This is a genomic window from Streptomyces sp. NPDC044003 (assembly GCF_056435185.1).
Genome location: NZ_JBWKFA010000003.1, coordinates 795,037 through 848,556, shown reverse-complemented (window position 1 = coordinate 848,556; position 53,520 = coordinate 795,037). Strand labels below are relative to the sequence as shown.

Here is a 53,520-nt window from a genome sequence, read left to right as displayed (position 1 = left end):
ACCGTGCTGCGGATGATCGCCGGCTTCGAGGAGCCGACCGCCGGCACCGTCGAACTGGCCGGCCGCGACGTCACCCGGCTCGCTCCCTTCGAGCGCGACGTGCACACCGTCTTCCAGGACTACGCGCTCTTCCCGCACATGACGGTCGAACAGAACGTGGCCTACGGCCTGAAGGTCCGCGGCGTCCCCCGCGCCGAGCGCCTGGTGCGGGCCCGCGCCGCCCTCGCGCAGGTCGGACTCGACGGTCTCGGCAGGCGTCGGCCCGCCGAGCTCTCCGGGGGCCAGCGCCAGCGCGTCGCCCTGGCCCGCGCGCTCGTCGGCCGCCCCAGCGTGCTCCTGCTCGACGAACCCCTCGGGGCGCTCGACCTCAAGCTCCGCGAGCGGATGCAGGTCGAACTCAAGGAGATCCAGCGCGAGGTCGGCATCACCTTCGTGTTCGTCACCCACGACCAGGAGGAGGCCCTGACGATGAGCGACCGGATCGCCGTCTTCCACCAGGGCCGGATCGAACAGGTCGCCACCCCCGCCGAGATCTACGAGCGCCCCGCGACCCCCTTCGTCGCCGGTTTCGTCGGCACCTCCAACCTGTTGACCGGGGACACCGCGCGACGGGTGGTCGGGGCACCGGGCACGTACAGCATCCGCCCGGAGAAGATCCGGATCCTCACCGACCACAAGGCGCCCGCCGACCCCGGCCACGCCACCGCCGCCGGCACGGTCGCCGAGGTCGTCTACCTCGGCGACTCCACCCGCTTCCTGGTCGACCTCGACGGCGGCGGCCGGCTCACCGCCCTCCAGCAGAACCTGGAGACCTCCTCCGCCGACCTCGCCGCCTTCCGGGGCGCCCGGATCGGCCTCCAGTGGCACCCGAGCCACGCGGTGCTCGTCCCGGACCACGCGTAGAGCACGCGTCGACATCCCCGTCCCCCTCACGCAACGGAGAACCACGTGCGCCCGCACCGCTCCCTCCTGACCGCAGCCGCCCTCTCCGGGCTGCTCCTCGTCACCGCCTGCGGATCGGCCGACCCGGCGGGTTCCGGGAAGTCCGGCGGCCTCAACCCGCCCGACCTCAAGGCGCCGACCGCACTCGGCAAGGCCGAGGGCGAGGTCAACCTGATCGCCTGGGCCGGATACGTCGAGGACGGCTCCAACGACCCGAAGGTCGACTGGGTCAGCGCCTTCGAGAAGCAGACCGGCTGCCAGGTCAACGCCAAGACGGCCGCGACCTCCGACGAGATGGTCTCTCTGATGAAGACCGGCGCGTACGACGCCGTCTCCGCCTCCGGCGACGCCTCCCTCCGTCTGATCGCCGCCGGCGACGCCGCCCCCGTGAACACCGCGCTCGTGCCCAACTACGCCGACGTGTTCGCCGGGCTCAAGAACAAGGAGTGGAACTCCGTCAAGGGCGTCTCCTACGGCATCCCGCACGGCCGCGGCGCCAACCTCCTCATGTACGACACGGAGAAGGTGAAGCCGGCGCCCGACTCCTGGTCCGCCGTCTTCGACAAGGCCTCGGCGCACAGCGGCAAGGTCACCGCCTACGACTCCCCCATCTACCTCGCGGACGCCGCCCTCTACCTCAAGGCGACCAAGCCCGAGCTCGGCATCAAGAACCCCTACGCCCTCGACCAGAAGCAGTTCGACGCCGCCGTGGCCCTGCTCAAGGAGCAGAACGGCCACATCGGCGAGTACTGGAGCGACTACCTCAAGGAGATCTCCGCCTTCAAGAGCGGCGACTCGGTGGTCGGCACCAGCTGGCAGGTGATCGCCAACCTCGCGAAGGCCGAGGGTGCGAAGGTCGAGGCGGTCCTGCCGAAGGAGGGCTCCACCGGCTGGTCCGACACCTGGATGGTCTCGGCCAAGGCCAAGCACCCCACCTGCGCCTACAAGTGGCTCGACTGGATCGTCTCGCCGAAGACCAACGCGCAGGTCGCCGAGTACTTCGGCGAGGCCCCGGCCAACGCCAAGTCGTGCGCCGAGACCACCGACAAGAACCACTGCGCCGTCTTCCACGCGAGCGACGAGGCGTACTGGAAGCAGGTCCACTTCTGGACCACGCCCATCGAGCAGTGCCTGGACGGCCGGACGGACGCGCGCTGCGTGCCCTACGTCAAATGGGTCCAGGCCTGGAACGAGATCAAGGGCTGACCCCGACGCCATGACCGCTCTCTCCCCCGGGCTCTCCCCCGAGTCCGCGACGCGAGCCGCCGGCCCCGGCCGCAGTGCCGTCCGGCGGTTCGCCGGGGCCCTGCACCGGCGGCCCCGGCTGCGGCTCGCGGCCCTGCTCACCGCCCCGCTGCTCTGGCTGGTCCTCGCCTACCTCGGCTCCCTGGCGGCCCTGTTCCTGTCCGCGTTCTGGTCGACCGACAGCTTCACGTCCGAGGTCGTCCGGATCTGGACCACGCAGAACTTCGAGGAACTCGTCAGCTCGCCCGTCTACCGGACGGTCGCGCTGCGCACCGTCGGCGTCGCCCTCGCGGTGACCGCGCTCTGCGCCGTCATCGCCTTCCCGCTCGCCTTCTACACCGCGCGCGTCGCGCACCCGCGCCGCCGCCCGCTCTTCGTGGTGGCGCTGCTCATGCCGCTGTGGGCCGGCTATCTGGTGAAGGTGTACGCGTGGCGGCTCATCCTCTCCGAGGGCGGGCCCCTGGACTGGGCGCTACGGCCGTTCGGCCTGAGCGGACCCGGGTACGGGCTCACGGCGACGGTGCTCGTCCTGACGTACCTCTGGCTGCCGTACATGGTGCTGCCGATCCACACCGCGCTCGCCCAGCTCCCCGACAACCTCCTGAACGCCTCGGCGGACCTCGGGGCGAGGACCTGGCGGACCTTCGTCTCGGTGGTGCTGCCGCTGGTGTGGCCGGCGGTGGCCGCCGGGTCCGTCTTCACCTTCTCCCTGAGCCTCGGCGACTACATCACGGTGCAGATCGTCGGCGGGAAGACCCAGCTGATCGGCAACCTCGTCTACTCCAACGTCACCCTGAACCTGCCGCTGGCGGCCGCGCTCGGCACCGTGCCGGTCGCCGTCATCGTGGTGTACCTGCTCGCGGTGCGGCGCTCCGGCGCGCTGCGCAGCCTGTGAACGGCCGGAAGGACCGCGACCGATGAACCTCTCCCGTCCCGCGCGGATCGCGCTGCGCATCGCGGCCGGTCTGGGCTTCGCGGCGATCTACCTGCCGCTGCTGCTCGTCCTGCTCGGCTCGCTCAACCCGGACCGCTCGGCGAGCTGGCCGCCGCCCGGCCTCACGCTCGACTGGTGGGCGGCGGCCTGGGACAACGAGGGCGCCCGCGCGGCGCTGTGGACCTCGGTCCAGGCCGGTCTCGCGGCGACGGCGGTGGCCCTCGTCCTCGGCACGCTCATCGCCTTCGCGGTGCAGCGGTACACCTTCTTCGGGCGCGAGGCCGTCTCCTTCGCTGTGGTGCTGCCGATCGCGCTGCCCGGCATCGTCACGGGCATCGCGCTCAACTCGGCCTTCGGAACCGTCCTGGAGCCCCTCGGCGTCGGCCTCGGGATGTTCACGGTGGTCGTGGGCCACGCCACCTTCTGCATCGTGGTCGTCTTCAACAACGTGGTGGCGCGGCTGCGACGGCTCCCCGGCTCGTACGAGGAGGCGGCGATGGACCTGGGGGCGCACACGTTCCGCGTCTTCTGGGACATCACCTTCCCGCTGCTGCGCTCGGCGCTGCTCGCGGGCGGGCTGCTCGCCTTCGCGCTGTCCTTCGACGAGATCGTGGTGACGACGTTCACGGCGGGACCCGGGGTGCAGACCCTGCCTGTGTGGATCTTCAACAACATGACCCGCCCTCAGCAGGCCCCGGTGGTGAACGTGGTGGCGGCGGCGCTCGTACTGCTCTCGGTGATCCCGATCTACGCGGCCCAGCGCCTCTCCTCGGACACGCCGGGCGGCGGGCGGGTGTGAGAGACACGCTGGACGGTCGCACGGTCCGGGGCCGCCTGGTGGAGCGCCTCCCCGATCCGTCCGGCGAAGGAGGCGAGGGCCTCGGTGACGTCGATGAGGTCCGGCAGGCGGTCGCCGAGCCCTTCGAGTCCGGAGTCGGGATCGAGGCGCTGTGCCTCCACGAAGAGCGTCGCGTCCCCGACGTCGACCTTGGTGATCTCCTGCATCGCTGCTCCTTCGGTAGGGCGGTCAGAGTGTCGGGCTCAGGGCACCCGCGACGGACCTGGCAACGGAGACCGTGGTGCCGGTGGCGGTGTCCGTGGCGAGGGCGCTGCCCCGGAGCCACTCGGACCACCCGAGGTTCCAGTCGCCGAAGCCGTTGTCGAAGGGCGTCATGGGCTTCCCGTACCCGTTGACGACCCGTACGAGGTCGCCCTCGCGGACGGTGTGGAAGAGCCAGGCGGCGTCCTCGGTGCTCATCCCCGTACAGCCGTGGCTCACGTCCTCGCTGCCCTGGGAGTCGAGCGACCAGGGCGCGGCGTGCAGGTATTCGCCGCTCCACGTCACCCGGGTGGCCCAGCGGACCTTGAGGTCGTAGAAGTCCTCGGCGCCACGGGCGATCCCGATGGAGTCGCCGCGCATGCGGACCAGGGGCTCCTTGCCGAGGACGACCTTGATGCCGCCTCTGGTCCGGTAGCCGGACTTGCCGGTGGTGACCGGGAGGGTGCGCAGGAGTTCCCCGTCGCGGAACACCTTCATCTCGTGGGCGGAGACGTCGGTGACGGCCTCGATCCGGGCTCCGGTGGTGAAGGTGAGGGTGCGCGAGGGGCCGCCGTAGAGGCCGCTGCCGAGGTGGACCCCGTCGAGGCCGCTGCGGACGCGGACCGTGGCGCGGGCGGGCCAGTAGGTGCGGGGCCGGTAGTGGAGGGTGACGGCGTCGACCCAGTGCCAGGCGCCGTCGATGTGGGGTGAGCTCCGTACGTCGAGGGCTTGTTCCACGGCGCGGCGGGCGGCGGGGTCGTCCGCCGGGACGGGCCGGCTGAGCTCGGCGGTGATCGGTTGGCCCACCCCGTACGTGCCGCCGTCCTCCGGTCCGAACGCGACGGTGAGCCGCTCCCCGGTGGACATCGGGGCGGTCCGGAAGTCGAGGCGGGCGCGGTGCGGGCCGTACGCCCCCGCTCCCTCGACGACCATCCGGGCGGCGTAACGGGCGCCGGCCGGCAGGGGTGCGGCGCTGGTCCACCGGGTGTGGTCCGCGCTCTGCACTCCGGCGACACGGCGGCCGCGCCGGTCGGTGACGTTGACGTCGGCGAGCACGCCGGGGGTGCGGAGCGCGAGTTCCACGCGGCCGGTGGCCATCGGATCGAGCGTGAACGGCCGGCCCGTGAGGACACGGTCGCCGCCGAGCACGACCGCATGGGGCGGGGCGGAGCACAGGCCATCGGCGGCGAAGCAGCCGTCCAGGGAGACGACGGCGGTGGCGTCCCGGTCCGCTGCGGCCCCCTGCTCGGGAGCGGAATCGGGGCCCGGCGCCTGGGCGGCCGTGCTGACGAGGACGGCTCCGACAGCGAGGGAGAGCGCTCCCCACCCCCGTGCGTATCGGCGTGACGGCACGTCGGACACCATCCCCTTCATGCGGTGGCGTCGGCGGGCGTTGCCGACGGCAGCATCAAAACGGATGAAAGGAGAAAAAGATCATCAGGCGCCGGGCGTGGCGCGGAGTCGGGGGCGAGACGACTCGAATGGGTCAGTGGGCCCGGAGGACGGCGGGCAGCCGTGCGGGGCCGGATCAGCGGGCCGGCTCCGGGAGCTCCTCGCCCGTCTCCAGCAGGGACTTGAGGCTGGAGATCAGCGCGGGCCAGCCCTCGCCGATCAGGCCCTTGATGGTGCCGTCGGGCTCCAGGTCGCCATGGGTGACCGTGAGTTTGACCGTGTCGCCGGACGGCTCGATCACGAAGGTGACCCGGGACCGGCGCTCGCGGGTGAGGCGCTCGTACATCTCCGGTTCAAGTCGGACGGCCTCCGCCCAGTCCGGGGTGAAGGTGTGCCAGGTGTACGAGAGGAGGCGGCCGGGCTTGGCCTCCAGCACCACCTGCTCGGGGTCGACGGTCCTGCGGCCCTGCTCGTCCCAGACCATGGACGCGCCGGGGGTCCACGTCGACTCGAAGGCCACGCCCCAGTAGCGGCGGGTGAGCTCCGGCTCGGTGAGCGCCTGCCAGAGCTCCTCGGGAGTGGTCCGGATGTAGGTGGTGTACACGAACGTGTCGCTGTCCATCGCACTGCCCCTCGGATCTGCTCCCCCGCGGCCTGCCCCTCTCCAGCCTAGGCAGGCGCCGGACGGACCTGCCAGCGAAGGGCCTCCGTCCGGCGTTCCCGGATGCCGGGCCGGCGGTCCACAGGTGCCGGGGCCGCGGTCCACAGGTGCCGGGGCGGCGGTCCACAGGTGCCGGGCCGGTGGTCCACAGGTGGCGCATCGGTGAATAGGTGCGGAGGAAACTATTCAACGTGCTGCTAGCGTGTCGGAATGTCCCTCAAGCACGCCGTCCTCGCAGCTCTCCTGGAGGGCGAGGCCTCCGGATACGACCTGGCCAAGATCTTCGACGTGTCCGTCGCCAACTTCTGGGCCGCCACCCCGCAGCAGCTCTACCGCGAGCTGGAGCGGCTCGCCGAGGCCGGCCTGATCGCGGCACGCGTGGTGGAGCAGGAACGGCGCCCCAACAAGCGGATGTTCAGCCTGACGGAGCCGGGCCGTCAGGATCTGGTCGGTTACACGAGCACTCCGCCGCGCCCGAGCGCCGTCCGCGACGAACTGATGGTGCAGGTCCAGGCCTGCGACGAGGGCGACACCGCGGCCGTCCGGGAGTTCGTGGCGCAGCGGATGGAGACGGCCAGGGCGAAGCTCGCCCGCTACGACCGGCTGCGGGAGCGGATGCTCGACGGCCGGGACGAGGACACGTACCTGGGCGAGGCGGAGCGCGTCGGGCCGTACCTCACGCTGATGCGGGGGCGGTTCTTCGAGGAGGAGAACCTGCGCTGGGGCGAGCGGGCCCTCGCCGTGCTCGACCGGCGCGCCGCCGCACGGAGCGCGGCTCCGGAGGCGGTACGCCAGGGGTGACGCCGGTCCTACCGTGCGGTAACGTCACGGGCCGACCATCGGAGGCACCGGTGGCGCCATGCGGACGGACCGAGGACGGCCTGAAATGAACGTCGGTGACCTCGTCGAGGACTTCACTCTTCCGGACGAGACGGGCGCGCCGCGCTCACTGACCGGCCTCCTCGCCGAAGGCCCGGTCGTCCTCTTCTTCTACCCGGCGGCCCTCACCCCGGGCTGCACCGCCGAGGCCTGCCACTTCCGTGACCTCGCGGCCGAGTTCCGTGCCGTCGGCGCCCTGCCGGTCGGCATCAGCTCCGACGGGGTGGAGCGGCAGCAGGAGTTCGCCGAGCGGCACTCGCTCGGCTACCCCCTGCTGTCCGACCCGGACGGTGCCATACGGGAACGGTTCGACGTGAAGCGCGGCTTCTCGCTCGCGCCGACGAAGCGGGTCACCTTCGTGATCGGCCAGGACCGGAGGGTCCGGGAGGTCGTCCGCAGCGAACTGCGGATGAGCGCCCACGCGGACCGCGCGCTGGCCGCCCTGCGCGGCGCCTGACGCCGCGGACCCTCTGTCAGACGCCCAGCAGCTTCGCCTTGGCGGCCGCGAACTCCTCCGGCGTGAGCAGGCCCTGCTGGGCGAGCTCGCCGAGCCGCGCCAGCTGGTCGGTGATCGACGCCGCCCCGCCGGAGGCGGGCGGGGCGGCGGGGGCCGGGGGCGCTGGCGCCGGTGCTGCCGGCGGCGCCTGCTGCTGGGCCTGGAGTTCGGCGATGGCCTGCTCCTGGTCCGCCTCGCGGCGCGCGGCGCGGGCAGAGCTGCGGCCCGCGGCGTAGGCCGCGCCGCCGACGAGGGCACCGCGCAACAGGGGCGCGCCGGCGGGCCGGACGACCGGTCGCAGGAGGGGGCGTCGTCGCAGGAACATGGTCAGCTCCTTTCGGCCGCTACGGCGGTCAGGGCCTCGCGATAGGCGACCTGCGCCTCTTCGACCAGCTCGGGCGGTACGCGTACGGTCCCGGCGATCCGGCCGCCGGACTCGCGGATCGCCTCCGACGCCCGCGCGGCCCAGACGTGCTCGACGAGCAGCATCAGCGCGCAGGAACCCGGTTCGAGCGTCTCGGCCGCCTCGGCCGCGTCCTCGGGGCCCAGCAGATTGGCCTCGGGTCCGATCTCGGCCGTGGCCTCGTCGTACTCCTCGTACTCGACGAGTTCCGAGGTGGACACCTCGCCCGAGGCGGACTTGACCACGACGAGCGAGTCCATCAGGCGCACCTGGCCCGCTCTGCGCAGCTCCGCGACGGCCGTCACCGCCGCCACTTTCAGTCGCTCCCCCGGGAAGGCGAGCACGACACATTCCACCGGGCCCATGTTGCTCCGTTCCGTTCCTCGTGCGGTTCACGGCCCGGCGCGGGCGGGTGGTGCCCGGGTCCTGCGACGGTCCGCGGCCTCCATCCGAACACGGCCGTGCCCGGCCCGCACGAGGAGGCGGCACGACGTGCGGACGGGCGGAGGCTGGGTGAAACTCGCTGCATCGCCAGGCCGCCTCCGGCCTGCGCGGGAACGGAGTGTGCACGCATGGACGACTACCCCGCCCTCAATCTCTTCTGGACCATGCTGTGGTTCTTCCTCTGGATCATGTGGCTGTTCCTGCTGTTCAAGGTGATCACCGACATCTTCCGTGACCACTCCCTCAACGGCTGGGGCAAGGCCGGCTGGCTGATCTTCTGCATCCTGCTCCCGTTCCTCGGCGTGCTGGTCTACGTCATCGCCCGCGGCAAGAGCATGGGCCAGCGGGACGTCAAGCAGGCCAAGGAGAGTGAGGCGGCGTTCCAGGAGTACATCCGCAAGACCGCCGGGACGCAGGGCGGCGGGGGCAGCAGCGCCACCGACGAACTGGCCCGGCTCGCCGACCTCAAGGAGAAGGGGGCCATCACGGCCGAGGAGTTCGAGAAGGCCAAGGCCAAGGTCCTGTCCTGAGACTCCACATGCGGCGGGCGGGACGGCGGCGCGCCGGCACCGAGGGGGGCGGGCGCGGCGACGGGCTCAGGGGTTCCCTGCTGCGGGAAGTCGCGGCGGAGCCCGGGAGACTGCCGGAAGCGCTCGCCTCCTTCGCCCTGCGTCACCTCGGCCCCGGGGCGGGGCCGTCGGTCGAACGCCTCCGCGCGGAGCACCCCGAGGCCGACGCGGCGGCCCTGCGGGCCCTCGTCGTCAGCCGCGGGCGCCGGAGGGTCACCGCCGAGGGGTCCTTCGTCGGGGGGCCGTTCATGCTCCTCATCCCCTTCGCCTTCTGCGGAGCCCTCCTCTCCCAGGCGCGCATGCTGCTCGAACTCGCCGCCACCGACGGGCGCGACACCACGGATCCGGAGCGCGCGGCCGAACTGCTCGTCCTGCAAGGGGTGTACGCGGACACCGCGGCGGCCCGGGCCGCCCTCGACGCCACCCCCGGCGCCCCTCGATCGGGGCAGCGGCGGGGGCGGATGTCCGTGTTCCGCGATCTGCTGCTGCGCATGGCCTGGCTGCTCGGACTGCTCACCCCCTCCGACGAGAAGGTCGGACGATGGACCCGAATCGGCCAGTGGGCGCTCGTCATCTGCGTGTTCCTGGTGGGCCTGGTGGCCCCGCTCGTCTGGCTGCCGTACATGGCCCTCTCGTACAACCGCGCCACCAACCGGCTGATCGACCGGGCCACCGTCTTCTATGTCGGCTCACGTGACCCGCGCACCCCGCGCGGCGTCCGGGTCGACCCCGCCATGGCCACGGCGGGGCTGCGTGCGCTGGGATCGATGCTGCTCCCGGCGGTCACCCTGTTCCTGGTCATCGTCACCGACACCCGGATCGCGGGCGGGCGGTGGCCGGTGGCCGGGATCGTCCTGACGACGAGCTGCCTGGTCACGGGAGGCTGGTGGCTGTTGCGGCGCAGGCGACGGCGCCGAGAGTCAGCCCCCTAATAGGTATGCGAGATGCGTCTTTGATACGGTCGGACCGTGAGGCTGACAAAGTTCACCGACCTGGCGCTCCGTGCCGTGATGCGCCTGGCGGTCACCGTACCGGAGGAGTCCGTCACCACCCGCGAGGTGGCGGAGTCGATGGACGTGCCCTACGCCCACATGGCGAAGGTGGTCACACAGCTCCAGCACCTCGGCGTGGTCGAGGCGCGACGGGGCCGTGGCGGCGGACTGGCTCTGACGGAGCTGGGGCGCCGTTCTTCGGTGGGCTGGCTGACCCGGACCCTGGAGGGCGAGGAGGAGGTCGTCGCCTGCGAGGGCGATCCACCATGCCCGCTGCGCACGGCATGCCGGCTGCGCGGAGCGCTGCGTGAGGCCCAGGAGGCCTTCTACCGCACGCTCGACCCGCTCACCGTGGCGGAGCTCGTGGGCTCGCCGACCGGCCCCCTGCTCCTCACCCTGAGCCCACGCCCCACGCAACTCCCCTGACCGAGCCCACTCCACCTGGCCACTGGGCCACGGGGAGCATCCACACCCTTTAATAGGTAGATCATCTACCAGATTGAGAGTTCCCATGCTGTCCGAGCAGGCTGTTCCGGTCGTCCGCGCCACCCTGCCCGCCGTCGGCGGCGCGCTCGACGAGATCACCGAGCGCTTCTACGGGCGCCTCTTCGCCGCCCACCCCGAGCTCCTGCGCGATCTGTTCAACCGGGGCAACCAGGCCAACGGCGAGCAGCGGAAGGCGCTCGCCGGCTCCATAGCCGCCTTCGCCGTCGCCCTGCTCGAGAACCCGGACAGCCGCCCGGACGCGATGCTGTCCCGGATCGCGCACAAGCACGCCTCGCTCGGTGTCACCTCCGAGCAGTACAAGATCGTGCACGAGCACCTCTTCGCCGCGATCGTGGAGGTCCTCGGCGAGGCGGTGACCCCCGAGGTCGCACAGGCCTGGGACGAGGTCTACTGGCTGATGGCGAACGCGCTCATCGCCGTCGAGGCCCGTCTCTACCAGGAGGCCGGTGTCGCCGAGGGCCAGGTCTGGCGGACGATGGAGATCGCCGAGCGGCGGGAGGAGACGGCCGACACGGTGTCCTTCGTCCTGCGCCCGGCCGACGGGACCCCGACCACCCCGTTCCGACCGGGCCAGTACGTGAGCGTCCGCGTCGCGCTGCCCGACGGCGCCCGGCAGATCCGCCAGTACAGCCTCTCCGCCGCTCCCGGCCACCCCCAGTGGCGGATCACGGTGAAGCGGGTCGACGGCGACCCGGCCGGCGAGGTCTCCTCCTGGCTGCACGCACACGCCCGCGCGGGCGACACCGTGGAGGTCTCGGCCCCGTTCGGCGACCTCGTCCTGCCCGAGGGCGACAGTCCCCTGCTGCTCGCCTCGGCGGGCATCGGCAGCACCCCGATGCTGGCGATGCTCGACCACCTGGTCGCCACCGGATCGACCCGGCCGGTCGTCGTGGTGCACGCCGACCGCGCGCCCGCCACGCACGCGCACGCCGAGGAGCTGCGGCGCCTCGTGGACGCCCTCCCCCAGGGGACGCTGCACCTCTGGTACGAGGAGCCGGGCGAGTCCGACGCCCGGCCGGGCCGCGCGGACGTCACGCTCATCGACCTGCCGGCGGGCACCACCGCGTACCTGTGCGGGCCGCTGCCCTTCCTGCGCGCGGTGCGCGGCGACCTCCTCGGCCGGGGCACCGCGGCGGCCGACATCCACTACGAGGTGTTCGGCCCCGACCTGTGGCTCGGCGCCGAGGCCTGATCCCTCACCGACCTCGGCACCCGGCCGACGGAGGGGTCAGCAGCCGGTGGACCAGATGTGGGAGTCGCCGCGGTCGTTGGCCGCGCCGTCGTAGCCGACCTCCTGCCCCGGGGCGAGACAGATGGTCATGCTGCCGCCCTGCCAGGCGCTTTCGTAGACCTGGACGTGGTCCTTGATTCCTGGTCCCGAGATGCCGTGGTTCGCCCATGAGGAGTCGGTGTCGGAGATCCAGCTCTCCCACCAGCCGTCGTCTCCGCTCCAGTTGGCGCGCTGACCGCCGAAGTTCACGTCCTGCCAGACGCAGAACTCACCGGTGGGGCATTCGGCGGCTCCGGCGGCGGTGGCGAGGGCGAGTCCGGAGGTGACGGCGAGGAGGGCGGCGGCGGAGGTGGCGATGAGTCGCTTCACGAGTGGGTGGAGCCCTTCTGCGGGTGGATGGACGCGGACAGTTCGACTGCCCGCCGCAGCGCGCGGTCGCGCAGCTGCCGGTAGGTGGTGAGTTCGTCGCGGTGCAGGGTGCACACCGTGACCAGCTCCGCGGCCTCCAGCCGGGCGCGGACGTCCGCCAGTCCGGTCTTGCGGGCGCAGCGGGCCGCGACGGCGGGATCCGGGCGGTCGGGGCGGGGGTGGCCGGGTGGGCTCGCGCATCGGGTCCAGCGGGCGAGCGCCGCCTGGTGGGCGGGGTCGGAGCGCATCCGGGCCTGGGCCTCGGCTCGGAGGTTGTCGACGGTGACCTGGGCCCGGAACCAGCGGCGCTGGTCCCCGTAGAGCCGGTGGCGGGCGCCGGCGAGGCAGCCGTCCTCGTGGGCGGTGACGGTGGCGCCCGTGGCGAGGGTGACGGAGAGCTCGCGGGGTCCGGCGCCGAAGAGCGCCGCCTGGAAGGTGCGGTCCTCGTCCGGAGCGCGGGGCCGGGCCGTGAGGGTGAGTCCCCGGGCCTCGAGACAGTCCACCACGAGGCGGTGCTCGGCGGATGCGAGGAGCTCGTCCTGGGCCGCGGCGCTCGCCGGGACACCCGGGGGCTCGGGCCCGCCGGGTCCGACGGTGGCGCAGCCCGAGAGCAGGAGCGTGGCGGCTGCGGCGAGGAGTGAGCGGCGGGCGCGGGAGGTGGTGCGGACCATGGGGTCCCCCTTCGATCGTCCCTGGTCGGAGCGGCCGGCAGTGATCGTCTTGACCGGCTCGGGAAGATCACTGCCCGGCGGTCGGGCCACCATGCCGAGGCTCACTCGAACGAGTCGAACGCGCCGGGGTGCGCGCCCCTCACGCGCCGTAGACGCGGCGCCGAGGTACCGAAGAAGGGACGGGGGGGAGGAGGACGCCTACGCGACAAAGCCCCGGTTGGACGGGGGATTCCAACCGGGGCCGATCGCCGTGACGGACGAAGAGCGGTCACCTCTCGGGGGGGACCTTGGGGACCAGACCCCTTCGCAGTCACATACGTATGAACGGTAAACCTTTCCCGAATGTTCCGAGAAATCCCGGGTGGTCGATGTGAGGCACCTCACCCGGTTTCGGCAGGTCCGTCAGTCCCTCTCGGGGCGGTAGACCTCACCGGGCTCGGCCTTTCCGGGGGCGAGCAGCTCCGGCACCGTCACGAACGTGAAGCCCCGCCGCTTGAGCTCGTCGATGATCGACGGCACGGCCGGCACGGTGCCGTCGTAGATGTCGTGGAGCAGGATGATCCCGTCACGGTGCGCGGCCTCCAGGACCCGCTGCCGTATGAGGGCCGAGTCGGTGGTGGAGTAGTCCTTGGCCGTGATGCTCCACAGGACCTGGGCGAGTCCGAGGTCACGGCTGACGTCGGAGACCGTGCCGTCGGTGCGGCCCTGCGGCGGGCGCATGAGCGTGGGCCTGCGCCCGGTGATCTTCTCTATGGCGTCCTGGGTCTTCGACAGCTCCTCGCGGACCTCGGACTCGTCGAGGTCGGTGAGGATCCGGTGCGACCAGGTGTGGTTGGCCACCTCGTGACCCTCGTCGGCGATGCGCCTGACCACGTCGGGGTAGCGGTCGACGTGCTTGCTGCCGAGGAGGAAGAAGGTCGCCGGAACCTGCTTCTCCTTGAGGACGTCGAGGAGGTGCGGGGTGTCCTTGCCCGGTCCCGCGTCGAAGGTCAGGGCTATGCACTTGACCTGGGCGCAGTCGACGCGGCGGGCCGTGTCGCCCGCCTTGTCGTCCGTTCCGGGCTCGCCCCGGGCCTCCTGCGGGGTGACCGGGTCGACCCCGCAGCCGCCCAGCGTCAGCATCAGCGATGCCGCGGCGAGCAGGGCGGTGGTCACTGCCCTGCCGCGGCCAGGCCTGGATCGGAACATGGTGGACCCGCTTTCCCCGTGGTGTCTTCGGTACGGCCGTCGCCGCTGGTCAGGGCGGCGCGTTTGACCGGAAGGCACTCTACATACGGTGTATAGCGGGGATGTCAGCGGGGTCCGTCGACTCTTCGCGGGCACAACTCTTCGCGGGCACACGAGAACCCCGGACGGCGCCCGTCCGCGCCGCCCGGAGTGTCCGCGCGTCCCGCTCAGCGGGACGCGAGCAACAGTCGGGCCTCGGTCTCCTGGTCACCGGAGACGGACTGCAGCGACTGGATGTCGAAGCCGGTGGCGAGCACCTTCTCGACCTCGTCGACGGCGTGGTAGCCGCCGGTGAGCGTGGCGCCGACCAGGGCGGTCAGGTGGGTGGGACCCACTTCCTCGTGCCGTCCCGCGGCGGTGTCGAACGTGGCGCTCCAGACGGTGGGGACCGGTCCGGTTGCGGCCTGCGGGCTCACCGTCTCCATGTCCTCCAACTGGTAGACCCGGTCGAGGACGTCGAACACCGCCTGGGCGTCCTCCTTGCAGCAGTCGCTGAGCTGCACGGTGACGTCGGTGTCGATGTGCAAGTCGTACACGTCGCTCATCTCCTCGCGGCCCGGCCGCCGCTCGTGGTGCCACGCGCTCCTGGTGCCGGGCGCTCGTCGTGCCACGTCTCCAGCATCCCTCGCGTGAGGCCGCCCCGCGAGGGCCGCCCACCGTGGTCATCGGCCTTCGATGATCCGCTCGACGGTGTCGGCCTCCGCGGCCGACTTGTCGGGCCGGTGCCGTACGACCCGGGCGAACCGGAGCGTGACACCGGCCGGATAGCGCGTCGAGGCCTGGAGTCCGTCGTACGCGATCTCCACGACGAGCTCCGGCCGTACGCGCACGGTGAAGCCGTCGTCCGACACGGCGAGCTCGCCGAGCCGCTCGGTCTGCCAGCGCAACATAAGGTCCGTGAGGCCTTTGAAGGTCTTCCCCAACATGACGAAGCCGCCGTCGGCGGTCCGTGCGCCGAGGTGGAGGTTGGAAAGCAGCCCTGTTCTGCGACCGTGGCCCCGTTCCACCGCGAGCACGACGAGGTCGACGGTGTGGACCGGTTTCACCTTCAGCCAGGTGCGCCCCCGACGCCCCGCCACATAGGGCGCCTCCAACGCCTTGACCAGCACACCTTCGTGCCCCCGGTCCAGGGTGTCCGCGTAGAACCCCTCGGCGGCCTCGGTCTGCCCGGGATCGGCCGCATCGGTGACGACGGCACGGCGGACCCGCTGGGACTCCGGCAACAGGCGGGCGAGGACGGCGTGCCGCTCGACGCCCGGTCGGTCGATCAGACTCTCCCCCTCCACCGCGAGGACGTCGAAGAAGACCGGCGTCAGGGGAAGCGCGGCGCGCGCACCGGCCACGTCGGCCCGGGAGCCGACCCTGGAGGCGATCGACTGGAACGAAACGGGGCGCTCAGTTGCGGGGTCGAGGGCGATCACCTCGCCGTCCAGGATGAACGCGTCGGCGTCGACCGCTCGGGCCGTCGCGACCACCTCGGGGAGGCGGTCGGTGATGTCGTCGAGCGAGCGGGTGTACACCCGGACGTCCTCGCCGCGCCGATGCACCTGAATCCGGATCCCGTCGAGCTTCTCCTCTACCGCGCACGCCCCCAGGTCGGCGATCGCCTCGGGCACGGAAGCGGCGGTGTGCGCGAGCATGGGCTGCACGGGACTGCCGACCCGCAGCGTGAACCGGTCAAGGGCGGACGCTCCGTCGGCCAGCACGGCCTGGGCGACCGGAGGCAGCGAGCCTTCGAGCATCACTGCGCGCCGCAGTTCGACCGCCGGCACCCCGGCCGCCTTGGCCACGCCTTCCAGGGCCATCGCGTCCAGGGCTCCCTGCCGCACCTCGCCGGCCAGCAACCGCAGCAGGAGTTCCTGTTCGTCGAGGGTGGCGGCCGCCAACAGCGCATGGACGAGCCGGGTCCTCTCGGCGCGGGCCCCGGCGCCGGACACGGCGGCGAGCTCCGCCATCGCCTGGTCGACCTGCCCCAGCGTGAGCACGGGCCCGTCGGCGGGCGGAACAGCCGGTGGGATGACCTCCTTGAGGATGCTCCACCCGACCCCGATCCGCCCCTGCGGCAGCCGCCCGGACAGATACGCGATGACGAGCGGGCTCTCCTCGGGCTCTGCCTCGGCGAACAGCTCCCCCAGTAGAGCGATCTTGCGCGAGCGCGCGGAGGTGGCGGCGACCTCCCGGGACACTTCCGCGACACGCGCCAGCAGCATGGGCCCATCCTCCCCACCCGCCGCGCCGCCCGCACGCCGGAGCACGGCATCACGGCCAGGCCACCGGACGCTTCCGCCGCCGAGGCCGCGCCGCACCCGTCGCCCGCCCCCGCCGGAGACGCTCGAACAGCCTGCTGCGCATGGGCCGCCCTGGTGGACGATCGCCCGCCCCGGACCGAGCTGCCGGAACGGGTCCGGCAAGATCCAGCATGCCGAGATCCGGCAGGGCAAGATCCGGCACGGCACAAACCGGCACCGCGAGAGCCTCCACCGCGGGAACCGCCGCCAGAGCAGGCACCACCGAAGCAGGCAGCGCCGGAGCAGGCACCACCGGAACGGGCACCGCCGGAGCAGGAACCGCCGGAACAGGCACCGCCGAAGCAGGAACCGCCGTAACAGGGACCACCGGCGGCTCCCATGACCAGGCCGTCGGCACCGCCTGTACCTGCGCGGCCGCTCCCGTCTCGCCGGGATGAGGCGCCTGTCGTTCCGCGCGTGCCTCGTCCAGGGCCAGGGCCAGGCTCAGGCGGTGCCAGAGGATCTCGTCCGGGTCGTCGGCCAGAGTCAGCCGTTCGGCCAGTTCACGCGCGACCGGCGACACGGGCATCCCGGGTGGCGGAGGCGGGCGCAACCGGTCGAGGTGGGTGCGCTCGTAAGGATCGTCGACCACCTCGGCCACCTGGACCGGATCGAGCAGGGAGGCGATCGCGGCGGCCCGTACCCACGGGTCCTCGGTGGCGCGGAGCAGCAGGGCGAGCCGCCGCGCACGCCAGTTCCTGGGCCGCCGGTCCTCGTGCGCGGCAAGACGCGCACGGAGTTCCAGCGGCAGCCGCCCGGTGAGGAGGTCGGGGCGCGTGAGGCCGAACTCGACGACCTCCTGCGCCAGGTACATCCACACCACGGCCCGATAGCGGTTCAGCGAGAAGCGCACCGGGCTGACGTGCCCCGTCCGGGCCAGCCGGGTGAACCGGTCGACGGTGATCCCGAGGAGGGCGGCGGCCTCCCCCGTACCGACAGCGCGTACCCGGTCGCGCAGGCCGGCGGGGAAGTCCGGGGCCGCCCGGAGGCGGTCGAGTTCGCACCGCTCGACCCGCCGCCGTTCCCCCTCGCCGGCCGGTACCGTCCGCACGAGGCCGAGCTGGACCGCGAGCCGGAACTCGTCGCGCCTCAGTTCCAGTTCCTGTGCGGCCCGCCCCGGCGTCACCGTGCGCGCTCCTTCGTCCACCGTCATGTCGCGGCCCTCCCCCTTGCGTCCGTGTTCTCTTCGGGTCGCGGGCCCCTCGGACCCACTCAGAAGAACGTAACGCAGAGTGACGACACTCGCACGACCTGTGGACAGTGCCCTGTGGACAACCGACCGCAGTCGCGTCAGAGCGCGCCGCCGCCCGGGATTCCGGGCTGCCGCGCGGCCACACCGAGGTGTTCGCCGACTCGGTTGACCAGCAGCGTCATCTCGTACGCCACCTGACCGACGTCCGCCTCCGCCGCGCTCAGGACGCACAGGCAGCTGCCTTCGCCCGCCGCCGTCACGAAGAGCAGCGCGTCGTCGAACTCCACCATCGTCTGCCGTGCCCTGCCCGCCTGGAAGTGCCGGCCCGAGCCCCGCGCGAGGCTGTGCAGGCCCGAGGAGACGGCCGCCAGGTGCTCGGCGTCCTCGCGGACGAGTCCGCTGCTCGCGCCCGTCACCAGACCGTCGTTCGACAGCACCAGCGCGTGCCGTATGTATCCGACCCGCTGCGTCAGGTCGTCCAGGAGCCAATCCAGGCCCTTGTCCAATGCCATCAGTGGTCCTCCCCCTAGCCGGCACGTCCCCCTCGGGCGGACCTTGTTGGTCCGCAGGGCCTCGTGGTTCGTACCGTCGTCGTCCGCGTATCGCCGCAAGCCTTACGCACTGTCGTGAACAGGGCAAGCACCCCACCACGCCCGCGCGTGCCGCAGGATGGGGTCATGAGGAGAATGACTGAGGAAGAGTGGCGGGATTTCGTGTCCGAGGGGACCCGCACGGGCAAGCTGGCGACCGTGCGCGACGACGGCAGTCCGCACGTCGCTCCCGTCTGGTTCCTGCTCGACGGCGACGACTTGGTGTTCAACACGGGCAAGGACACGGTGAAGGGCCGCAACCTCGCCCGCGACGGCCGGGTGTCCCTCTGCGTCGACGACGACACCCCGCCCTTCGCCTACGTGTCGCTCCGCGGTCGCGCCGAACTCATCGAGGACCCGGCCGAGTTGCGCCGCTGGGCCGCCCGGATCGGCGGCCGGTACATGGGGGCGGAACGGGCGGAGGAGTTCGGGAAACGCAACGCGGTCCCCGGCGAGCTCCTCGTCCGGGTGAGGATCGAGAAGGTGACCGCCGAGACCGGCATCGCCGACTGAGGTCCGCCCCCGCCGACTCACCGCCCCCTTCAGCCGACCGTGTCGAGGAGCCGCGCGGTGTGCATCCGGCCGGCGTACTCGACCAGGCGGATCAGCACCTCCTTTCCCGAATCGCGGTCGCGCGCGTCGCACAGGACGACGGGCGTGCCGCGGTCCAGGTCGAGTGCCCGGGAGACGTCGTGCGCGCCGTACGTACGCGCGCCCGTGAAGCAGTTGACCGCGACCACGAACGGGATCTTCCGGTGCTCGAAGTAGTCGACGGCCGGGAAGCAGTCCTCCAGGCGTCGGGTGTCGGCGAGGACGACGGCTCCCAGGGCGCCCTGTGAGAGCTCGTCCCACAGGAACCAGAAGCGGTCCTGGCCGGGCGTGCCGAAGAGGTAGAGGGAGAGCCCGGAGCGGATCGTGATGCGGCCGAAGTCCATGGCGACGGTCGTGGTGGTCTTCTGGTCGACGCCCCCGGTGTCGTCGACCAGTTCGCCGGCCCTGCTGAGCTGTTCCTCGGTGCGCAGGGGCCGGATCTCGCTGACGGCGCCGACGAGGGTGGTCTTGCCCACGCCGAATCCGCCGGCGACCAGTATCTTCAGGGCGAGGGCGGTGGTGTCCGGGCCGTCCTCGGCACCGGTGCTCTCAGAGCGCTCGTAGGCCATCGATTACTTCCCTCAGGATTCTTTCGTCGGGGAGCTGTGCGGGGGGTACGGGCCGGCTGACGCGCACGAAGCCCGATTCGAGGAGGTCGCCGAGGAGGACCCGGACGACGCCGACGGGCAGGTCGGCGTCGGCGGCGAGTTCGGCCACCGACTGGGTCTCGGCCCGGCACAGGGTGAGCAGGGACCGGTGCTCGGGGCCGAGGAGTGCTTCCTCCGCCGGACCGGGCGGCTCGTCGTCCACGACGACGAGCGCGATGAGGTCGAACCGTACGTTGCTGGGACCCGGTTTGGTCCGTCCGCCGGTCATCGCGTACGGGCGCACGAGCGGTCCCGCGTCGGCGTCGTACCACTGACTGCCCGGCACGCTCGGGCCGTCGCCGGTGCTGTCGTCGTTCATGGGCTTCTCCGGGTCAGCCGGCGGCCGGCGGGGTCGCCGCGACGCGCGGCGGGGTGTGGAGGTGCTCGCCGACGCGCTTCACGAGGCGGGCCATCTCGTAGGCGATGAGGCCGATGTCGGCGCTCACGGAGCTGAGGACGGCGAGGCAGGAGCCGTCCCCCGCCGCGGCGACGAAGAGGAAGCCGTCGTCCATCTCGACCATCGTCTGGCGGACTCCGCCGGTGTGGAACTGGCGTCCGGCGCCCTTGGCGAGGCTGTGGAAGCCGGAGGCTATGGCGGCCAGGTGCTCGGCGTCCTCACGGCTGAGCCCGTTGGAGGCGCCCACGGCGAGTCCGTCGTTCGAGAGCACCACGGTGTGGCGGACCTCGCGGACCCGCATGACGAGGTCGTCGAGGAGCCAGTCCAGTTCGCCGGACCGGTGGAACGAGATCCGCTCGTGGTCGATCATGCGTCGTCTCCTTCGGAGCGAGGGTCGAGAGGGGCGGTGCCGTGGCCGAGTTCCCGGCCCGTGTCGGTGGCGAAGCCCGTACCGAGGGGTCGTCTGGCGCCCGGGGCGGCGCCACCGCCCCGCTGCCAGCCGTCCCGGTACGCCGCCATACGGTCCCGGACCTGTTCCGGTGTACGTGCGTCGGTGCCGGGTGCGACCGGTACGGGCACCGGCGTCGGGGCAGGCGCCTCACGCAGCTGCGGAACGAGGCTCGCCTGGCGTACCCGACGGGGCAGTTCACCCTCGGAGTCACCGCGTCTGGAGGGTCCTTCGCCGGGCAGTGCGGCAGGTGACTGCTCGCGCGTGGTCGGCGGCACGGGCGGCGGTACGGCGGGGCCGCGGCGGCGCAGTTCGGTGACGCCCGCGTGGGCCGGAGCGGGGCCGGGGCCGGGCTCCGGGCGCGCCCCGAGCGCGGGCACGGCTGTCGGGCGCGCCGGCGACTGCGGGCGGCCGGCCGTCGGGGACTGGGGAGGGTTCGACGGGCGGGAGCCGTCCGGCTGCGGGGGCAGGCTCCCCGGTCGCGCGCCCGCCGAAGGCTGTGCGGCCGGGCGTCCGGAGACCACGGGCGAGCTCGGTCCCCCGGTCCGCGCGGGACCCACCGGCGTGGGCGGGCCGCCCTGCGGGGCGGGCTGCGGCGCCTGGGGCCGGCCGAAGCGGCGGGCCTCGGCGCGGTGCGCCTCTTCACGTTCCCGCGCGGCGCGTGCGGGGTCGGTGTGCGGGGCCTCGCCGGTCCTGCCGTCGGCGGCCGGTCCGCCCGACGCGTGGGTATGGGGGTTCCCCGCGCGCGGGGTTCCGGCCGGCGGGGTGTCGGATGCGCTCGCCGACGCGCCTCGGCCGGGGGGCAGTGCGCCCTGGAGGAGGTCGGTCGGGAGCAGTACGACGGCGGTCGTGCCGCCGTAGGGGGAGGTCCGCAGGTGGACCTTGATGTCGTGGCGGGAGGAGAGGCGGCTGACCACGAAGAGGCCGAGCCGGTCGCTGTCGAAGAGGTCGAGGGCCTCGGACTGGGCGATGCGGGCGTTCGCCTCGGCGAGGGTGTCCTTGCCCATGCCGAGCCCCCGGTCCTCGATCTCCAGGGCGTAGCCGTTGCCGACGGGTTCGCCGCTGACCCGCACCTTGGTGTGGGGCGGGGAGAACTGGGCGGCGTTCTCGATGAGTTCGGCCAGGAGGTGGGTGAGGTCGGCGACGGCTCCGCCGACGACGGCCGTCTCGGGGAGCCGGCGTACCTCCACGCGCGCGTAGTCCTCGATTTCGGAGACGGCCGCGCGGACGACGTTGGTGAGGAGGACGGGCATGCGCCAGGCGCGGCCGGGGGCGGCTCCGGAGAGGATGATCAGGCTCTCCGCGTGGCGCCGCATGCGGGTGGTGAGGTGGTCGAGGCGGAAGAGGTCGCCGAGTTCGTTGGGGTCGTCGGCGCGCCGTTCCATGCTGTCCAGGAGGTTGAGCTGGCGGTGGACGAGGACCTGGCTGCGGCGGGCGAGGTTGACGAAGACCCCGGAGATGCCGCTGGCGAGTTCGGCGCGTTCGACGGCTGCGGAGAGCGCCGCGCGGTGGACGGTGGTGAGGGCCTCGCCGACCTGGCCGATCTCGTCCTGGGAGACGGGACCGGGCGGGGCCTCGGCCTGGACGTCGATCTCCTCGCCGGCGCGGAGCCGGCGCATGGCGGCGGGGAGTTTGCGGCGTGCGATGCCGAGGGCGGTGTTGCGGAGGCTGACGAGCTCGACGACGAGGCCGCGGCCGATCCGTACGGAGATGACGAGCGAGGCGGCGACGGCAGCGAGGCCGAGGACGACCGCCGCGCCGCCCGCGGTGAGGGCACCGCCGGCGAAGGGGTCGGCCCCGTCGGCGGCCGCTCCGCGCGCGTCGGTCTCGATCGCGGTGAGTCCGCTGCGTACGGCGGCGGAGGTGTCGTCCCACTCGGCGGAGGTGACGGCCTGGGCGGCGGGGCGGCCCGGGCTCGCGGCGCCGACCCGGTCCTCGGCCCGGGTGAGCCGGGCGTGGTCGCCGCCGGTGGAGAGCCGGGCCCACGCAGCGCGTTCGGCGGCGGGCAGGTCGGCGGTGGCCGTGGCGGTGAGGGTGCGCCGGGTCTCGACGGCCCCGGAGAACGCGCGGAGCCGGTCCGCGGTGAGTCGGCCGGTGAGGTGGGCGGAGGTGAGGAGGGCGTCCTCGCGGGACAGCATCTCGCCGGCCCGGCCGAATTCGAGGAGCACGCGCGCGTCGGACCCCTGCTCGGCGTCCTGGATGCCGGTGAGGCCGCCGCCGACCGCGAAGGCGGCCGAGATGGTGTCCGTGTACGCCTCGTAGACCTGGTCCCAGTCGGCGCGCCCGTCGGCCGCGGCGGTGCGGAGCCGGGCGAGTCCCTCGACCTTGCCGACGAAGACGCTCACCCGCTCGGCGACGTCGCCCGGCAGGTCTCCGGTGTCGCCGACGGTGTGGGTGCCGTCCAGGCGGAGCCGGTCGACGGCCTCGTCGGTGCGGCGGATCCGGTCCTTGAGCTCGGCGGCCCGGGTGGCTCCGGGCGCCGCGACCTGCCGTACGGCGGCGCGCCGTTCGGCCTGGAGGGAGGCGAGGGCGGCCGTCACGGGCTCGCGGATCTCGGCGTCGACGCGCTGGAGCTGGCGGAGGCGGGCCACGTCCTGCGCGGTGGTGACGGTGGCGAAGCCCCAGAGGGCGAGGAGCGAGACGACCGGGACCATCAGGAGCGAGACGATCTTGGCGCGGACCGTGCGCGGGCGCAGCCCCTGGAACGAGGGACGGACGCGTGACGCGTCGGACGCGCGGGGCCCGACGGAGGAGGCCTGGGGCCGTCCGAAGGGCTGGGGCCGTCCGGAGGCCTGGGGACCGCCGGACGCCTGAGGACGCTCCGAGGCCGGTGCCGCGGCGTCGGGGCCTCCGGCGACGAAAGGCCCATCGGGATGCCCAGCGGCGTGCCCGGCGGCGTGCGTGGCACCGTGCCCGGCGGGGTGCGCGGCAGCGTGCCCGGCGGGGTGCGCGGCAGCGTGCCCGGCGGGGTGCGCGGCGGCGCCCGGCGCGGAGGTGCCCTCACGGCCCGGCGTTGTCGGGGAGGCCTCGGGGGTCCGCTCCCCCGGCTCGTCGGCGGGCGGGCCTGCGTGTGCGCGCCGCCCGCGCGCGGCCGCCGGTGGCGGCGTCGCCGCCTCGGCGCCCTTGTTCTTGCGGGGAGTTCGCATGGCCTCCTCGTTCCGGCTGCGTCTGTCTCTGGTGCGGTGTGGCATACGTCGGGGATCAGGTCATGCGGGTCAGGTCGTGGGCGTACGGGCCGCTTCCGCGGGGCGGAAGCCGGGCGGTGCGACGTCGACCGCGCGTTCGTCCGGTTCGGTGAGGCGTCCCGCGGAGGCGTACGCGGCGCGTTCCCGGGCCGTCGGCGAGAGCGCGACGAAGGCGGAGGTGATGAAGAGGTACGAGCCGAGGCCGACGGCGAGCGGGAAGATGAACTGCATGACCGTGGCTCCCGGGAGGGTGGCTCCGGAGGGGACGACCTCGACCCGCACCGCGAACATGCCGGTGTAGTGCATGCTGCTGACGGCCGCGCCCATCACGAGCGAGGCGACGGCCACGGCCACGGGCGCGTGGATGTGGAGCGCCGCCCAGAGCGCGGCCGTGGCGGCGACGACGGCGATCAGCACCGAGAGGCCGACGAGCAGCGGGTCGTACCGCACCTGGCCGTGGAGCCGGAGGGCGGCCATGCCCATGTAGTGCATGCTCGCCACACCGACGCCGGTGGTCAGCCCGCCGATCAGGAGCGAACGGACCCGATCGCGTCCGTAGCCGACGGCGAAGACTCCGACACCGACGACGGCCATCGCGATGACGAGGCTGAGGATGGTGAGCGGAACGTCGTAGCGGATGTCGGTGCCCGTCACGCCGAATCCGAGCATCGCCACGAAGTGCATCGTCCAGATGCCGGTGCCGATCGCGGAGGCGGCGGTGAGCAGCCAGTTGCGCCGCGACCTGCCGGTCGCGTCGAGCGCTCGTACGGTGCAGCGCAGCCCGAGGGCGGCGCCGATGCAGGCCATCGCGTACGACAGCGCGGGTGTCAGCCAGCCGAAGGTGGCGTGGTCCAGGTGTCCCATGGCTCAGGGACGCTAGTGCGCACCGGGGGGCGCACCGGGGGCGCATTTCGAAAGCTGCTGGAATATGACAGAGAGATGGTCCCGAACGATCAGGCCGAGCTCGAACGTGCACACAGAACGTTCACCCCTCCGTGTGCGGAACGATGCGCGATCATGAGCACATGAGCGATGACCCCACACACGTACGAGAGTTCTTCGGCGCCCGCGCCGCCGACTGGGACAGCCGGTTCCCCGACGACGGCCCCGCGTACGCCGCGGCCGTGGGCGAACTCGGCCTCCGGCCCGGCGACGCCGTGCTCGACGCCGGCTGCGGGACCGGCCGCGCGCTCCCGCCGCTCCGGGCCGCCGTCGGTCCCTCCGGCACGGTGCTCGGGGCCGATCTCACCCCTGAGATGCTCGAACGGGCCGTCGACGCCGGACGCGGCGGGGAGGACGGCGGGACGCTCCTGCTCGCCGACGTCGGCCGGCTGCCGGTACGGGACGGAGCGCTCGACGCCGTCTTCGGGGCGGGGCTGATCTCGCATCTCGCGGAACCCGTCGCCGGTCTGAGCGAGCTCGCCCGGGTCGTACGGCCCGGGGGCAGACTGGCGCTGTTCCACCCGATCGGGCGAGCCGCCCTCGCGGCCCGTCACGGCCGGCAGATCACGCCCGACGACCTGCGCGCCGAGCCCCGGCTGCGCCCCGTGCTCGCCGAGGCCGGCTGGCGACTCGTCAGCTACGTCGACGAGGACACCCGCTATCTGGCCCTCGCCGTCCGCGAGGACTGAAGCGGCCTCCGGGGCCGGATGCGGAAGCGCCGACGGATGCCAACGCACCCTTCTTTACCGGCACTTCACTGTCTACCGTAGAAATGCCGGGCAGTCGTGCCCGGGAAAGGCGGCGGGCCGTGGCACGAGTTCCGGAAACACTGCGCAGACTCCTCCCCTCCGGCCGGAAGGCGCCCGAAGCCGCCACGCCGGCTCCACCGCGCCCCCGGCAGGGGCACAACCTCTTCGAGGCCGCCGCCGAGTACGTGGCGGCCTGTGCCGAGGACGATCCCGCCCGGGCGGAGGAGGCGGCGAGCCGGGTCTCCCCCGGCATGCTCTCCTTCGGCGTCAACGAACTGGCGTGCCGGGCGCTGCTCACCCTCGCCAGGGAACGGAACCAGTCCCCTCGCACCGTCGCCCGCTCGCTGCTCGGCCTGCGGGACGAGCAGGCGACCCGGCGGTCCGGTGAGGCGTGACGGACCCGCGCGGGCGCGTCGAGGTTCCCTGGTGGAGACCCTCGACGCGCGGGTTACCCACTGGTTAAGGTGCGCCGACGACCAGATGGGGAGGAAGCCGTGGCTGGGACGGACCCGATCGCCGAGGCGGACGCCGACGCGCTCCTTGTGCTGACCGCGGCACTGCTGACGCCCGCGCGCTTCCCGAGCGTGCTCGGTGACGACTACCCGGCGGCCTGCGCCGCGCTGGGCCTGCAGCCGTACGCCGAGGGGTACGGGCTCGTGTTCGGGCAGGACGGGCACGGTGCCCGCTGGACGGTCGTCGTCGACGACGTCTCGCTCGTCGCGGTGGCCATCTCCTCCTGGGACTGCGGCATGGCGTACGACCTCTCCCCCGACGAGCACTCGGTGGTGGCCGGGCTGCCGGGCTGGCCTCTCCCCGTGAGGACCGTCGCCCCCGGCGTCCCGGCCCCGCACGACCCGGAACCGGAGGAGGGCGACCCCGCGCCTCTCGTCCCGCCCTCCGGCGAGGAGTGGGGCCCGGCGCAGCGCCGGCTGGGCGCCGACGAGGTGGCGGCCCAGTGGGAGGCCTGGCGGGCCCGGGTGGGCGACGAGGGCGGGGAACCCGCGGCCGCTCGTGTCCCGGAGACCACGGGAGCCGCCGGCCCGCCCGCGCGTGCCCAGGCCCCGGCCCCCGGTGGCTCCGCCTCCGACGACGCCTCCCCCGGCCCGAACACCGGCGTCAGGAAGGCCCTGGACGAGTTGCGCGGCTATCTGGAGGAGCCCCCGCCGGTCGGCAGGGTCCGCTCGTCCGCCGGGATACTCCGTGTCGACGGTCCCGGCTGGTCGCTCGTGGCCAAGGCGGACGACATGGCGTTCGTCCTCCTCGACGAGGCCCCGCGCGAGGTGCTGCCCGTGACGCGGGGGCCCAGGCTGCCCGCGCTCCTCGAAGCGCTCGACGCGATGGCCGTACGCGCCTCCTGAGGGCCTCTGCCCGTACCACCCGTCTCCGCGCCCTATAGGACCTCGGCCCGCGGTGTGGTTCCGAACCATGGTCCGGCGGTAGTGGTGCGCCGCACGATGTGGCGCCGCACCCTCTTTTCCGTCGTCCCATCGGAGGCACACCATGCGCCTGTTCCCAGGCGTCTCCCTGTTCGCCGCGCTCCTCACCGGGGTCACCGTCCTCGGCCCCGCGAGCCCCGCCGGGGCCGATACGCCGGCCACCCCGCACTGCGCGCGTCAGGACCGGGTCCAGGTCCCCGGCGCCGAGCGTCAGCAGTCCGCCTGTCTGGACGACCTGACGACCACCGGGCTCGCCGGCACCCCGTACACCGACCTGGCCGACCAGGCCGGTCTGGCCTCGAAGGCGACCCGCAACCCCTCGGGGGTGCCGGGCGTCCAGATCGACGGCTACTTCCCCGACGACTCCCGTCTCAACGCCACCCACGGCTGGGCCCATGACGCGCAGTTCGTCATCCGGCTGCCGGACCACTGGAACGGCGGGCTCGTCGTCACCGGTGCCCCCGGCTCCCGCCGCCAGTACTCCACGGACGCACTGATCTCCGACCAGGTGCTCGCCCGGGGCTTCGCCTACGCCGCCACCGACAAGGGCAACACCGGCCCGGACTTCTTCACCGACGGGAAGGAGCCGGGCGACGCGGTCGCCGAGTGGAACCACCGGGTGACCGAGCTGACGCGGGCCGCCAAGAAGGTCGTACGGCAGCGCTACGGCCACGCGCCGGAGCACACGTACATGACCGGCATCTCCAACGCCGGCTACCTCACGCGCTGGCAGCTGGAGAACCGGCCCGAGCTGTACGACGGCGGGGTCGACTGGGAGGGCGTGCTGTGGACGACACGCGGCCCGAACCTCCTGACCAGCCTGCCGGTGACGGTGGCCAGGACCCAGGGGCTCGCCACCGACGAGGACCTGATCGCGGCGGGCTTCGCGCCCGGCTCGCGCTTCCTGTGGCCGTACCACGAGAAGGCCTACTGGGGTCTGACGCAGAAGCTCTTCCGGGCCGAGTTCGACCCCTCGTACGACCCGGCCTGCCCCGGCTCCACGGCCGGCGGGACCGTGGAGCAGATCTTCGCGCCCTGCGTCTCGGACGCCTCCTACGACTACGCCTCGCGGCCGGCGTCCGTCCACCGCGCGGTCGCGAAGGTCGCGCTCACCGGACGGATCGGCAAGCCGCTCATCACGCTCCACGGCGATCTCGACACCCTGCTGCCGATCGCCACGGACTCCGATGTGTACGCGCGGATGATCGACGGGCGGGGCCGAGGCGGACTCCACCGCTACTACACGGTCCAGGACGGGACGCACACGGACGGCCTCTACGACACGTATCCGGACCGGCTGCGACCGATCCTGCCGTGCTACCGCTCCGCGTTCGACGCCCTGACGCGCTGGGTCGAGGAGGGTACGGCGCCGCCCGCGGACCGTACGATCGCGCGGCCCACGAGCGGTGACGTGGTCAACTCCTGCGCCCTGGAGGGCTGAGCGGGATCCTGAAGGCGCTCAGTGGAAGGCTGAGCGGGGATCCTGACGGCGCTCAGTGGAGAGCTGAGCGGGCTCCTGAGGGCGCCCTGGAGGGTTGAGCGGATTCCTGAGGGCGCTCAGACCCGCTCCAACGGGCGGTGCGGCTCGGCCGGCAGTTCCACCCGGATCGGGTCGCCGGGCCGCACCTCTCCGCCGGTGAGCACGACGCCCATGATGCCCGCCTTGCGCACGATCTCGCCGTTCTCGTCGCGGCCGAGGACCTGCTTCAGCAGACCGTGCCGGAAGTTGTCGATCTGCGCGCAGGGGTTGCGCAGCCCGGTGACCTCGACGACGGCCTCCGCACCGAGGTGCAGGAGCGTGCCCGTGGGCAGGGCGAGGAGGTCGATCCCCCGGGTCGTGACGTTCTCGCCGAGGTCGCCGGGGGCGACCTCGAAGCCGGCGCCGGCGACCTCCTCGAAGAGCTCGGCGTGGATGAGGTGGACCTGTCGCAGGTTGGGCTGGGTGGGGTCCTGCGCGACGCGGGACCGGTGCTTCACCGTCACGCCCGCGTGGACGTCGCCCTCCACGCCGAGTCCGGCGAGGAGGGCGATGCCCTCCCTGTTGGGCTTGGTGAACGAGTACGAGCCGTTGCTGCTGACCGTGGTGACGGTGCCGCTGCTCATCCTGAGAGCTCCCCTTCTCTGCCGCTCCGGGTGGCGACGCGCCCGCCCGGACCGATGATCACATCGCACCTCGGTGTACGACCCTACTCGGCGGCCTCGGAGCGCAGCGGCGCGCCCACCTCGTGCAGATGGCCGAGGGCCTGGCGGTACGAGTCCACGAAGCCGGTCTCCGTGTACGGGACGCCCAGCGCGGCGCAGTGGGCCCGCACGGCGGGCTGCGCCAGGCGGAGGTTCGGTCGCGGCATGCTCGGGAACAGGTGGTGCTCGACCTGGTAGTTGAGCCCGCCGAGGAACCAGTCGGTCAGGGCGCCGCCCCGGATGTTGCGCGAGGTGAGCACCTGGCGGCGCAGATGGCCCCAGCTGTCGCCGTCCTCGTGCTCGTCCGGCCGGTCCATTCCCTTGTGGTTCGGGGCGAAGGCCATGCCGAGGTGCACGCCCAGGAGCATCTGGTGGAGGAGGGCGAGGACGAAGGCCTGGGCGGGCGTCAGGAACGCCAGGAGCAGCGTCGCGTATCCGGCGAAGTGGGCGAGGAGCAGGGCGCCTTCGACCAGTCGCTCGCGCCGGGTGCGGCACGGGCCGTCCTTCGCGAGCAGGGCCTGGATCCCGTACACCTTGAGCGCGATGCCCTCCAGGGTGGTCAGCGGGAAGAACAGCCAGGCCTGGTGGCGGGTGAGGAACCCTCGCAGGCCCGTGCGGCCCGCCGTCTGGTGGTCGGCGAAGACGAGGATGTCGGCGGCGACATCCGGGTCCTTGTCGAGGTGGTTGGGGTTGGCGTGGTGGCGGTTGTGCTTGTCGTTCCACCACTCCCGGCTCATGCCGAGGAGGAGGTTGGCGTGGACGAGCTGGAGGATCCGACTCGTCCTGCGGTTCGCGGTGATCTGGGCGTGGCCGGCGTCGTGACCGACGAAGGCGGCGCGGGCGGAGAACAGGGCGAGGGGGACGGCGAGCGGCAGCGCCCACCACGAGGGCCCGATCAGGGCGAGTCCGGCCACCACGGCGGCGATGCCGAGGAGGTTGACGACGATGCCGCGGGCGTACCAGCCGGGGCGGTGTTCGAGAAGGCCCTGTTCCCTCACCGTCCGCAGGAGCGGGCTGAACTCGCTGCCGCCCCGGGCGCGGGCGGGCGCCGCGACGGGTGCGGCGGCCGGGGGCAGGACGGTGGCCTGGGACATGGCGGGCTCCGGTTTCTGTCGGTCGGTGGGGTCGGTGGGCGCCTGTCCAGAAACGTACGGATCCGTGATCGTCCGGGGCCATGGCGTCACCACCCGTCCCCTGTCGGGGGCGCACCGGGGGGTCGGGGTGGGGCGAGCCCCACCCCCTCCGCGAGAGTCCGGCGCGTGTGGCGCGGATCACCTGGAGGGGGCGCACGTCCGGCGACCTCGTGGGGTATCCTCGGCGACTCGGTCTCCAGGTAGTCAAATTTGAGGAATGCGTTGTCGCTCTCGCACGGATCCCATGAACCGGCCCGCGAACCCGACCCCCAGAACCCCTCCCCCGCACACGAACTCCTCCGTCACGCCGCCGTCTTCCTCCCCGCCGATCCGCCCCGCGCCGGACGCATCGCCTTCTGGTCACCGGCCGGCGAACCCCTGCCGGACGCCGTCGACGCTCGCACGGACGACACGGCGATCACGGTCGTCGAGGGCGACCCGCTCCAGGCGGTGACCGTCGCCGCCCGCACCTTGTCCGTACGGGACGCCCTGCCGTTACTCGCCCGTGCACGGTTCTCGGACACCGCCTCCCCCGCGGCCGCCTTCTGGGGTGCCGCGTCCCTTCTCTCCCTGGACCTCGTCGCGCGCGGTCTGCTGCTGCCCGGCCTCACGCCCGGCGACCACGACGCCTGGCGCGCCGGGCCGCTCGGCCCCGCGAAACTGGCCGAACTCCGCGCCCTCGCCGCCTCGATGCCACCCGCGGCGCACGCCGTACCCCTGTCGCTGCGCGCATCCGAGTCGGACGCCGCGCCCCTCTCCGACGAGGAGCCGCTGCTGCTGCCCGAACCCGAGGCGCTGCTCCGGGCCTTCGCCGACGCGGTGGCCGACACGCTGCCCCGCACCCCGGCGGCCCCGCTCGCCGCCGGCGGACCCGCCTTCGCGGCCGACGAACCCCAGCTCGTTCCCGAACAGCGGGCCTGGGCCGCCGACGTGGCGGCGGTGCACGACGCGGGCGTCCGGCTCTCGCTCCGGCTCGAACTGCCCGGCTTCACCGCGGAAGCGCGGGAAGCGCCCGCCTTCCGGGCAGTGCTCCAGCTGCACGGGGTCGCCGACCCGACCCTGGTCGCGGACGCGGCGGAGGTGTGGGCGGGCTCCGGCCGGGCCGGGGCCGCTTTCGGCCCCCGTGCCCGGATGGACGCGCTCCTGGCTCTCCGGCGCGCCGCCCGCGCCTGGCCCCCGCTGTCCCCGCTCCTGTCGGCGGCCGTGCCCGACACCGTCGAACTCGACGACGAGGAGGTCGGGGAGCTCCTGGGCCCGGCCGCCGAGGCCCTCGCGGCCTCGGGCGTCCACGTGCACTGGCCGCGGGAGCTCGCCGACCGACTGACCGCCCGCGCGGTGATCGGCCCGGAGGACACCGGATCCGGTGCCGCGAGCTCCGGCCTGCATGACAGCGTCGGACTCGCCGGCGACGGCTGGGAATCCGCGGACTCCGCCGGATCCGCCCGCGCCTCCGCGCTTCCCTCGTTCCTCGCCGCGGACTCCCTGCTCGCCTTCAACTGGCGCTTCGCCGTCGGCGACCACGAGCTCACCCGGGCCGAGCTCGACCGGCTCGCCGAGACCGGCCGGCCGCTCGTACGGTTGCGCGACCGCTGGGTCCTCGTCGATCCGGCGGAGGTGCGGCGGGCCCGCGCCCACCAGGACCGCAAGGTCACACCCGTGGACGCCCTCTCGGCCGTCCTCACCGGAACGACCGAGGTCGACGGCCGCCCCGTCGAGGTGGCCGCCACCGGCTGGCTGGAGCGACTGCGGGAGCGGCTCGCCGAACCCGAGGGCGACCGCCGGGAGATCTCGCAGCCCCCGGCGCTCGCCGCGACCCTGCGCGACTACCAGCTGCGCGGACTCGACTGGCTCGACCGGATGACCTCGCTCGGCCTCGGTGGCTGTCTGGCCGACGACATGGGCCTCGGCAAGACGATCACCGTCATCGCTCTGCATCTGCACCGGCAGACCGATCCGGCGTCCGCCGGTCCCACCCTCGTCGTCTGCCCGACCTCGCTCATGGGCAACTGGCAGCGGGAGATCGAGAAGTTCGCGCCGGGCACACCGGTGCGCCGCTTCCACGGCGCGGCCCGTGACCTGGAGGAGCTCGCCGACGGCGGCTTCGTGCTCACCACGTACGGCACGATGCGCCTGGACGCCGAGCGGCTGGCCGCCCGGAACTGGGGGCTCGTCGTCGCGGACGAGGCACAGCACGTCAAGAACCCGTACTCGGCGACGGCCCGTCAGCTGCGGACCATCGGCGCACGCGCGCGCGTGGCGCTGTCCGGCACGCCGGTGGAGAACAACCTCTCCGAGCTGTGGGCGATCCTCGACTGGACCACGCCGGGGCTGCTCGGCGGCCTGGGCGCCTTCCGGACCCGGTTCGCCGCCGCCGTCGAGGGCGGGCAGGACCCGGCCGCGGCCGAGCGGCTCGGTGCGCTCGTACGCCCCTTCCTGCTGCGGCGGCGCAAGTCCGACCCCGGCATCGCCCCCGAGCTGCCGCCGAAGACCGAGACCGACCGGACCGTCTCCCTGACGCCCGAGCAGACCGGTCTGTACGAGGCGGTGGTACGGGAGACGCTCGCGGCGATCGCCGAGGCCGACGGCATGGAGCGCCGGGGCCTGGTGGTGAAGCTCCTGACGGCCCTCAAGCAGATCTGCAACCACCCCGCCCAGTACCTCAAGGAGGAGCGGCCGAGGATCGAGGGCCGTTCGGGCAAGCTGGAGCTGCTCGACGAACTCCTCGACACGATCCTCGCCGAGGGCGCGTGCACCCTGGTCTTCACCCAGTACGTGGGGATGGCCCGGCTCCTGGAGACGCACCTCGCGGCGCGGGGCGTGCGGACGCAGTTCCTGCACGGCGGCACGCCGGTCGCCGAGCGCGAGGCGATGGTCTCCCGCTTCCAGAGCGGGGAGGTCCCGGTCTTCCTGCTCTCCCTGAAGGCCGCAGGGACGGGGCTCAACCTGACCCGCGCCGAACACGTCGTGCACTACGACCGGTGGTGGAACCCGGCCGTGGAGGCACAGGCCACCGACCGTGCGTACCGGATCGGGCAGGACAGGCCGGTGCAGGTCCACCGGCTGATCGCCGAGGGCACGATCGAGGACCGGATCGCCACGATGCTCGACCGCAAGCGCGAACTGGCGGACACCGTCCTCGGGACCGGTGGGGACGCCCCACCGGAACTGACCGAACTGACCGATGCCGAACTGGCGGAGCTGGTGCGACTGCGAGGGGACGGACGATGAGCGCATACGAGGAGGGGCACGGTCACGGTCATGGCCCCGGCCGCGGGGACGAGGAACGGACCTTCGAGGTGCTGCCGCCGGTGGGCGGCGGCGGGTTCACCCGCACCTGGTGGGGACAGGCGTGGCTGAAGGCCCTGGAGGACTCCGCGCTCGACGGGAAGCAGCTCAAGGCGGGACGCCGTGACGCGCGCGCGGGGGCGGTGGGCGCCGTCTCGGTGCGACCCGGTCGGATCACAGCCCTGGTGAAGGACCGCGACGGCTCGGCGTACCGCGGTGACGTGCTGGTGCGGGAGTTCTCGGAGGAGGAGTGGGAGCGGCTTCTCGACCTCGCCGTGGACAGCGCGGGTCACATCGCCGCGCTCCTGGACCGTGAGATGCCGCCGCATCTGGTGGAGGACGCGGCGGCGGCCGGGCTCGACCTGCTGCCGGGCATCGGGGACCTGGAGCCGGAGTGCGGCTGCGAGGCCTGGGACCACTGCCCGCACACGGCGGCGCTCTGCTACCAGGTCGCCCGCCTCCTCGACGAGGATCCCTTCGTCCTCCTCCTGATGCGGGGGCGCGGCGAGCGCACGCTCCTGGAGCAGTTGCAGGAGCGCAGCGCGGCCCGTGCCGCCGTGCCGTCCGCGCGGGGCGGGGAGGAGACGGGAGGCGGGTTCGAGGGGGTCGGCGGGCTGCCCGGCGTGTCGGCCGAGGAGGTGTTCGCGGCGGCGTTCCTCGTGCCGCCGCTGCCCGCCCCTCCGGTCGCGCCGGCCGCGCCGGGGCGGTCGCCGTCCCTGGACACGGACACCCCGCCGGAGCCGGGGGTCGACCCGGCCGCGCTCGAGTTCCTCGCGCAGGACGCGGCGACGCGCGCGCAGCGGCTGCTCGGGGAGTTGTCGGCCGACGGAGGGGCAACCGCGCCGGTCGGCGCCCGCCTGACGGTCGCTCAGGACGCGGTCCGGCTCGCGGCGGCCGCTCCCGTTCCCTGGATCGCGGCGCGCCTCGCCTCCGGTTCGGGCAGGTCGCGGACGGAGCTGGACCTGGCCACGCGCGCGTGGCGGTTCGGGGGCGCCGCCGCCCTCGCCGTACTGGAGGAGGAGTGGACGCCGGACGCGGAGGCGCTCGACCGGGCCGGGGTCCGGCTCGCCGGGGCCTGGGCGGACGACGAGCGGCCGGTGCTGCGACGCGCGGGCGGCGCGCGGTGGACGGTCGTGGGCGCGGAGGCGCAGCTGCGGCTCGGCGAGGACGGGCGCTGGTGGCCGTACCTGAAGGCAGGGACCCGCTGGTCCCCGGCCGGCCCGCCGGACCGTGACCCTGCGGCGGCCCTGGCGACGGCGTTCGCCGCCGGCGCTACTGGAGCCGGTGGCTGAGCCTGCCGCTCGTGGCGGCCAGGCTGCAGGCGACGGTGTCCGCGCCGAGGAGGTGACTCGTCAGGTACGGGTACTGGACGAAGGTCGTCCAGCGCGTGCCGAGCGGCTGCCGGGCGGCCTTGCGGCGGAGCGGTTCGCGGCAGAGCGCGGTGGCCGCTTCGCGTACGGCTCGGTCGGTGGCGAAATCGCCGACCAGGCGGGGCCGGGAGACGAGTTCTGCGTGGTGCGGCGTGTCGCAGCCACGGCGGAGGGCGGTGCCCGGCGCGTCGCGGTCGATGTCGAAGCAGTCGCCGACGCTCAGTGCCTCGAAGGAGACGGGCCGCTCGGGGAGCCGTTCGCCTGTCGGGCGATCCGCGGGCACGGGGGCCGTGCTGCCGGACCGGGACGGGACCACTGGTGTGCCGTCCGCGGGCGCGGTACGGGTCGGCGTGTCGCCCCTTGCCCCTGCGGTGGTCGGGGCGGCGGGCGATCCCGTACCGCCGGTGACGACGGGGGACGGCACGCCGACGGGGCCACCTCCCGGTCGGCCGTCGGCGAGGCCGCCACCCTCCGCACCGCCACGGGCGGTCAGGAAGGCGCCGGCCATCAGGGCGGCCGTGAGCAGCGGGACGAGCGGCACACCGAACCGGCGGGCGTGCCGCGCCGCAGGTCCCGGCCGGGGTGAGCCGAGCCGCGCGAACCGCGTCGTCCACCCGCCCTCGGCACCGGTCACGAACCGCTCCACGGCGCGAGGGCCGGTGACGCGGGGATCGGCCGACCCCGGCGCGGTCGGGCGTGTCGAAGGACCCGTACCGGTGGGACCGGACACGCCCGGGCGGCGCGGTTCGGGGGCGCGCTGCCGCCACCGCCGCTCCCCCGTCACCGCCGCCGCCCGGTCATGACTGCCTACAGGCCGAGCTGACGCTGCGCGCCCTCGACCGTCTGGGCGAGGAGCACGGCGATGGTCATGGGGCCGACACCACCGGGGACCGGGGTGATGAGGGAGGCGCGCTCGGCGGCCGAGGCGAAGTCGACGTCGCCGATGTTGCCCGGGTTGTAGCCGGCGTCGATGACGACGGCGCCCGGCTTGATGTCCTCGCCCTTGATGAAGTTCGGCTTGCCGACGGCGGCGACGAGGATGTCGGCCTCGCGGACGACCGAGGAGAGGTCCTGGGTGCGGGAGTGGCAGTAGGTGACGGTGGCGTCGCGGCCGAGGAGGAGCAGGCCGGCGGGCTTGCCGAGGATGGCGCTGCGGCCGACGACGACCGCGCGCTTGCCGCTCAGTTCGACGTCGTACGCGTCGAGGAGACGCATGATGCCGCCGGGCGTGCAGGAGACGAACCCGGGCAGACCGAAGCCCATGGCGGCGAAGGAGGCCATGGTGACGCCGTCGACGTCCTTCTCGGGGGCGATCGCCTCGAAAGCGGCGCGCTCGTCGATGTGCGGGCCGACCGGGTGCTGGAGCAGGATGCCGTGGACCTCGGGGTCCTCGGACAGGGCGGTGATGGCGGCGACGAGCTCCTCGGTCGTCGTGGAGGCGGGCAGCTCGACGTGCTTGGAGCGGATTCCGGCCTTCGCACAGCGGTTCTGCTTCATCTTCACGTACGTGACGGAGGCCGGGTCCGCGCCGACCAGAACGGTCGCGAGGCAGGGGGTGACGCCGGTGCGGCGGGTGATCTCGGCGGCTCGGGCGGCGGTCTCCTCGACCGTGCGGCGGGCGAGGGCCGTACCGTCCATGAGGGTGGCGGTGCTGGTGGACATGGCAACTCCTGGGCGTCGTCTCTGACCGGTGGTTCGCCCAGGCGCACGGCATCGACACGGTCGCGCCACGGGGGACGCTCCGCCGGGCCGCTCCCCGGTGGTGATCCACCTCAAGCGCCAGTCACGGCCCGAGCCCCACTCTACGTGAGCGGTCGGGGGCCGGTCCCGGACAGGGTGCATATGCCGTGGTGCGAGGTGGCTTGTCGGCGGCGCTCGGGCGCACCACGATGAGCGCGACGGGCCGGGACGACCTCGACGAGGAGGCCGAGTTGAACGACACGTGGGTGGCCGGGGAGCCACGGACGGAGCGGGCGCCGACGGAGGATCCGCAGGGGAATGTCGACCCGCGCACCCGGGAGGCCCGCCCGCTGGTGGCCGCGTCCTGGCGCCGCTCGCTCCGCGCGCGCGTGAGCCCCGACGGGGCGGCGCGGGTGGAACTGGACGAGGACGAGCTCGCCGCGTACCGCGAGGCGCATCCCCTGTCCGCGGCGATGCCGGTGATCCGGGAGCTGATGGGGGCGTACGCCACGGACGGGGAGCATCTCCTCGCGGTCTGCGACGCGGCCGGGCGGATGCTGTGGGTCGAGGGGCATCCGGGCACCCTGCGCAAGGCCCGGGGGATGAACTTCGTGGCCGGGGCCCGCTGGTCGGAGACGGCGGTCGGGACGAACGCGCCGGGTACGGCCCTGGCGGTGGACCGCCCGGTGCAGGTCGTCGCCGCCGAGCACTTCCGGCGTCCGGTGCGGGCCTGGACCTGCGCCGCGGCCCCCGTGCACGACCCGTACAGCGGCCGGGTGCTCGGCGCGGTCGACATCACGGGCGGCGAACGGCTCGCGCACCCGCACAGCCTCGGCTTCGTGCAGGCGGTGGCGCGGGCGGCGGAGTCCCAGCTGGCCCTGCTGGGCCCGGCCCCGGACCCGGGCCGACTCAGGCTGTCGGCGCTCGGCCGGGACGAGGCGGTGCTCTCGTTGGGCGGGCGGCGGCTGCGACTGAGCCGCCGGCACAGCGAGATCCTGGTGGTCCTCGCGCACCGTCCCGAGGGAGTGGGCGGCGACGAACTCCTCACCCTCCTGTACGAGGACGAGTCGGTGACCCCGGTGACGCTGCGGGCCGAGCTGTCCCGGCTGCGGGCGCTGCTCGGTCCCGAGGCGCTGCGCTCGCGGCCGTACCGGCTCTCCGGGGCGGTGGATGCGGACTTCGCGACGGTCGACCGGCGGCTCGCCTCGGGGGCGGTCGCGGCGGCGGCCGGGGACTACGCGGGCCCGCTGCTCCCCGCGTCGACCGCGCCCGGGGTCGTACGGCTGCGGGAACGGCTCGCGGACCGGCTGCGGGCGGCACTGGTCGACCGGGGCGATCCGGGGCTGCTCGCCGACTGGGCGTACAGCGCGTGGGGCGAGGACGACGTGGTGGTCTGGCGGGCCCTGTGCCAGGCCGTACCGGCCGCCCAGCTTCCCCCCGTACGCGCGCGTCTCGACTCCCTGGAGGCGGAACTGTCGGCCGGTGCAACGGGGTTGCAACGTACGGGTCTCCACACTCGGGCGTGAGCGCCGGCCAGGGACGGCCGGCGCGTCCCAGGGAGGCCATCCATGACCCGTTACGCAGCACCCGGTACCGAGGGCGCGCTCATGTCGTACCAGGCCCGCTACGACCACTGGATCGGCGGCGAGTACGTCGCCCCCGCGGCAGGCCGCTACTTCGAGAACCCGAGCCCGGTCGACGGCCGCCCCTTCACGGAGGTCGCGCGCGGCACCGCCGAGGACGTGGAGCGCGCCCTGGACGCGGCGCACGCGGCGGCCCCGGCGTGGGGGCGGACGGCGCCGGCGGAACGGGCGGCCGTCCTGCTGAAGATCGCGGACCGCATGGAGAGCAACCTGGAGGCCCTGGCGGTCGCCGAAACGTGGGACAACGGCAAGCCCGTGCGGGAGACGCTCGCCGCGGACATCCCGCTCGCGATCGACCACTTCCGCTACTTCGCGGGGGCGCTGCGGGCCCAGGAGGGTGCGCTCAGCGAGATCGACGACGACACCGTGGCGTACCACTTCCATGAGCCGCTGGGCGTGGTCGCGCAGATCATCCCGTGGAACTTCCCGATCCTCATGGCGGTCTGGAAGCTGGCCCCGGCGCTTGCCGCGGGCAACGCGGTGGTCCTCAAGCCGGCCGAACAGACCCCGGCCTCGGTGCACTTCTGGCTGAGCCTGGTCGCGGACCTGCTGCCGCCGGGCGTCCTGAACGTCGTCAACGGCTTCGGCGAGGAGGCCGGCAAGCCGCTGGCGTCCAGCCCGCGCGTGGCGAAGATCGCCTTCACGGGCGAGACGTCGACCGGCCGACTGATCATGGAGTACGCCTCGCAGAACCTGAAGCCGGTCACGCTCGAACTCGGCGGCAAATCGCCGAACATCTTCTTCGACGACGTGTGGGCGGCGGACGACGACTTCCGCGACAAGGCCCTCGAAGGCTTCACGATGTTCGCCCTCAACCAGGGTGAGGTCTGCACCTGCCCCTCGCGCGCCCTCGTGCAGCGCGGCCACTACGCCGACTTCCTGGAAGCGGCGGTCGCCCGCACGGAGAAGATCGTCCCGGGCCACCCCCTGGACACGGACACGATGATCGGCGCCCAGGCCTCGGCCGAACAGCTCCGGAAGATCCTCTCCTACCTGGAGATCGGCCAGAAGGAGGGCGCGAAGATCCTGACGGGCGGCCAGATCGTCGAACACGGCGGCGAGTTGGCGGGCGGCTACTACGTCCAGCCGACCATCTTCGAGGGCGACAACCGCATGCGGATCTTCCAGGAGGAGATCTTCGGCCCGGTCGTGGCGGTGACGTCCTTCACGGACTTCGACGACGCGATCCGCACGGCCAACGACACCCTCTACGGCCTCGGCGCCGGCGTCTGGACCCGCGACACGAACACCGCCTACCGAGCGGGCCGCGCGATCCAGGCGGGCCGCGTCTGGACGAACTGCTACCACGCCTACCCGGCCCATAGTGCTTTTGGAGGCTATAAGCAGTCGGGCATCGGCCGAGAGACCCACAAGATGATGCTGGAGCACTACCAGCAGACCAAGAACCTCCTGGTCAGCTACTCGCCGAAGAAGCTCGGGTTCTTCTAGGGGCATGAAAAGAGGCGCCTGACCTGGGCTTCTGCCCGTCAGGCGCCCCTCGCTCGCCCCACGTAGGCAGGGGTCGCGTTTACACCAAAACTCGCGGTTCATCCCACCGGTATCTCACTCCTGACCAGATCTTCCGGACCAGTCACGGACCAAACTCCGACTCACCCCGCAGGGGCCTCACCTCGGGTGACGCGGTCCCACTCCTCCATGGACTGCTCGATGAGGCGGTTGGCCTGCTCCCGCACGCCGTCCAGGAACTTGGCGTAGTGACGGAAGAGGGCCTCGATGCTCTGACCCGCGCGGCGAGCACATTCGACCGGGTCAACACCGGGAGCAGCACCCGCAGGGGAAGGAGGAACCGCGCACTGGAGCGGGTCGGCAGCGGGTGAAGGGGCGGTCGCGGCGGCTTCGGCCGTTGCCGTTTCGTCGGCCGGGGTGGCCTGCGCGGGAGCGGTCGGATGGATACGGTACGGCCGCCACACCACCTCGGCGCCGAGGCCGGCCAGCGCCTGCGTCGCCAGTGCCTTCTCCAGGCTGCGCTTGCCGATGTACGCCCAGGGGCAGACCAGGTCGGCCCAGACCTCGATTCGCGTTCGGTCCTTCTCGTCGCATCCTGCGTGGCGTCGCCGCCGGGAGTTCTGGTGGCCTTCGTGCTCAAGGGGCGGGCGGGCCCGGTGAGCCTGTTGCCCGGTTCCCCCTCTGATGTGGCCGTTTCGCTGGGGCTGCTGCCCCTATTTCTTCTGCTCTTCGGCGATCTGCTTGCGTACTTCGTCCATGTCAACCTTCCGCGACTGTGCGATCGGGTCCTGCAGGGCGTTCTCGGGCAGGGCACCGGGCTGGGAGAAGATGGCGACCTTGTCCCGGATGATCGCGAGCGTCGGGATCGACTGGATGTCGAGCACCTGGGCGAGTTCCGGCTGTGCCATGGTGTCGACCTTGCCGAAGACGAGGTCGGGGTGGCGCTCGGACGCGGCCTCGAAGACGGTTCTGGCTCAACTTCCGTGATTGGTGACAATCCGTCACGGCTGTTGGGCGAGAGGGGACGTGGTGCTTGCCGGTGGTGGGTGCCATGATCGGCTGCCGGCTGGCTGAAAAATGCAGGGATGGGGAGGGTGAGTGGAGAAGTTCCCAGTCGAGTCGCTTCGGGTGGTCGACTTCGTGGAGCACGTGCGGCGCTGCCCACAGATGTACTTTCTGGTTGCGCAGGGCAGCCCCGAGCTTCCCACCGAGGTGCTGCGGGCGGTGGCCTGGGACGCGCTGCACCGTCGCGACGGCAAGCATGGACAGATCAGCGTCGAGATCGGATCTGATCTCAGCTTCACCGTGGAGAGCGATCAGCGCCCCAGTGCCGATGAACGAGAGAGGCTCCTTCCGGGATTCTCCGGTTCCCTGCTCGACCTGTTCGACATGCAACGCTGGGCTCCCTCTGCGGCTGCCGCACTCAGCGTCCGCACGGTCATCGAGGTGTGGCTGGATGGCCACGGCTATCGCCAGCAGCTCGCCGGGATGGATCCGACCGGCCCCTGGGAAGAGTTCATAGCGCCGCAACCCTTCGGGACCCGGACCACGTTCCACCTCGATCCTTCATTCTGCGGTCCGGGCGAGGCCATCGCCTGGGCGCTGCGACCCGAAGAACTGCACCGAGAAGGAGGAACCTGCAAGGAACATCCCTCACCCACGAGGTTCCCGATTCACGACCTCCGTGCGGAGACTGAAGCGTCATTCAGCGAGTAGGACGCGTTTTCGCAGGAGGTCGAAGCCGGCGCGGCCGAACATCTGGCGCTTGAGCATCTTGATCCGGTTGACATGTCCTTCGACGACGCCTGAGTTCCAGGGCAGAGTGAGGCCGGCGATGACGGCGTCGCGGTCGCGGTCGATGCCCGCGGCGAGGGTGTGGAGGCTCGGCAGGTCGTCCTGCCGAACGGCGTCGAGCCACTCAGGAAGTCGTTCGCCGTGGCGTTCGGTGAGCATCTGGGCGAAGGAACGGACGTGGCTGGTGAGGGCGTCAAGCTCGGGGCAGTTGGACAGCACGGCCTTGAGCCGGAGCTGCTCGACTTCCGTGAGCGTTTCCGGGCGGCTGAGAATCCATCTGGCCACCTGGCGGGGTGCCGGGGGCTGTGCGGTGACCGGCCGGGGTGACGTGCGCTTTTTCCTGATGTAGGCGCTGACGATGCCGTAGCTGCCCCTGTATCCGAGCGGGACGATTTCCTCCCAGAGTTTCCAGGCGTTGGTGCGACCCTCGTTCCAGCGTTCGTCGAGGTAGGGCTTGTACTCGTCCAGCGCGGAGGCCCGGTTGAACTGGTACTGACCGGTGAAGAGGTCCTCCGGTCTGGCTGCATCGGCAAGGCTTTTGACGGTGCGATGCGTCATGTGGAGTTGGCGGCCGATGGAACGGCGGCTGTGACCGGCTTCCAGCATCGCGTGGACGGTGGCGTGTCTGGTTCGGATGCGGTTGGCGAACCGGTCGCTCTTCCAGGGCGAGGCGGGGTCCACCACGGAGGATGCGGACTCGTCGGATCCCTCCTCCACCGGTTCGGGCGCCAGGACGCGCAAGCACTGGCGATGGCGGGCGACAGCTCGCTCGGCGGCCTCGCTGAGGTTGTGCCACAGATGCCACCGGTCAGCGACCTGAACCGCCTGGGGCGCCCCGGCCGAAGCGCCTTCGGCGAAGAACGGAGCCCGGTCCCGGCAGATCACCTCGATACCCGGCCGCTTCGCCAGCCACTCGGTCAGGCTGGACGCCTCCCGGTCAGGCAGCAGGTCCACCGGCCGTCGGGTCTCGCAGTCGACCAGCACGGTGCCGTAGACGCGGCCCTTGCGCGTGGCGTACTCATCGACGCCGACCACCCGCGGTGCCGGCACGTCCGGCTCAGGCAGCACCGCAACCAGCCGCAACACCGTACTGCGGCTGACGGACACCCCGAAGACGCCCGCCATCCGGGCGCCGGCCCGGCCCGCGAGGGCAAGGCCGACCATGGCCAGGGTCGACCGCAGGCGTTCAGTCCACCGGCTGTATCTCCTGGTCAGGCCCGGCATCTGCTCGACAAACGTCCGCCGCCCGCATGCAACGTCCAGACAGAAGAACCTGCGGACGCGCAGGCACAGAACCACCCGCCGTCCCGCACTGGGCACATCGGCAGGAAACCGCAGGTAAGAGCTGTGTATTCGGCTTGACGAGCGCCCGCAAGTCGGACATAGCGCCTCGCCGGTCGTACGGCGGGCCTCAACGCGTACCACCTCGTCACACACGTCCACCGACAGCACCGACACGTCCGCGACCGACGAGAACAACAAAGCTTCCAGCCGGAGCAATCCCTCTTCCACGACGTCGAACTGTCGGCCACCCCGGGATCGGCACTGATCATTTTCAGGCAACTTCCCGAAGGCTGCCGCAGACGTCAGCCGTCACTCAACGTATGCGCTTCACGGAAATTGAGCCAGAACCCGAAGACCAGGCCGAACATGCGGCACGGCGGGCACCAGTCGGCCCAGAAGCTGACGAGGACGGGTTTGTCGCTGAGGAGGACCTCATGGGCGAAGGTGGCGTCAGTGACGGAACGCGCTGACATTGCTCTGCGCTCTCCTTCTCGGGTCGGACGGCGCCAGCGGTGAGATCGCGCAGACGCCGTCCGGCGCACCTTGGGATGTTCTTGTTACTGGCGCGGCTGGGGCACGGCCTTGTGGGGATTCGGCCCGGTGCCAGGGTGCACCGGGCCTGGTCGACATCGGCCGGGCGGCGAGGCGAAGGACGTACCGGTCCGGGGCGCGACCGGGCACGGGTCCGAGGTAGTGGTGGCCGGTCATGTGGCACCAGGCGGGCAGATCGAGCGGTGCGGCCGGATCTGTGGCGATGACGTGGACGACCATGCCCGGCTCGGCTCCGTCGATCTCTTTGCGCAGGCGCAGCAGGAGCGTGACGCAGAGGAGGCCGGTGCCGTCGACGGTGATGTCCGGCGCGGGGGTGTCGTGGCGGTGGTCATTCATCGGCGGTAGGCGACGGCAGGCAGGAGCGCGAGGGAGAGGATGCTGCCGGTGAGGGCGAGGGCGGGGTAGCCGGTGGCGGCGACCATGAGGCCGGAGGCCATGCCGCCGGTGGCGCCGGCGACGGCGACGCAGACGTCCACCGTGCCCTGGGTCTTGGCGCGGGTGGCGAGCGGGACGGTGTCGGTGGTGATCGCGGTGCCGGCGACGAGGCCGAAGTTCCAGCCGAGGCCTAGCAGGGCGAGGGCGAGCGCGAGGAGAGCGATCGAGTCGCCGGGCGCGAGCGCGGCGAGGATGCCGGAGGCCAGGAGGGTGATGCCGGAGGCGGCGGCGATCTTCAGGTGGCCGTAGCGGTCGACGAGCCAGCCGGTCAGCGGGGAGGGCAGGTACATGGCGCCGATGTGGAGGGCGATGACGAGGCCGGAGGCGGCGGTGCCGTGGCCGTGCTCGTGCATGTGGACCGGCGTCATCGTCATGATCGCGACCATGACGAGCTGGCTGAGGATCATGACGAGCACGCCGAGGACGACGCCTCCGCGGCCGTCCACCGTGTTGGTGGTGGCTGTGGCGGTCGCGGTGTCGGCTTCCTGGGCCTCGGCCTCTGCCAGAGCGCGGGCAGTCAGTAGGGGGTCGGGCCGGAGCCAGAAGGCGAGGACGAGCGCGGCGAGCGCGTAGGCGACACCGGAGAGGATGAACGGTCCGGCGAGGTTCGGGATGCCGAGGTGCTCGGCGAGGGCGCCGGTGGGGGCGGCGAGGTTGGGGCCGGCGACGCCGCCGAGGGTGGTGGCGACCAGGACCGTGGAGACCGCGCGGGCGCGGTGGCCGGGTGCGGCGAGGTCGGCTCCGGCGTAGCGGGCCTGGAGGTTGGTGGCGGTGCCCGCGCCGTAGACGAACAGCGCCACGAACAGCAGGACGGCGTTGTCGAGGACGGCCGCGGTGATGACGCCCGCCGAGCCGATCGCCCCGGCGAGGTATCCGGCGGCCAGGCCCGGGCGACGGCCGCGGGCGTGCGAGATGCGGCCGACGACGACGGCGGTCAGCGCGGATCCAGCGGTGAACAGGGCGCTCGGCAGCCCGGCGAGGGCGGTGGTGCCGAGCATGTCCTGGGCGAGGAGCGCGCCGACGGTGACGCCGGCTGCCAGTCCCGCTCCGCTGAGGACCTGGGAGGCGACCAGGACGCGCAGGGTACGCCGCTGTGTCTGGGCGGGGTCGGATATGAGGGCCGTCGTTCCGGCGGGTTCCGTACTGGTCATCTCTCTTCCGGGGTAGCGACATCGCCATGCGTAAGGGCCGGGCATTTCTGAGGGGCGTTGTGCTGTGATGTGTGCGGGTTCAGTGCGATTGATCCGTCGCCTTCAAGCGCCAGACGGACTGGCTGCCTGCTGGTCGGCGGAGATCGGCCCTATCTGCTGGGGGCGGTGACGTCGATGGTGACGTCGTTCGCGCCGGCGGGCGCCTCGTGGACGGCCTGGGCTGCGCGTTCTCCTGCGGCGAGGGCGCCTTCGATGTGTCCGGCGTGGTCGGTGGCCGTCTCGGTCGACGCCCAGTGCAGACGGCCGTCGAGGGCCGGGCGCTGGTAGAGGTGGTGGCCGAAGAGGGAGTAGTCGGCGAGGTAGTGCACGGTGGACGGGGCGGTCCACCGCTCGGCGCTCCAGTCCTGGACGTACAGGGTGTCCGGGGTGGCGGCGGCCGGGCCGAAGAGCCGGGCGAGCTGGGCGCTGACGGCCTGCTCGAAGCCGGGGCGGACGGTACGCGCCTGCGCGAATCCGAAGAGCGCGGCGGGCTCGCCGCCGGGCCCGGACATGTCGTGGATCTCCTGGAGCGGGCCGGTCCTGCTGAACGCCGCACCGGCCAGCCCCTCCTCCCGCCAGAAGGCGTTCGGGTAGTGGGCGACGACCTTCACGACGGCGCCCATCCACACGGGGGTGGCCCGGGCCAGGCGCACGAGGTCGGCGGGGAGCGCGTCGCCGAAGTCGATGCGCTCCAGGGCGAGGGCCGGGGGGACGGCCAGGATCACGTGCTCGGCGTGGAGCGTGCCGGCCGGGGTGAGCACGTCGAGGCCGCCCTCGCTGTTCGGATGGACGGCGGAGACCGGGGTGTTCAGTCGCAGAGTGCCGTCGGGCAGTGCGGCGGCGAGGGCGGCGGCGATGCTCTGCGATCCGGCGGTGAAGCGGCGGGAGGGGGCGTCGATCAGGTTGCCGGTGAGGCGGCGGATACCGGTGGTCTCCTGGAGCAGGGTGTCGCCGGCGAGGTGCTGGTCGAAAGTGGCGATGCCGCCGCGTGCAACCAGGGTCCGTACGCGCTCCTCGCCGTCCCAGAACCAGGTGGCTCCCAGGTCGAGCGCCCGCTCGGGGTGCACGGTGGGGGCGGACAGCAGGCGTCCGCCGACACGGTCACGGGCGTCCAGGCAGAGCATGTCGCGGCCGGTGGCGTGCAGGGCGACGGCCGCGGCGAGTCCGGAGGCGCCGGCGCCGACCACGATCACGTCATGGCTGTCCCGGTGGAACATGCGTGACTTCCTTCCTTCTGACCCGACCGAACCTCTGCCGGCAGCGATGGTGGGTCGGTGTTCGACTGCCGGGGGTGCCGAACCAGGGGATCAAGGCAGGGCTGATTGCCTCCCCACGCCGTGGTGGCAATGCGGGGAGGCCGGAGGGGAGGGGGCTGGCTACTCGCCGCCGACAGCGGTGTCCAGGACGATGCGGAAGCGGGGAGCCCCGGAACGCAGCCGGGTGACGGCTTCGCCGGCCTTCTCCAGCGGCATCCGCTCGATCAACGGGCGCACGCCCGTGGTGACGGCGAACTCCATGGCCTCCTCCGTCTCGCGCGGGCTGCCGGTGAGGTGCCCGGTGAGGGTGTAGCCGTTCATGACCAGCCGGGCCGCCGGGACGGTGACGGAGCCCGCGTCGACGCCGACGAGGGTGAGCTGCCCGTGCACGTTCAGACCGTTGAGGAGTTCGTCCACGGGGGCGGTGGAGGAGGCGGTGTAGACGATGAGGTCGGCGCCCCCGAGCGCCTTGAGCGCGGCCCCGGGCGTCTGCGCGTCGCTGTCGATGTAGTGGTGGGCGCCGAGGTCGCGGGCGATCTTCTCGCGGTCGCCGCCGCGGGCGATGGCGACGGTCTCGTATCCGAGCCTGGCCGCGAACTGGACGGCGAGGTGGCCCAGACCGCCGATCCCGAAGACGGCGACGCGTCCACCCGCCCGGATGCCGGCCTTGCGGACGGCGTTGAAGGTCGTCACCCCGGCGCAGCCGAACGGGGCGGTGTCGAAGAGGTCGAGTCCGTCGGGGATGCGTGCGAGGGCGTCGGCGGGCACGGTGATGCTCTGCGCCCAGCCGCCCGGATACGACAGGCCGGGGATCTTCCTCTCGGCGCAGTGGACGACATCGCCCGTACGGCAGTACGCGCAATGCCCGCAGCTGCCGCCGAACCAGCCGACGGCCACCCGGTCGCCGACCGCCCAGCCCTCGACCCCGTCGCCGATCTCGGCAACGATGCCAGCGACCTCGTGCCCCGGGGTGACGGGGAAGGTGGTGCCCTTGCCGGTCGCAGCGGCCGTTCCGATGTCGGCGTTGCACACGCCACTCGCCGTGACCGACACGCGCACCCACTGCGCCGGCGGCGATGCCGTCTCGACCGCGGCGGGCGTCAGAGGCCCATGGGGCTCGGGCACGACCATGGTCACGGCGCTGTCTGACATGGTGCTCTTCCGTTCCGAACGACGATGCTTATAGCTGCTGGTTATGCTGAATCGGCAGGAGTCCCACCGTAGGCACAGTCCGCCCCGGCCGGTAGGCGACACCAGTGAATGGAGCGATAAGCCATGGCTATGGCAATGGACCGCCTGAACCTCGAAGGGCTCCGGTACGCGCAGGCCGTCGCCGAGACCAAGTCGTTCAGCGCCGCCGCCCGGGCGTACGGCGTCACGCAGCCCGCCCTGTCCAACGGCATCGCCAAGCTGGAGGAGCGCCTCGGCGACAAGCTGTTCGACCGCTCGCCGCGCGGGGTGACGCAGACCGCGTTCGGCGCAAGCATCCTGCCCCTTATCGAGCGTGCCCTGGTCGCGCTCGACGCCGTCGCGGCGGAGGCCCGGCGGCTGACCGAGCCCGGCGAGCAGAAGATCCGCATGGGCGTCTCGCCGCTGATCGCCTCGCACCTGGTCGCCAGGGCGTTCAGCATGGTCCAGGGCCTTCTCGCGCCACGGGACCTCGTGCTGCGCGAGGCGAACATGCAGGAGCTGAGGGAGTGCCTGCTGGCCGGGCAGCTGGACATCATCCTCATCCCGGCCGTGGCCGCGATGCCGCGCTTCGAGCACCGCGTCATCGACGTCGAGCCGATCGTCGTCGTCAGCCCCGACACGGCGGAGGCGACTCCTGTCGAGCTCGCGGAGGCCGGCAAGGAGCAGTTCATCCTCGTGCCCGACACCTGCGGCCTGACCACCTTCACCACCCAACTCTTCCAGGCGCACGAGATGCCCCTGAACAGCTATCCGGGCGAGGCCGCCAGCTACCGGGTCCTGGAGGACTGGACGAAGCTCGGCCTGGGCTCGGCCATGGTCCCCCGCTCCAAGCTCACCTCCCCCGACGTGCCCCACCGCCCGCTGACCGACGAGGGCCGCGAGGTGCAGATCTCCTTCGAGGCGGTCTGGAACGCCGACTCCCCGCTCGGCCCGGACCTGCTCCGCCTCGCCGACAGCCTCGCGGCTTCCCGCCGCTAGCCATATGCATCGCTTATATCCTGATTCAACGAGATCCTCTACCGGACCTTGCTGGGAGTGTCTAACTTGGCAGGCACGTTGCGGCATTCGCCGCTCCGTTCCCTCCCTGCCAATCGAATGAGGCATAACCATGGCGTATCTTGGGATCACACTTCAGGTGGACCCGGCCAATCGTGTCGCCGCAGCCGGTGTGTACGAGAAGTACAAGCAGCCGTTCCTCGACACCGTCCCCGGCGCCCTCAGCAAGGAGCTTCTCGTCCGCGACGAGGACGTCCAGGTCCTCCACGGTTTCCGGACCGTCGCCGACGCCAAGGCGTACCTGGCGAGTGACCTGTTCACCCGCGATGTGGTCGGCGGTCTGTCCCCGCTGCTGAAGGCCGCCCCCGACGTTCGCGTCTACGACACCGTCTGAGCCCCGGTCGTGCACGAGCTCACGGCGCTGCTGCGCGAATACGATCGGGCCCGCGCCTACACCGACGAGCTGTCGAAGGACCTCACCCCCGACGAGGTGACCTGGCGCCCGCACGAGGACTCCAGGCCATCGGCTGGCACCTGGGTCACCAGGCTCACGTCGCCCACTTCATGATCCGCAACCTCGCCGCGGCCGAACCCAGCCCCGACCCGGAACTCGACGGGCTCATGGACTCGGCCAACCCGGAGAAGTTCCGCGGCGCGCTGCCCACCGTCGAGCGGCTCGCCACCTTCCGCGACACCGTCGCCGAACGGGTCCACGCCCGCATCGGCGACATCGCCGCCGGCAAGGTCGGCGCCCCGACCCAGTTGACCATCGTCGCGAACCACTTGATGGTCGCGCTGGTCAACCACGAGTACCAGCACGACCAGTGGATCAGCGAGGTCCGAGCCGACAACCTCGGCCACGCTCTGCCGCCCGACCCCCGCCTCGGACTGGCTCTGCCGCATCGACGGCTACCTCGTCTGCAACCCCTACGCCTGACCGCCTGCACCTCTGCCCAGGCGAAGTCGGCGGCAATTTCATCACCGGCACGACCCGATCTCATCGTGGGCCGGTGCACAGTCAAGGAGCACCACATGAGTGATGTGCGCGTCACCCCCTGGCAAGACGACAGCCTCCCCTCACCACCGCCCGAACTCCTCACGGCAATGAAGGCGCGTCGGCAGGGCGGCGAGCTGATCGGCATCGACCGCGTCCTCCTAAGGAGCTTCCCGCTCGCCACAGGATGGAACGGGCTGCTGGGGCGCGTTCGCTCCGAGTTCGGCCTGGCGCTGGAATACCGCGAACTGATCATGTTGCGAGTGGCCGTGCTGAACCGCGCCGACTTCGAGTGGGGCGTCCATTACCCGGCGTACCTGCAGGCGGGCGGCACGGAAGAGAAGTGCGAGGCCCTCAAGGGGAATGCCGCGGAAAGCGACGTCTTCGGCGAAGAAGAGCGTGCCCTGATCGCTCTGACTGATCAGTCCACGCAACAGGTCGAGGTCGATGCCTCCGTCATCGAGGAACTGAAGCACCTGTTCGGTGAAGCCAAGACAGTCGAAGCGGTCGCGACAGTCGCGGCCTACAACATGGTCTCGCGCTTCCTGGTGGCGCTGGCCATCTGAAATCCCCGTGCGGCCAAGACCTGAGCCGACCACATGCCGGGGCCACCGAGCCAGCGCTCATCTCCTCTGTCGCCCCAACGCCTGACCACCCCGACCCCGCCCCTCAAGAAATCACCCGAAACTGGAGCATCACGTGTCCCGCAGTACCCTCGACTTCACCGGCCAGAAGGTCATCGTCATCGGCGGCACCAGCGGCATGGGCTACGCGATCGCCCGCCACGTCCTCGACGCCGGCGGCACCGCCGTCGTCACCGGCCGCTCCCAGGCCAACGCCGACGAGGCGGCGGCCGCGCTGTCCACCCACGGCAAGGCGTTCGGCCTGGCGGCCGACCTGGCAGACCTGGTCGCCGTGGACCGCCTGCGCGTCACCCTGACCGAGGAGCACGCCGACGCCACCCTCCTGGTCAACGCCGCCGGCGTCTTCGCCCCGAAGCCCTTCCTGGAGCACACGGGCGAGGACTACGACCGCTACCAGGCCATCAACCGCGCCTTCTTCTTCCTCACCCAGACCGTCGCCGCCAACATCATCGCCTGCGGCGCGAAGGGCTCCATCGTCAACATCGGCTCCATGTGGGCCCACCAGGCCATCGCCGCCACGCCCTCCTCGGCGTACTCGATGGCCAAGGCAGGACTGCACTCGCTGACTCAGCACCTGGCGATGGAGCTCGCCTCGGCAGGCATCCGCGTCAACGCCGTCGCCCCGGCCGTCGTCCGCACCCCGATCTACGAGGAGTTCATCCCGAAGTCCGACGTCGACTCCGCGCTCGACGGCTTCAACGACTTCCACCCGATCGGCCGGACCGGCACTCCCGACGACGTCGCGGCTGCCGTCGCCTTCCTGTTGTCGGGCCAGACGGACTGGGTCACCGGCGCCGTCTGGGACGTCGACGGCGGCGTCATGGCCGGCCGCAACTGACCTCCCCTCACTCCACATCCCGTCACAGACTCAGGAGCACACGTGTCGTACCACGACCACAACGACCACCAGTACGCCAAGAACCTCCGCGCAGGCGCGCCGGGCGCGTTCAAGGCCCTGATGGCCTTCGACCACGAGGTCATGTCCGCGGCCGGGAAGGTCATCCCGCGCAAGTACACCGAACTCATGGCCGTGGCCGTGGCACTGACCACGCAGTGCGCCTACTGCATCGAGGCGCACACCAAGGCCGCGCACGCCGAGGGCGCGACACAGGACGAACTCGCCGAGACCACCATGATCGCGACCGCACTGCGCGCCGGCGGCAGCTTCGCGCACGGCTTCATGGCCATGAAGTTCTTCGAGCAGGCCGAGCAGACGGCCCCGGCCCAGTAGCCGCTCCTGCACCCTGGTGCTTCCGCAGGAGGCCCGACGGTCGCGCGGCCGGCCACACGATCGCTGGACGACACGTCACAGCAGGTTGTCTCCGCCCGCACTGACGGAGACACCACCGTCGGACCGGCCCCGACACCGTCGCTCTCCTGAAGATTCCCACCAGAGCGCAGGAGCACCCCGACAGCCCGAACGGACCACCGTCGACGGGCACCACCCCACGGCCCTGCGGCATCGGGCGGGGCCACCACCCCCGCCCGGCCTGCCCCGGCCCCGTCCGCACGCGCGCCTGGAGCTCGAAGGTGGCGTCGACCTCCGCGGATTCCTCGGCATCGACGCCGCCGTCCGCCCAACTCTGCGGCAGGTGCGCATCCGCCTCCACATCGACGCCCCGGAACACTCCGCGCGAGCATACCGAGTAGCTCATCGCCGTCGTCGGGAACCGCTCGCCCCTCCGCGACACCCTGATCAACCCCACGACGACAGACATCGCACCTCCGCCCCGCCGCGCGTCGGCCAGCACGATGGGGCGGTCCGCTGTGCTCAGCTCGGCGCCCTCACGACCCGGACACCGGCGACGTCATGTCGCGCGGCGGTCGCCCCGGCAGGGGGCGGGGGTGGACGGTTTGCTTCATCACGATGGTCGAGTTGAGGCCGCGCACGCCGGGAAGGTGAACGAGCACGGACTCGTAGAGACGCTGGTAGGACGGCAGGTCGGCACTGACCACGCGGATCAGATAGTCGGGTTCGCCGAACAGCCTCTGCGCCTCGATCACCTCCGGGATCCCGGCGAGAGCGGCGTCGAACTCGGTCACGGCGTCGGGCCGGGTGAGCGTGGCGAAGAGCAGAACCTCGAACCCGTATCCCAGGGCCGCGGCATCGACGTCCGCGCGATAGCCGCGGATGATCCCGGCCGCCTCCAGGTCACGCACGCGCCGCTGACACCGGGACACGCTCAGCCGGACCTTCTCGGCCAGATCGGTGAGCGTGATCCGCCCCTCAGCCTGGAGGAGGGCAACAATTTTGCGGTCAGTTACATCCATGGGCAAAAATATAGCCCTAGAGGGCCGATCAAGGGCAAAGTTCACGAACATTTTGCCCTCTTTCGTAGCTAGCATCCGGCCATGGCAATCGACACCACAGCGACGGGATCGGTCTTCGACACCGTCGTGGACCGCAAGAACTCCAACTCCATGAAGTGGGCCTACGCCCACCAGCTCCTCGCGGCCGACGAGGCCGCGGCCGATCCACTGCCGATGTGGGTCGCCGACACCGACTTCAAGGCTCCCCGGGCGGTACTCGACGCGCTCCACCAGGCCGTGGACCACGGCGTCTTCGGCTACCCCGGCGGCGCGACCGACAGCTACCTCGACGCGGTGACCGGCTGGCAGGCCAACCGGTTCGGCTGGGAGGTGCCGCGAGAGTGGGTGCTGCAGACCGCGGGCATCATCACCACCCTCAAGACCGCGGTGCAGGCGTTCTCCGCGCCGGGCGACTCGGTCCTGATCCAGCCGCCGGTCTACGCCCACTTCCACAACGACGTCCTGCTCAACGGCCGCCACCTCGCGTTCGCACCGCTGGAGCGGACCGACGACGGCTACCGCTTCGACGCCCGGACCTTCGAGGCCGCCATCAGGCCCGACACCAAGCTGTTCATCCTCAGCCACCCCCACAACCCCACCGGCAACGTCTGGACCGAGGATGAACTCATGGCCATGGGCGAGATCTGCGCCCGGCACGGCGTCCTGGTCATCTCCGACGAGATCCACCAGGACCTCATCCTCAACCCGGACAAGAAGCACATCCCGTTCGCCTCGCTCGGCCCGGAGTTCGCACGCAACAGCATCACCTGTACGGCGCCCAGCAAGACCTTCAACCTCCCTGGCCTACAGAGCGCCAACGTCTTCGTCCCCGACCCGAGGCTCCGCGAAGAACTGGCCCGCCAGTACGAGCGCAACCTCTTCCCCCTCGTCAACGTCCTGGGCATGGTCGCCGCCGAAGCCGCCTACGCGCACGGCGAGCCGTGGCTGGAGAAGCAGCTCGCCTACCTCCGCGGCAACCACACGCACTTCGCGCAGGCGGTCAACGGCGCCACTTCGAAGGTGAGGGTGCTGCCGGCCGACTCCCTCTACCTGGCGTGGATGGACTGCCGGGGCCTCGGGATGGACGCCGAGTCCCTGGACAAGTTCATGCTCACCAAGGCCCGCCTGTGGCTGGACAAGGGACAGAAGTTCGGGTCCGAGGGCCACGGCTACATGCGGGTGAACCTGGGCTGCCCCCGCTCCACGGTCGACGAAGCCGTACGGCGGCTGATCACGGCCGTCGAGGACCTGTGAGAAGGGGAGACCACGCCATGACATCCGCCATCGAGACCCGCCTGAAGGACCTCGGCGTACCCCTGCCGCAGCCGGCCCGGTCTGTCGCGAACTACCTGCCGTACACACTGTCCGGCAACCTGCTGCGCACCTCCGGCCAGCTGCCGCTGCTCGACGGAAACCTGGTCGCCACCGGGCTGCTCGGCCGGGACCTGGACGTCGCCACCGGACAGCTCGCCGCACGCTGGTGCGCGGCCAACGTCCTGGCCCAGGCCAAAGCCGCCCTGGGCGAACTCGACCGGATCGAACAGCTCCTGAAGATCACGGTGTTCGTCGCCGGCGTCCCCGCCTTCGCGGAGCACCACCTGGTCGCCAAC

At 72.1% G+C, this 53,520-nt stretch carries 57 protein-coding genes, 1 pseudogene and 1 riboswitch (2 of these 59 cut by a window edge); of the genes and pseudogenes, 28 read left to right on the top strand and 30 right to left on the bottom strand.

Translation table 11 applies throughout. The features are described from left to right. The 4 genes in view from AC07AW_RS15745 to AC07AW_RS15730 are tightly spaced (at most 45 nt apart) and all read left to right on the top strand, a layout consistent with a single transcriptional unit that may run on beyond the window. On the top strand, window positions 1-903 hold the 3' portion of the coding sequence (locus AC07AW_RS15745) for an ABC transporter ATP-binding protein (RefSeq protein WP_478815985.1). It extends 135 nt beyond the left edge of the window; only the last 903 of its 1,038 coding nucleotides appear in the window; the start codon falls outside the window, past its left edge; it ends in the stop codon at window positions 901-903. A gap of 45 nt (window positions 904-948) precedes the next feature. Further along, the gene (locus tag AC07AW_RS15740; protein ID WP_478815984.1) at window positions 949-2,148 is read left to right on the top strand and encodes an ABC transporter substrate-binding protein; all 1,200 of its coding nucleotides are present in this window, start codon (window positions 949-951) and stop codon (window positions 2,146-2,148) included. A gap of 10 nt (window positions 2,149-2,158) precedes the next feature. Next, window positions 2,159-3,082, top strand: a complete 924-nt coding sequence (locus AC07AW_RS15735) for an ABC transporter permease (RefSeq protein ID WP_478815983.1) — start codon at window positions 2,159-2,161, stop codon at window positions 3,080-3,082. A 22-nt stretch (window positions 3,083-3,104) separates the two neighbouring features. Then, a complete protein-coding gene (locus AC07AW_RS15730; RefSeq protein WP_478815982.1) occupies window positions 3,105-3,920 on the top strand; it encodes an ABC transporter permease in 816 nt (271 codons plus the stop codon). Here AC07AW_RS15730 and AC07AW_RS15725 read toward each other — a convergent pair. The 3 genes from AC07AW_RS15725 to AC07AW_RS15715 form a co-directional block, all read right to left on the bottom strand. After that, window positions 3,869-4,126 carry a hypothetical protein gene (locus AC07AW_RS15725; RefSeq protein ID WP_478815981.1) on the bottom strand — a complete coding sequence of 86 codons (258 nt, stop codon included), beginning with the start codon at window positions 4,124-4,126 and terminating at the stop codon, window positions 3,869-3,871. The genes AC07AW_RS15730 and AC07AW_RS15725 overlap by 52 nt on opposite strands. Window positions 4,127-4,148: 22 nt before the next feature. After that, entirely contained in the window at window positions 4,149-5,513 is a 1,365-nt protein-coding gene (locus tag AC07AW_RS15720) for a L,D-transpeptidase (RefSeq protein WP_478815980.1), read from the bottom strand. Window positions 5,514-5,688: 175 nt separating this feature from the next. Then, window positions 5,689-6,174 carry an SRPBCC family protein gene (locus tag AC07AW_RS15715; RefSeq protein ID WP_478815979.1) on the bottom strand — a complete coding sequence of 162 codons (486 nt, stop codon included), beginning with the start codon at window positions 6,172-6,174 and terminating at the stop codon, window positions 5,689-5,691. 249 nt (window positions 6,175-6,423) lie between these two features. Here AC07AW_RS15715 and AC07AW_RS15710 point away from each other — a divergent pair, with 249 nt between their 5' ends. Further along, window positions 6,424-7,014 carry a PadR family transcriptional regulator gene (locus tag AC07AW_RS15710; RefSeq protein WP_478815978.1) on the top strand — a complete coding sequence of 197 codons (591 nt, stop codon included), beginning with the start codon at window positions 6,424-6,426 and terminating at the stop codon, window positions 7,012-7,014. A gap of 85 nt (window positions 7,015-7,099) precedes the next feature. Further along, window positions 7,100-7,549, top strand: a complete 450-nt coding sequence (locus AC07AW_RS15705; protein WP_478815977.1) for a peroxiredoxin — start codon at window positions 7,100-7,102, stop codon at window positions 7,547-7,549. A gap of 16 nt (window positions 7,550-7,565) precedes the next feature. Here AC07AW_RS15705 and AC07AW_RS15700 read toward each other — a convergent pair whose 3' ends face one another. Next, the gene (locus tag AC07AW_RS15700) at window positions 7,566-7,913 is read right to left on the bottom strand and encodes an SHOCT domain-containing protein (protein ID WP_478815976.1); all 348 of its coding nucleotides are present in this window, start codon (window positions 7,911-7,913) and stop codon (window positions 7,566-7,568) included. A gap of 2 nt (window positions 7,914-7,915) precedes the next feature. Further along, complete coding sequence (locus AC07AW_RS15695) at window positions 7,916-8,356, bottom strand: DUF6325 family protein (RefSeq protein WP_478815975.1); 441 nt, start codon at window positions 8,354-8,356, stop codon at window positions 7,916-7,918. Between the two features lie 207 nt (window positions 8,357-8,563). Here AC07AW_RS15695 and AC07AW_RS15690 point away from each other — a divergent pair, with 207 nt between their 5' ends. The 4 genes from AC07AW_RS15690 to AC07AW_RS15675 all read left to right on the top strand — a co-directional run bounded on the left by AC07AW_RS15690 (window position 8,564) and on the right by AC07AW_RS15675 (window position 11,695). Beyond that, on the top strand, window positions 8,564-8,965 hold the full coding sequence (locus AC07AW_RS15690; protein WP_478815974.1) for an SHOCT domain-containing protein: 402 nt from the start codon (window positions 8,564-8,566) through the stop codon (window positions 8,963-8,965). Window positions 8,966-8,973: 8 nt separating this feature from the next. Next, complete coding sequence (locus AC07AW_RS15685) at window positions 8,974-9,936, top strand: hypothetical protein (protein ID WP_478815973.1); 963 nt, start codon at window positions 8,974-8,976, stop codon at window positions 9,934-9,936. 36 nt (window positions 9,937-9,972) lie between these two features. Further along, window positions 9,973-10,422: an RrF2 family transcriptional regulator gene (locus AC07AW_RS15680; RefSeq protein WP_478815972.1), complete on the top strand. Its 450-nt coding sequence runs from the start codon at window positions 9,973-9,975 to the stop codon at window positions 10,420-10,422. An 85-nt stretch (window positions 10,423-10,507) separates the two neighbouring features. Next, on the top strand, window positions 10,508-11,695 hold the full coding sequence (locus AC07AW_RS15675; protein WP_478815971.1) for a globin domain-containing protein: 1,188 nt from the start codon (window positions 10,508-10,510) through the stop codon (window positions 11,693-11,695). Between the two features lie 36 nt (window positions 11,696-11,731). Here the strand turns inward: AC07AW_RS15675 and AC07AW_RS15670 are convergent, their stop codons facing one another. From AC07AW_RS15670 to AC07AW_RS15640, 7 genes are all read right to left on the bottom strand, one after another. After that, the gene (locus AC07AW_RS15670; RefSeq protein ID WP_478815970.1) at window positions 11,732-12,103 is read right to left on the bottom strand and encodes a peptidase inhibitor family I36 protein; all 372 of its coding nucleotides are present in this window, start codon (window positions 12,101-12,103) and stop codon (window positions 11,732-11,734) included. Beyond that, entirely contained in the window at window positions 12,100-12,813 is a 714-nt protein-coding gene (locus AC07AW_RS15665) for a hypothetical protein (protein WP_478815969.1), read from the bottom strand. Before AC07AW_RS15665 ends, AC07AW_RS15670 begins: the two co-directional genes overlap by 4 nt. A 402-nt stretch (window positions 12,814-13,215) precedes the next feature. Continuing rightward, window positions 13,216-14,001 (bottom strand): polysaccharide deacetylase family protein, encoded by a 786-nt coding sequence (locus AC07AW_RS15660; RefSeq protein ID WP_478815968.1) that lies wholly within the window; start codon window positions 13,999-14,001, stop codon window positions 13,216-13,218. A 206-nt stretch (window positions 14,002-14,207) separates the two neighbouring features. After that, window positions 14,208-14,651 (bottom strand): hypothetical protein, encoded by a 444-nt coding sequence (locus AC07AW_RS15655; RefSeq protein ID WP_478815967.1) that lies wholly within the window; start codon window positions 14,649-14,651, stop codon window positions 14,208-14,210. Between the two features lie 51 nt (window positions 14,652-14,702). Continuing rightward, window positions 14,703-16,250, bottom strand: coding sequence for an ATP-dependent DNA ligase (locus AC07AW_RS15650; protein ID WP_478815966.1), 1,548 nt, complete (start codon window positions 16,248-16,250; stop codon window positions 14,703-14,705). Window positions 16,251-16,299: 49 nt separating this feature from the next. After that, entirely contained in the window at window positions 16,300-17,481 is a 1,182-nt protein-coding gene (locus AC07AW_RS15645) for a DUF6397 family protein (RefSeq protein WP_478815965.1), read from the bottom strand. 137 nt (window positions 17,482-17,618) lie between these two features. After that, window positions 17,619-18,032: a roadblock/LC7 domain-containing protein gene (locus AC07AW_RS15640; protein ID WP_478815964.1), complete on the bottom strand. Its 414-nt coding sequence runs from the start codon at window positions 18,030-18,032 to the stop codon at window positions 17,619-17,621. A gap of 165 nt (window positions 18,033-18,197) precedes the next feature. On the opposite strand from AC07AW_RS15640, the gene AC07AW_RS15635 reads away from it, so the two are divergent. Then, window positions 18,198-18,623: a PPOX class F420-dependent oxidoreductase gene (locus tag AC07AW_RS15635; RefSeq protein ID WP_478815963.1), complete on the top strand. Its 426-nt coding sequence runs from the start codon at window positions 18,198-18,200 to the stop codon at window positions 18,621-18,623. 29 nt (window positions 18,624-18,652) lie between these two features. On the opposite strand, the gene AC07AW_RS15630 is transcribed toward AC07AW_RS15635, so the two are convergent. The 5 genes from AC07AW_RS15630 to AC07AW_RS15610 form a co-directional block, all read right to left on the bottom strand. After that, complete coding sequence (locus AC07AW_RS15630) at window positions 18,653-19,270, bottom strand: GTP-binding protein (protein WP_478815962.1); 618 nt, start codon at window positions 19,268-19,270, stop codon at window positions 18,653-18,655. After that, window positions 19,251-19,667: a DUF742 domain-containing protein gene (locus AC07AW_RS15625; RefSeq protein WP_478815961.1), complete on the bottom strand. Its 417-nt coding sequence runs from the start codon at window positions 19,665-19,667 to the stop codon at window positions 19,251-19,253. Before AC07AW_RS15625 ends, AC07AW_RS15630 begins: the two co-directional genes overlap by 20 nt. 13 nt (window positions 19,668-19,680) lie before the next feature. Next, window positions 19,681-20,115: a roadblock/LC7 domain-containing protein gene (locus AC07AW_RS15620; protein ID WP_478815960.1), complete on the bottom strand. Its 435-nt coding sequence runs from the start codon at window positions 20,113-20,115 to the stop codon at window positions 19,681-19,683. After that, window positions 20,112-23,339 carry a sensor histidine kinase gene (locus AC07AW_RS15615; protein ID WP_478815959.1) on the bottom strand — a complete coding sequence of 1,076 codons (3,228 nt, stop codon included), beginning with the start codon at window positions 23,337-23,339 and terminating at the stop codon, window positions 20,112-20,114. The genes AC07AW_RS15620 and AC07AW_RS15615 overlap by 4 nt, the downstream gene beginning before the upstream one ends. A 69-nt stretch (window positions 23,340-23,408) precedes the next feature. Further along, window positions 23,409-24,242, bottom strand: a complete 834-nt coding sequence (locus tag AC07AW_RS15610; protein ID WP_478815958.1) for an MHYT domain-containing protein — start codon at window positions 24,240-24,242, stop codon at window positions 23,409-23,411. 161 nt (window positions 24,243-24,403) lie between these two features. Between AC07AW_RS15610 and AC07AW_RS15605 the strand changes: the two genes are divergently transcribed. The 4 genes from AC07AW_RS15605 (at window position 24,404) to AC07AW_RS15590 (ending at window position 27,946) form a co-directional block, all read left to right on the top strand. Beyond that, window positions 24,404-25,009 (top strand): class I SAM-dependent methyltransferase, encoded by a 606-nt coding sequence (locus AC07AW_RS15605; RefSeq protein ID WP_478815957.1) that lies wholly within the window; start codon window positions 24,404-24,406, stop codon window positions 25,007-25,009. 119 nt (window positions 25,010-25,128) lie between these two features. Continuing rightward, window positions 25,129-25,464: a hypothetical protein gene (locus tag AC07AW_RS15600; protein WP_478815956.1), complete on the top strand. Its 336-nt coding sequence runs from the start codon at window positions 25,129-25,131 to the stop codon at window positions 25,462-25,464. A 99-nt stretch (window positions 25,465-25,563) separates the two neighbouring features. Next, the gene (locus AC07AW_RS15595; RefSeq protein ID WP_478815955.1) at window positions 25,564-26,427 is read left to right on the top strand and encodes a hypothetical protein; all 864 of its coding nucleotides are present in this window, start codon (window positions 25,564-25,566) and stop codon (window positions 26,425-26,427) included. A 142-nt stretch (window positions 26,428-26,569) separates the two neighbouring features. Then, complete coding sequence (locus AC07AW_RS15590) at window positions 26,570-27,946, top strand: tannase/feruloyl esterase family alpha/beta hydrolase (protein ID WP_478815954.1); 1,377 nt, start codon at window positions 26,570-26,572, stop codon at window positions 27,944-27,946. A gap of 116 nt (window positions 27,947-28,062) precedes the next feature. Here AC07AW_RS15590 and AC07AW_RS15585 read toward each other — a convergent pair whose 3' ends face one another. Together AC07AW_RS15585 and AC07AW_RS15580 are read right to left on the bottom strand one after the other, a co-directional pair. Continuing rightward, window positions 28,063-28,608: an MOSC domain-containing protein gene (locus AC07AW_RS15585; protein ID WP_478815953.1), complete on the bottom strand. Its 546-nt coding sequence runs from the start codon at window positions 28,606-28,608 to the stop codon at window positions 28,063-28,065. A gap of 83 nt (window positions 28,609-28,691) precedes the next feature. Beyond that, window positions 28,692-29,780, bottom strand: a complete 1,089-nt coding sequence (locus AC07AW_RS15580; RefSeq protein WP_478815952.1) for a fatty acid desaturase family protein — start codon at window positions 29,778-29,780, stop codon at window positions 28,692-28,694. 261 nt (window positions 29,781-30,041) lie between these two features. On the opposite strand from AC07AW_RS15580, the gene AC07AW_RS15575 reads away from it, so the two are divergent. After that, entirely contained in the window at window positions 30,042-33,047 is a 3,006-nt protein-coding gene (locus tag AC07AW_RS15575; RefSeq protein WP_478815951.1) for a DEAD/DEAH box helicase, read from the top strand. Further along, the gene (locus AC07AW_RS15570; RefSeq protein ID WP_478815950.1) at window positions 33,044-34,396 is read left to right on the top strand and encodes an SWIM zinc finger family protein; all 1,353 of its coding nucleotides are present in this window, start codon (window positions 33,044-33,046) and stop codon (window positions 34,394-34,396) included. The genes AC07AW_RS15575 and AC07AW_RS15570 overlap by 4 nt, the downstream gene beginning before the upstream one ends. Here AC07AW_RS15570 and AC07AW_RS15565 read toward each other — a convergent pair. Then, the gene (locus AC07AW_RS15565; RefSeq protein WP_478815949.1) at window positions 34,377-35,108 is read right to left on the bottom strand and encodes a hypothetical protein; all 732 of its coding nucleotides are present in this window, start codon (window positions 35,106-35,108) and stop codon (window positions 34,377-34,379) included. The genes AC07AW_RS15570 and AC07AW_RS15565 overlap by 20 nt on opposite strands. 173 nt (window positions 35,109-35,281) lie before the next feature. Continuing rightward, window positions 35,282-36,136, bottom strand: coding sequence for a bifunctional 5,10-methylenetetrahydrofolate dehydrogenase/5,10-methenyltetrahydrofolate cyclohydrolase (locus tag AC07AW_RS15560; protein ID WP_478815948.1), 855 nt, complete (start codon window positions 36,134-36,136; stop codon window positions 35,282-35,284). Between the two features lie 28 nt (window positions 36,137-36,164). Then, window positions 36,165-36,271: riboswitch (ZMP/ZTP riboswitch) on the bottom strand. 134 nt (window positions 36,272-36,405) lie between these two features. Between AC07AW_RS15560 and AC07AW_RS15555 the strand changes: the two genes are divergently transcribed. Further along, window positions 36,406-37,680 (top strand): GAF domain-containing protein, encoded by a 1,275-nt coding sequence (locus tag AC07AW_RS15555; RefSeq protein ID WP_478816260.1) that lies wholly within the window; start codon window positions 36,406-36,408, stop codon window positions 37,678-37,680. A gap of 42 nt (window positions 37,681-37,722) precedes the next feature. Further along, window positions 37,723-39,246 (top strand): acetaldehyde dehydrogenase ExaC, encoded by a 1,524-nt coding sequence (exaC, locus tag AC07AW_RS15550; protein ID WP_478815947.1) that lies wholly within the window; start codon window positions 37,723-37,725, stop codon window positions 39,244-39,246. A 161-nt stretch (window positions 39,247-39,407) separates the two neighbouring features. On the opposite strand, the gene AC07AW_RS15545 is transcribed toward exaC, so the two are convergent. Both AC07AW_RS15545 and AC07AW_RS15540 read right to left on the bottom strand, forming a co-directional pair. Continuing rightward, window positions 39,408-39,833, bottom strand: coding sequence for a DsbA family protein (locus tag AC07AW_RS15545; RefSeq protein WP_478816259.1), 426 nt, complete (start codon window positions 39,831-39,833; stop codon window positions 39,408-39,410). Between the two features lie 144 nt (window positions 39,834-39,977). Then, a pseudogene (locus AC07AW_RS15540) lies at window positions 39,978-40,229 on the bottom strand (thioredoxin family protein); the annotation flags it as partial. Between the two features lie 133 nt (window positions 40,230-40,362). Between AC07AW_RS15540 and AC07AW_RS15535 the strand changes: the two are divergent. Continuing rightward, window positions 40,363-40,980, top strand: coding sequence for a hypothetical protein (locus AC07AW_RS15535; protein ID WP_478815946.1), 618 nt, complete (start codon window positions 40,363-40,365; stop codon window positions 40,978-40,980). Here the strand turns inward: AC07AW_RS15535 and AC07AW_RS15530 are convergent. The 6 genes from AC07AW_RS15530 to AC07AW_RS15505 form a co-directional block, all read right to left on the bottom strand. Continuing rightward, on the bottom strand, window positions 40,966-42,570 hold the full coding sequence (locus AC07AW_RS15530; protein ID WP_478815945.1) for an ISL3 family transposase: 1,605 nt from the start codon (window positions 42,568-42,570) through the stop codon (window positions 40,966-40,968). The genes AC07AW_RS15535 and AC07AW_RS15530 overlap by 15 nt on opposite strands. 74 nt (window positions 42,571-42,644) lie before the next feature. Next, the gene (locus AC07AW_RS15525) at window positions 42,645-42,815 is read right to left on the bottom strand and encodes a thioredoxin family protein (protein WP_478815944.1); all 171 of its coding nucleotides are present in this window, start codon (window positions 42,813-42,815) and stop codon (window positions 42,645-42,647) included. Further along, a complete protein-coding gene (locus AC07AW_RS15520; protein WP_478815943.1) occupies window positions 42,793-43,230 on the bottom strand; it encodes a sulfurtransferase TusA family protein in 438 nt (145 codons plus the stop codon). Before AC07AW_RS15520 ends, AC07AW_RS15525 begins: the two co-directional genes overlap by 23 nt. After that, window positions 43,227-44,480, bottom strand: coding sequence for an MFS transporter (locus AC07AW_RS15515; RefSeq protein WP_478815942.1), 1,254 nt, complete (start codon window positions 44,478-44,480; stop codon window positions 43,227-43,229). Before AC07AW_RS15515 ends, AC07AW_RS15520 begins: the two co-directional genes overlap by 4 nt. Before the next feature lie 149 nt (window positions 44,481-44,629). Further along, window positions 44,630-45,736 (bottom strand): flavin monoamine oxidase family protein, encoded by a 1,107-nt coding sequence (locus tag AC07AW_RS15510; protein WP_478815941.1) that lies wholly within the window; start codon window positions 45,734-45,736, stop codon window positions 44,630-44,632. Window positions 45,737-45,895: 159 nt separating this feature from the next. After that, entirely contained in the window at window positions 45,896-46,927 is a 1,032-nt protein-coding gene (locus tag AC07AW_RS15505; RefSeq protein WP_478815940.1) for an alcohol dehydrogenase catalytic domain-containing protein, read from the bottom strand. A 123-nt stretch (window positions 46,928-47,050) separates the two neighbouring features. Here AC07AW_RS15505 and AC07AW_RS15500 point away from each other — a divergent pair, with 123 nt between their 5' ends. The 6 genes from AC07AW_RS15500 to AC07AW_RS15475 all read left to right on the top strand — a co-directional run bounded on the left by AC07AW_RS15500 (window position 47,051) and on the right by AC07AW_RS15475 (window position 50,831). After that, entirely contained in the window at window positions 47,051-47,944 is an 894-nt protein-coding gene (locus tag AC07AW_RS15500) for a LysR family transcriptional regulator (RefSeq protein WP_478815939.1), read from the top strand. Between the two features lie 130 nt (window positions 47,945-48,074). Further along, window positions 48,075-48,356 carry a hypothetical protein gene (locus AC07AW_RS15495; protein WP_478815938.1) on the top strand — a complete coding sequence of 94 codons (282 nt, stop codon included), beginning with the start codon at window positions 48,075-48,077 and terminating at the stop codon, window positions 48,354-48,356. 9 nt (window positions 48,357-48,365) lie between these two features. Then, the gene (locus tag AC07AW_RS15490) at window positions 48,366-48,530 is read left to right on the top strand and encodes a hypothetical protein (RefSeq protein WP_478815937.1); all 165 of its coding nucleotides are present in this window, start codon (window positions 48,366-48,368) and stop codon (window positions 48,528-48,530) included. After that, window positions 48,458-49,522: a carboxymuconolactone decarboxylase family protein gene (locus AC07AW_RS15485; RefSeq protein ID WP_478816258.1), complete on the top strand. Its 1,065-nt coding sequence runs from the start codon at window positions 48,458-48,460 to the stop codon at window positions 49,520-49,522. The genes AC07AW_RS15490 and AC07AW_RS15485 overlap by 73 nt, the downstream gene beginning before the upstream one ends. Before the next feature lie 133 nt (window positions 49,523-49,655). Then, a complete protein-coding gene (locus AC07AW_RS15480; protein WP_478815936.1) occupies window positions 49,656-50,438 on the top strand; it encodes an SDR family NAD(P)-dependent oxidoreductase in 783 nt (260 codons plus the stop codon). 42 nt (window positions 50,439-50,480) lie between these two features. Next, window positions 50,481-50,831, top strand: coding sequence for a carboxymuconolactone decarboxylase family protein (locus AC07AW_RS15475; protein WP_478815935.1), 351 nt, complete (start codon window positions 50,481-50,483; stop codon window positions 50,829-50,831). A gap of 554 nt (window positions 50,832-51,385) precedes the next feature. On the opposite strand, the gene AC07AW_RS15470 is transcribed toward AC07AW_RS15475, so the two are convergent. Continuing rightward, the gene (locus tag AC07AW_RS15470; RefSeq protein ID WP_478815934.1) at window positions 51,386-51,871 is read right to left on the bottom strand and encodes an Lrp/AsnC family transcriptional regulator; all 486 of its coding nucleotides are present in this window, start codon (window positions 51,869-51,871) and stop codon (window positions 51,386-51,388) included. An 81-nt stretch (window positions 51,872-51,952) separates the two neighbouring features. Here AC07AW_RS15470 and AC07AW_RS15465 point away from each other — a divergent pair, with 81 nt between their 5' ends. Both AC07AW_RS15465 and AC07AW_RS15460 read left to right on the top strand, forming a co-directional pair. Beyond that, window positions 51,953-53,164, top strand: coding sequence for a MalY/PatB family protein (locus AC07AW_RS15465; RefSeq protein ID WP_478815933.1), 1,212 nt, complete (start codon window positions 51,953-51,955; stop codon window positions 53,162-53,164). Window positions 53,165-53,181: 17 nt separating this feature from the next. Further along, a protein-coding gene (locus AC07AW_RS15460) for a RidA family protein (protein ID WP_478815932.1) crosses the window boundary here: on the top strand, window positions 53,182-53,520 show its 5' portion. The gene runs 126 nt beyond the window's last position; the window shows 339 of its 465 coding nt (coding positions 1-339); the start codon lies at window positions 53,182-53,184; its stop codon lies beyond the right edge, outside the window.

Bases quoted from the DNA above. Each gene is read 5' to 3' on its own strand.
- AC07AW_RS15630 (WP_478815962.1), bottom strand. From the start codon at position 19,270: ATGGCCTACGAGCGCTCTGAGAGCACCGGTGCCGAGGACGGCCCGGAC.
- AC07AW_RS15635 (WP_478815963.1), top strand. From the start codon at position 18,198: ATGAGGAGAATGACTGAGGAAGAGTGGCGGGATTTCGTGTCCGAGGGG.
- AC07AW_RS15620 (WP_478815960.1), bottom strand. From the start codon at position 20,115: ATGATCGACCACGAGCGGATCTCGTTCCACCGGTCCGGCGAACTGGAC.
- AC07AW_RS15580 (WP_478815952.1), bottom strand. From the start codon at position 29,780: ATGTCCCAGGCCACCGTCCTGCCCCCGGCCGCCGCACCCGTCGCGGCG.
- AC07AW_RS15685 (WP_478815973.1), top strand. From the start codon at position 8,974: ATGCGGCGGGCGGGACGGCGGCGCGCCGGCACCGAGGGGGGCGGGCGC.
- AC07AW_RS15525 (WP_478815944.1), bottom strand. From the start codon at position 42,815: ATGTCAGCGCGTTCCGTCACTGACGCCACCTTCGCCCATGAGGTCCTC.
- AC07AW_RS15500 (WP_478815939.1), top strand. From the start codon at position 47,051: ATGGCTATGGCAATGGACCGCCTGAACCTCGAAGGGCTCCGGTACGCG.
- AC07AW_RS15735 (WP_478815983.1), top strand. From the start codon at position 2,159: ATGACCGCTCTCTCCCCCGGGCTCTCCCCCGAGTCCGCGACGCGAGCC.
- AC07AW_RS15505 (WP_478815940.1), bottom strand. From the start codon at position 46,927: ATGTCAGACAGCGCCGTGACCATGGTCGTGCCCGAGCCCCATGGGCCT.
- AC07AW_RS15470 (WP_478815934.1), bottom strand. From the start codon at position 51,871: ATGGATGTAACTGACCGCAAAATTGTTGCCCTCCTCCAGGCTGAGGGG.
- AC07AW_RS15590 (WP_478815954.1), top strand. From the start codon at position 26,570: ATGCGCCTGTTCCCAGGCGTCTCCCTGTTCGCCGCGCTCCTCACCGGG.
- AC07AW_RS15615 (WP_478815959.1), bottom strand. From the start codon at position 23,339: ATGCGAACTCCCCGCAAGAACAAGGGCGCCGAGGCGGCGACGCCGCCA.
- AC07AW_RS15715 (WP_478815979.1), bottom strand. From the start codon at position 6,174: ATGGACAGCGACACGTTCGTGTACACCACCTACATCCGGACCACTCCC.
- AC07AW_RS15515 (WP_478815942.1), bottom strand. From the start codon at position 44,480: ATGACCAGTACGGAACCCGCCGGAACGACGGCCCTCATATCCGACCCC.
- AC07AW_RS15675 (WP_478815971.1), top strand. From the start codon at position 10,508: ATGCTGTCCGAGCAGGCTGTTCCGGTCGTCCGCGCCACCCTGCCCGCC.
- AC07AW_RS15710 (WP_478815978.1), top strand. From the start codon at position 6,424: ATGTCCCTCAAGCACGCCGTCCTCGCAGCTCTCCTGGAGGGCGAGGCC.
- AC07AW_RS15560 (WP_478815948.1), bottom strand. From the start codon at position 36,136: ATGTCCACCAGCACCGCCACCCTCATGGACGGTACGGCCCTCGCCCGC.
- AC07AW_RS15705 (WP_478815977.1), top strand. From the start codon at position 7,100: ATGAACGTCGGTGACCTCGTCGAGGACTTCACTCTTCCGGACGAGACG.
- AC07AW_RS15645 (WP_478815965.1), bottom strand. From the start codon at position 17,481: ATGACGGTGGACGAAGGAGCGCGCACGGTGACGCCGGGGCGGGCCGCA.
- AC07AW_RS15640 (WP_478815964.1), bottom strand. From the start codon at position 18,032: ATGGCATTGGACAAGGGCCTGGATTGGCTCCTGGACGACCTGACGCAG.
- AC07AW_RS15690 (WP_478815974.1), top strand. From the start codon at position 8,564: ATGGACGACTACCCCGCCCTCAATCTCTTCTGGACCATGCTGTGGTTC.
- AC07AW_RS15625 (WP_478815961.1), bottom strand. From the start codon at position 19,667: ATGAACGACGACAGCACCGGCGACGGCCCGAGCGTGCCGGGCAGTCAG.
- AC07AW_RS15605 (WP_478815957.1), top strand. From the start codon at position 24,404: ATGAGCGATGACCCCACACACGTACGAGAGTTCTTCGGCGCCCGCGCC.
- AC07AW_RS15700 (WP_478815976.1), bottom strand. From the start codon at position 7,913: ATGTTCCTGCGACGACGCCCCCTCCTGCGACCGGTCGTCCGGCCCGCC.
- AC07AW_RS15730 (WP_478815982.1), top strand. From the start codon at position 3,105: ATGAACCTCTCCCGTCCCGCGCGGATCGCGCTGCGCATCGCGGCCGGT.
- AC07AW_RS15510 (WP_478815941.1), bottom strand. From the start codon at position 45,736: ATGTTCCACCGGGACAGCCATGACGTGATCGTGGTCGGCGCCGGCGCC.
- AC07AW_RS15570 (WP_478815950.1), top strand. From the start codon at position 33,044: ATGAGCGCATACGAGGAGGGGCACGGTCACGGTCATGGCCCCGGCCGC.
- exaC (WP_478815947.1), top strand. From the start codon at position 37,723: ATGACCCGTTACGCAGCACCCGGTACCGAGGGCGCGCTCATGTCGTAC.
- AC07AW_RS15725 (WP_478815981.1), bottom strand. From the start codon at position 4,126: ATGCAGGAGATCACCAAGGTCGACGTCGGGGACGCGACGCTCTTCGTG.
- AC07AW_RS15660 (WP_478815968.1), bottom strand. From the start codon at position 14,001: ATGTTCCGATCCAGGCCTGGCCGCGGCAGGGCAGTGACCACCGCCCTG.
- AC07AW_RS15665 (WP_478815969.1), bottom strand. From the start codon at position 12,813: ATGGTCCGCACCACCTCCCGCGCCCGCCGCTCACTCCTCGCCGCAGCC.
- AC07AW_RS15695 (WP_478815975.1), bottom strand. From the start codon at position 8,356: ATGGGCCCGGTGGAATGTGTCGTGCTCGCCTTCCCGGGGGAGCGACTG.
- AC07AW_RS15610 (WP_478815958.1), bottom strand. From the start codon at position 24,242: ATGGGACACCTGGACCACGCCACCTTCGGCTGGCTGACACCCGCGCTG.
- AC07AW_RS15585 (WP_478815953.1), bottom strand. From the start codon at position 28,608: ATGAGCAGCGGCACCGTCACCACGGTCAGCAGCAACGGCTCGTACTCG.
- AC07AW_RS15520 (WP_478815943.1), bottom strand. From the start codon at position 43,230: ATGAATGACCACCGCCACGACACCCCCGCGCCGGACATCACCGTCGAC.
- AC07AW_RS15495 (WP_478815938.1), top strand. From the start codon at position 48,075: ATGGCGTATCTTGGGATCACACTTCAGGTGGACCCGGCCAATCGTGTC.
- AC07AW_RS15650 (WP_478815966.1), bottom strand. From the start codon at position 16,250: ATGCTGCTGGCGCGTGTCGCGGAAGTGTCCCGGGAGGTCGCCGCCACC.
- AC07AW_RS15465 (WP_478815933.1), top strand. From the start codon at position 51,953: ATGGCAATCGACACCACAGCGACGGGATCGGTCTTCGACACCGTCGTG.